General features: G+C 37.7%; 42 protein-coding genes (1 of these 42 running past the window's edge). 6 read left to right on the top strand and 36 right to left on the bottom strand.

Features of this window, described 5'->3' with window-relative positions:
- Positions 1-6,205, bottom strand: partial view of a hypothetical protein gene (locus A5844_RS06705; protein WP_086284428.1) — the 5' portion only. 383 nt of this gene lie to the left of the window's left edge; 6,205 of the gene's 6,588 nt are visible here — the first part of the coding sequence; its start codon is at positions 6,203-6,205; its stop codon lies off the left edge, out of view.
- A gap of 634 nt (positions 6,206-6,839) precedes the next feature.
- On the opposite strand from A5844_RS06705, the gene A5844_RS06700 reads away from it, so the two are divergent.
- On the top strand, positions 6,840-6,968 hold the full coding sequence (locus A5844_RS06700; RefSeq protein ID WP_086284427.1) for a methanol dehydrogenase: 129 nt from the start codon (positions 6,840-6,842) through the stop codon (positions 6,966-6,968).
- A gap of 56 nt (positions 6,969-7,024) precedes the next feature.
- A complete protein-coding gene (locus A5844_RS06695; protein ID WP_086284426.1) occupies positions 7,025-8,719 on the top strand; it encodes an oleate hydratase in 1,695 nt (564 codons plus the stop codon).
- A 307-nt stretch (positions 8,720-9,026) separates the two neighbouring features.
- Here A5844_RS06695 and A5844_RS06690 read toward each other — a convergent pair whose 3' ends face one another.
- Positions 9,027-9,734: a hypothetical protein gene (locus tag A5844_RS06690; RefSeq protein WP_086284425.1), complete on the bottom strand. Its 708-nt coding sequence runs from the start codon at positions 9,732-9,734 to the stop codon at positions 9,027-9,029.
- 376 nt (positions 9,735-10,110) lie between these two features.
- On the opposite strand from A5844_RS06690, the gene A5844_RS06685 reads away from it, so the two are divergent.
- Positions 10,111-11,244: an alcohol dehydrogenase catalytic domain-containing protein gene (locus tag A5844_RS06685; RefSeq protein ID WP_086284424.1), complete on the top strand. Its 1,134-nt coding sequence runs from the start codon at positions 10,111-10,113 to the stop codon at positions 11,242-11,244.
- A 28-nt stretch (positions 11,245-11,272) separates the two neighbouring features.
- A complete protein-coding gene (locus tag A5844_RS06680) occupies positions 11,273-11,626 on the top strand; it encodes a YrhK family protein (RefSeq protein WP_086284423.1) in 354 nt (117 codons plus the stop codon).
- A gap of 218 nt (positions 11,627-11,844) precedes the next feature.
- Here A5844_RS06680 and A5844_RS06675 read toward each other — a convergent pair whose 3' ends face one another.
- The 17 genes from A5844_RS06675 to A5844_RS06595 all read right to left on the bottom strand — a co-directional run bounded on the left by A5844_RS06675 (position 11,845) and on the right by A5844_RS06595 (position 41,166).
- Positions 11,845-12,309 (bottom strand): GNAT family N-acetyltransferase, encoded by a 465-nt coding sequence (locus tag A5844_RS06675; RefSeq protein ID WP_086284422.1) that lies wholly within the window; start codon positions 12,307-12,309, stop codon positions 11,845-11,847.
- A 440-nt stretch (positions 12,310-12,749) separates the two neighbouring features.
- Positions 12,750-13,142, bottom strand: a complete 393-nt coding sequence (locus A5844_RS06670; RefSeq protein ID WP_086284421.1) for an MmcQ/YjbR family DNA-binding protein — start codon at positions 13,140-13,142, stop codon at positions 12,750-12,752.
- Between the two features lie 229 nt (positions 13,143-13,371).
- Positions 13,372-14,625: a PTS sugar transporter subunit IIC gene (locus tag A5844_RS06665; protein WP_086284420.1), complete on the bottom strand. Its 1,254-nt coding sequence runs from the start codon at positions 14,623-14,625 to the stop codon at positions 13,372-13,374.
- A 32-nt stretch (positions 14,626-14,657) separates the two neighbouring features.
- Positions 14,658-14,975: a PTS lactose/cellobiose transporter subunit IIA gene (locus A5844_RS06660; RefSeq protein WP_086284419.1), complete on the bottom strand. Its 318-nt coding sequence runs from the start codon at positions 14,973-14,975 to the stop codon at positions 14,658-14,660.
- An 18-nt stretch (positions 14,976-14,993) separates the two neighbouring features.
- Positions 14,994-15,314: a PTS sugar transporter subunit IIB gene (locus A5844_RS06655; RefSeq protein WP_086284418.1), complete on the bottom strand. Its 321-nt coding sequence runs from the start codon at positions 15,312-15,314 to the stop codon at positions 14,994-14,996.
- A 406-nt stretch (positions 15,315-15,720) separates the two neighbouring features.
- Positions 15,721-16,707: an aldo/keto reductase gene (locus tag A5844_RS06650; RefSeq protein ID WP_086284417.1), complete on the bottom strand. Its 987-nt coding sequence runs from the start codon at positions 16,705-16,707 to the stop codon at positions 15,721-15,723.
- A gap of 98 nt (positions 16,708-16,805) precedes the next feature.
- Positions 16,806-17,624, bottom strand: a complete 819-nt coding sequence (gene msrA, locus A5844_RS06645) for a peptide-methionine (S)-S-oxide reductase MsrA (protein WP_086284416.1) — start codon at positions 17,622-17,624, stop codon at positions 16,806-16,808.
- A gap of 209 nt (positions 17,625-17,833) precedes the next feature.
- Positions 17,834-18,571, bottom strand: a complete 738-nt coding sequence (gene truA / locus A5844_RS06640) for a tRNA pseudouridine(38-40) synthase TruA (protein WP_086284415.1) — start codon at positions 18,569-18,571, stop codon at positions 17,834-17,836.
- A 621-nt stretch (positions 18,572-19,192) separates the two neighbouring features.
- Entirely contained in the window at positions 19,193-20,323 is a 1,131-nt protein-coding gene (locus A5844_RS06635) for an IS110 family RNA-guided transposase (RefSeq protein ID WP_086284198.1), read from the bottom strand.
- A gap of 469 nt (positions 20,324-20,792) precedes the next feature.
- Positions 20,793-30,317: a QWxxN domain gene (locus A5844_RS06630; protein WP_086284414.1), complete on the bottom strand. Its 9,525-nt coding sequence runs from the start codon at positions 30,315-30,317 to the stop codon at positions 20,793-20,795.
- A 972-nt stretch (positions 30,318-31,289) separates the two neighbouring features.
- Positions 31,290-32,342 carry a PTS sugar transporter subunit IIC gene (locus A5844_RS06625; RefSeq protein WP_179190555.1) on the bottom strand — a complete coding sequence of 351 codons (1,053 nt, stop codon included), beginning with the start codon at positions 32,340-32,342 and terminating at the stop codon, positions 31,290-31,292.
- Between the two features lie 13 nt (positions 32,343-32,355).
- The gene (locus A5844_RS06620) at positions 32,356-33,294 is read right to left on the bottom strand and encodes a 2-dehydropantoate 2-reductase (protein WP_086284413.1); all 939 of its coding nucleotides are present in this window, start codon (positions 33,292-33,294) and stop codon (positions 32,356-32,358) included.
- A 590-nt stretch (positions 33,295-33,884) separates the two neighbouring features.
- Positions 33,885-35,102 (bottom strand): dicarboxylate/amino acid:cation symporter, encoded by a 1,218-nt coding sequence (locus tag A5844_RS06615; protein WP_086284682.1) that lies wholly within the window; start codon positions 35,100-35,102, stop codon positions 33,885-33,887.
- Positions 35,103-35,108: 6 nt separating this feature from the next.
- Positions 35,109-36,044 (bottom strand): carbamate kinase, encoded by a 936-nt coding sequence (arcC, locus tag A5844_RS06610; RefSeq protein WP_086284412.1) that lies wholly within the window; start codon positions 36,042-36,044, stop codon positions 35,109-35,111.
- A 30-nt stretch (positions 36,045-36,074) separates the two neighbouring features.
- The gene (locus A5844_RS06605) at positions 36,075-37,319 is read right to left on the bottom strand and encodes an MFS transporter (protein WP_086284411.1); all 1,245 of its coding nucleotides are present in this window, start codon (positions 37,317-37,319) and stop codon (positions 36,075-36,077) included.
- Positions 37,320-37,328: 9 nt separating this feature from the next.
- Positions 37,329-38,186, bottom strand: a complete 858-nt coding sequence (locus tag A5844_RS06600; protein ID WP_256924533.1) for an oxamate carbamoyltransferase subunit AllH family protein — start codon at positions 38,184-38,186, stop codon at positions 37,329-37,331.
- Positions 38,155-41,166 carry a bifunctional FdrA/YlbE family protein gene (locus A5844_RS06595; protein ID WP_086284409.1) on the bottom strand — a complete coding sequence of 1,004 codons (3,012 nt, stop codon included), beginning with the start codon at positions 41,164-41,166 and terminating at the stop codon, positions 38,155-38,157. Before A5844_RS06595 ends, A5844_RS06600 begins: the two co-directional genes overlap by 32 nt.
- Positions 41,167-41,286: 120 nt before the next feature.
- Here A5844_RS06595 and A5844_RS06590 point away from each other — a divergent pair, with 120 nt between their 5' ends.
- Positions 41,287-42,879 carry a PucR family transcriptional regulator gene (locus A5844_RS06590; protein WP_086284408.1) on the top strand — a complete coding sequence of 531 codons (1,593 nt, stop codon included), beginning with the start codon at positions 41,287-41,289 and terminating at the stop codon, positions 42,877-42,879.
- Positions 42,854-43,672: an alpha/beta hydrolase gene (locus tag A5844_RS06585; protein WP_086284407.1), complete on the top strand. Its 819-nt coding sequence runs from the start codon at positions 42,854-42,856 to the stop codon at positions 43,670-43,672. The genes A5844_RS06590 and A5844_RS06585 overlap by 26 nt, the downstream gene beginning before the upstream one ends.
- A 242-nt stretch (positions 43,673-43,914) precedes the next feature.
- Here the strand turns inward: A5844_RS06585 and crcB are convergent, their stop codons facing one another.
- The 17 genes from crcB to A5844_RS06500 all read right to left on the bottom strand — a co-directional run bounded on the left by crcB (position 43,915) and on the right by A5844_RS06500 (position 57,520).
- Positions 43,915-44,304, bottom strand: a complete 390-nt coding sequence (gene crcB / locus A5844_RS06580) for a fluoride efflux transporter CrcB (RefSeq protein ID WP_086284406.1) — start codon at positions 44,302-44,304, stop codon at positions 43,915-43,917.
- A 21-nt stretch (positions 44,305-44,325) separates the two neighbouring features.
- The gene (locus A5844_RS06575) at positions 44,326-44,682 is read right to left on the bottom strand and encodes a fluoride efflux transporter FluC (RefSeq protein ID WP_086284405.1); all 357 of its coding nucleotides are present in this window, start codon (positions 44,680-44,682) and stop codon (positions 44,326-44,328) included.
- Between the two features lie 20 nt (positions 44,683-44,702).
- On the bottom strand, positions 44,703-45,524 hold the full coding sequence (locus A5844_RS06570; RefSeq protein ID WP_086284404.1) for an urease accessory protein UreD: 822 nt from the start codon (positions 45,522-45,524) through the stop codon (positions 44,703-44,705).
- Positions 45,521-46,138, bottom strand: a complete 618-nt coding sequence (ureG, locus tag A5844_RS06565; RefSeq protein WP_086284403.1) for an urease accessory protein UreG — start codon at positions 46,136-46,138, stop codon at positions 45,521-45,523. The genes A5844_RS06570 and ureG overlap by 4 nt, the downstream gene beginning before the upstream one ends.
- 18 nt (positions 46,139-46,156) lie before the next feature.
- Positions 46,157-46,843, bottom strand: a complete 687-nt coding sequence (locus A5844_RS06560) for an urease accessory protein UreF (RefSeq protein ID WP_242690596.1) — start codon at positions 46,841-46,843, stop codon at positions 46,157-46,159.
- A gap of 1 nt (position 46,844) precedes the next feature.
- Complete coding sequence (locus A5844_RS06555; protein ID WP_086284401.1) at positions 46,845-47,303, bottom strand: urease accessory protein UreE; 459 nt, start codon at positions 47,301-47,303, stop codon at positions 46,845-46,847.
- Positions 47,304-47,444: 141 nt separating this feature from the next.
- Positions 47,445-49,166 carry an urease subunit alpha gene (gene ureC, locus A5844_RS06550; RefSeq protein ID WP_086284400.1) on the bottom strand — a complete coding sequence of 574 codons (1,722 nt, stop codon included), beginning with the start codon at positions 49,164-49,166 and terminating at the stop codon, positions 47,445-47,447.
- Positions 49,163-49,513, bottom strand: coding sequence for an urease subunit beta (gene ureB, locus A5844_RS06545; RefSeq protein WP_086284399.1), 351 nt, complete (start codon positions 49,511-49,513; stop codon positions 49,163-49,165). The genes ureC and ureB overlap by 4 nt, the downstream gene beginning before the upstream one ends.
- Positions 49,514-49,527: 14 nt before the next feature.
- Positions 49,528-49,830 (bottom strand): urease subunit gamma, encoded by a 303-nt coding sequence (locus A5844_RS06540; protein ID WP_086284398.1) that lies wholly within the window; start codon positions 49,828-49,830, stop codon positions 49,528-49,530.
- A gap of 21 nt (positions 49,831-49,851) precedes the next feature.
- Complete coding sequence (locus A5844_RS06535) at positions 49,852-50,370, bottom strand: AmiS/UreI family transporter (RefSeq protein ID WP_086284397.1); 519 nt, start codon at positions 50,368-50,370, stop codon at positions 49,852-49,854.
- Positions 50,371-50,404: 34 nt separating this feature from the next.
- Positions 50,405-51,619: an ammonium transporter gene (locus A5844_RS06530; protein ID WP_086284396.1), complete on the bottom strand. Its 1,215-nt coding sequence runs from the start codon at positions 51,617-51,619 to the stop codon at positions 50,405-50,407.
- A 245-nt stretch (positions 51,620-51,864) separates the two neighbouring features.
- Positions 51,865-52,599 carry an ABC transporter ATP-binding protein gene (locus A5844_RS06525; RefSeq protein WP_086284395.1) on the bottom strand — a complete coding sequence of 245 codons (735 nt, stop codon included), beginning with the start codon at positions 52,597-52,599 and terminating at the stop codon, positions 51,865-51,867.
- Positions 52,596-53,387, bottom strand: coding sequence for an ATP-binding cassette domain-containing protein (locus A5844_RS06520; RefSeq protein WP_086284394.1), 792 nt, complete (start codon positions 53,385-53,387; stop codon positions 52,596-52,598). Before A5844_RS06520 ends, A5844_RS06525 begins: the two co-directional genes overlap by 4 nt.
- Positions 53,368-54,216, bottom strand: coding sequence for an ABC transporter permease (locus tag A5844_RS06515; RefSeq protein ID WP_086284393.1), 849 nt, complete (start codon positions 54,214-54,216; stop codon positions 53,368-53,370). Before A5844_RS06515 ends, A5844_RS06520 begins: the two co-directional genes overlap by 20 nt.
- Before the next feature lies 1 nt (position 54,217).
- A complete protein-coding gene (locus tag A5844_RS06510) occupies positions 54,218-55,207 on the bottom strand; it encodes an ABC transporter permease (protein WP_086284392.1) in 990 nt (329 codons plus the stop codon).
- Positions 55,164-56,744 (bottom strand): nickel ABC transporter substrate-binding protein, encoded by a 1,581-nt coding sequence (gene nikA / locus A5844_RS06505; protein WP_086284391.1) that lies wholly within the window; start codon positions 56,742-56,744, stop codon positions 55,164-55,166. The genes A5844_RS06510 and nikA overlap by 44 nt, the downstream gene beginning before the upstream one ends.
- Positions 56,745-56,761: 17 nt before the next feature.
- Positions 56,762-57,520 carry a class I SAM-dependent methyltransferase gene (locus tag A5844_RS06500; RefSeq protein WP_086284390.1) on the bottom strand — a complete coding sequence of 253 codons (759 nt, stop codon included), beginning with the start codon at positions 57,518-57,520 and terminating at the stop codon, positions 56,762-56,764.
- Between the last annotated feature and the right edge of the window lie 151 nt (positions 57,521-57,671).

The following is a 57,671-nucleotide window of genomic DNA, read 5'->3' as shown; positions in this document are numbered from 1 at the left end:
CTGATACTTCCTTGTTTGATACTTCTGTACTTATGTTATCCGTACTTTTTTTTGTACTCAGCTCTTGTATGTTATCCAATTGAGGAGTTTTCTTTATGATTTTATAGTTACTTGTATGAACTAATGCTTGTAAAAGGAATATAAACCCATTGCCCGATTTTACATTATCAGTACTCCTTTTTATACGAATTAGTTCATTATATCCTCTTCCTTCGACAAAATCTCTAAGGATAGTCATAAGTATTTCCGCATCCCTTAACAGAAAATTAGTTCGCAATATCGGATCTACATTTAACGCCTTAATGACAGCTTCTTTTGATAAATTGGGCAAATCGAACTCTTTAGCCAGTTGTTCAACGAAGTTCTCCAAACTTTCAGATTCTAATATCTCTGAAAAATTGTTGTTGATTTGATCCATCAGTTCTTCGCCAGTTGTCAAAAAATCACTTTCAGGAAAAACCAATTCCATTAGATCTTCTGCTCGCGAGGTTATATGTGCCGTCTCATGTATGATTGTTTCTAACTCCTCTCCTTGAGGCATATCTGGATCTAAGTGGAAAGCATCGGCAAAAATGATTATTCGGCATTCTGGATCATTAATTATTACCCTTGCTTTTGGTACATCATGATCAAGTAACGAATGATAAAGTTGTGAGCCTTCTTCTTTAGCCAAATCACTCGAAACGATCAAAATATTTTCAAAACCCCAGTCCGAGGATTGGCTAAGAAATTTTTCTCCTTTTTCCGCTACTGATAATAATCTTTTGATTATTTTCCTTAAAATTTCTTCTTGATTAGCCAATCCTTCTAATCGAAACATTTTTGACAAATAATCCCCTTCTCTGGTTTCCGAAAGGATTGGTTTTTTCAACAACTTTTTATATATCTTTTTTCCTGCATCAAAATAGCCCATTGCCCAACGAACATCCCCTGCAATTTTTCTGACAAATGGTTTAAGAAAAGGCGGCACATTTCGTGAATGAAGTCCAACGAACACACGATATGGAATATTATATTCTTCATCAAGATCTTCCAAAATTGTTTTTCTAACATATTCATCATCAGCAACAATAGGAACTGGGTCAGAGATAAATTTAGATAGTGGCGGGAGGAGCACACTGGGGTCTTCCACTCTTTCATCAATTTTTTCAGACTTTACTGCTTTTCTGATCTCCGTCCATAGTTCTCCTTTGCCTGGTGATGGGGGAAGTTTATTATACGGTGGGAATACCTTATTACTACTCTGTGAGACTGTTCCTTGCGAGGTACTAGGTATTTCTCCTTCCTGAGTAGTTCTTCTCCTACCACTACTTTTTCCTCCCCTACTTCGAATCTCTCCTTTTTTCAAGTCTACTTCCACTTGTTGCCTTTCCAAATCTGTCTCAAAACGAAACTTGCTATTTTTTGCATCAAATCTCAAGATGGTCATTGATTCATTGTAATCCTTTTTCACTAAATGATATCGATCCCCATTTTTATCTAGTGCGACTAACGGAATGTAGTGATCGTTGATCTTGATATAGGATCTTCCTGTCTTATCCCACATCAGTCCTTTTCCGTCCGGCGCAGAAAGTCCAGTTGGATTCTTTCGTGTTTCAAATTGATCCAACGTGCTAGCGATTTCTTTCTCCACTTCTTTTGCCACGGATCGGGCAGTTGGAGCTTCAAAATACCATTCCATCCCATTAAAATTCACCGGTAAAATCTTTCCCGAATGATGGGCATAAACATCCAAGCGGATCCCATGCTCCTTGATGGCTGTCATGGTCACCTCAATCAATTTCCCTTTCATTCGAATAAAACGCTTCGTTTCTTCTCCTTCTTTTGCTACAGTTGTGATCTCGCCTGTGCCATAGGCCTGAGGATTCGGATTAACTCCCACGACAAATGCCTGGTTTTCATCCAGCTTCACCTCCAATAAATTGATCAATTTTAGTTGTTCATTCGTAAAGGTGGCGGATCTATAGGCTTCTAAGCGATTGCCTTTTTTCATAAATAAACCGCCAAATACCTCCGCAGTTTCCAGATTCGTCACTCGCATATACAAATGATCATTCACTTTCTTCACCGGTACTTCCAAGCCATTCCACTCGAGCATCTCGATTGATTTTTTTAGCGCTCCTTGCGCCTTCTCCATCGTTTCGACTCTTTCTAGCAAGTCTTTGATTTTTTTCCCTACGCGTAATTCATTTTTGAAACTCACTAATTTCCGAACAATCAACCGCCCTCCGCCTATGAGGGTTTCAAAACCTGGATCAAGAGCTCGTGCAAAAGTTAGCACAAGTCTTCTGGTCTCAGCCATCGTTGGGAGGAAACTACTACTACTTCTGATCACATTACGAATCCCCCCTCGGGCAAAGGCTCTAGCTACACCTAATGCAAACTTCATATTCAAGGAAGTGATTTGCCCTAATACCGGAATCATGAGTAAGGCATCAATCGTACACGAAACAACCGCTTGTCCAGTGTCTCGGTCAATGATCCCTGTCACACAATCATAAAATGGGATAAAATGCTTGATGACATCCCAAGCTTTTTCGATATCCGCTTTATCGTTTCCCGAATCGTAGAGTTGGTCATACAGTTGGTCACTATGTTTACGACTCAATGTCTCAATCAACGGTTCCATTTCCACCCCATGAGATAATTTTTTGCTTCGATTCACACGAGCAGAGAACTGAAAGTATTTATTCCCTATACGAATCTCATTTCCTACTTGTTGATAGCCTTTTCCCCAAAGATCTTTTCGATTAAATAGTCCATATTTGAGGTAGGATAAGGGATCTTGGTCGACGCGATAAAGGATATAGCCCCCTTCTTCATCAAGCCTCTTCAACGCATACCAGCGCTCTTCCTTTCCTTGAACAGCCACAAATAGATCGGTTTTATCTAGACTAAGCGTTGTATCTTCCCACGGTACTCGTCCATTAATATTAATAAGAAGCATGCCACCTGTTCCCGGAGCCCCGCCTGTATAGTGAGTTTCATTTTTCAACTCGGCAAATCCCTCGTAAAGGATAGTTGTTTTTGAGAAAATAAAATCGAATTCCTTTTGATCGACCGCATTCAGTGCAAATTCTATCAGTTTTTTATCAAAGGGAAAATGCGTCTCTGAGACGTTTTTTGTCAATTTGATATACTCGTCTTCTAGCTTAGGTGGGGACCAATCGATATCCCGACAAGGTTCCTCTAAGCCTAAAAGATAATTTTGTTTCATGATATAAAAAGGTGCACGAGAACCTTTACTGCGACACTTCTCAGCGACATTTGTGGCTAACGCCTCTTTTCGACGCCATTGAAGCAAGGCTTCTTGATAGGCTTTATATAAACGATTGAGCAGCTCTTGATGTTCAACCAGTTGAAAATAACCTTCTTTTTGATATCCTATAAATGTGCTAATTGCCACTTCTTTGTAGGTACCCGTAACCAATGCCTCCCGTAATAAATTGGGCTCTAGTTGAGCGACCGCAAGTAAAGAAGGTATCAGGAGATGACGGAATTCTTCATAGGTGGTGATCCCTTTTTCAAGGATGGTTTCCCAGAAATGTTGCCCCATCAACCGGCTATCTTCTGGACCGAACGACTCAAGATAGCCTCCCTCTTTTAAAATTTTCGCCCCAGTTAGCTGCATCAAGGAAGCATAATCAGAAATCAACAAACTATCCGCTAAGCCACTACTATCTAAAAAGTAGTTGGGTAACTCTTGTTGGAGCAAAAAGTTCCATAATTTATTAAAGCGTCTCTTCTGTTTTTGAGAAAGAGTAGGAACATCTAGCTGAATCAATCCTTGTTTCTCCAAGTTTCTGACGGTAAATAGATCTCTCAAACGACCCATGGTGAATTGATCGATATCAGGAGCTGACACCAATGTTTTGACTATGTAAGCTTCAATCGAACTCCCTAACATCGTTTCAAAGACCCATTTCATGACCGTTAATTCGGCATCTTTGTTCGAGATTTCTTCCCCGTTTTTTTCGTTATCGATTTTCAATGCTTTTAGGATCACTTTCGCCAATGGTCGAATCCTTGTATGATTGAAGACCAATTTGTTATTTTCCTCTTTTGTGACCCGTGTTCCTATAGCAATCAATAATTCTTCTTTAGTTGGCTGATCCGAGAGTAATTTCTTCTGCTGAAAAAAGGCTTCCACTTGTTTTCGCACCTCTGGGTCACGCCATTGAATCCCATCCGTTTCGACGACGTTGTTTTTTTGCTTATCTGTACTTGTTGGTTGAGGGCTACTTGTTGATTGAGTGGTATTCATCCCTGTTGTTTGTTCTGGTGCTTCTGCCCCAAAAGCAATAGTAGGTTGATTGTCTCTGATTGTTTCATAGACCCATGTTCCGACAGTTAGACTTGCCTGTTTCTCTGAAATCACTGCCTCTTCGTTCATCCCCAAGATCAGTTTTGCGATTTGTTTGACCTTCACCATATCTAACGTTGGTGAGGTCGCACCTTCAAGAAGCACCCACTCACCGACTGTTTCCATTAGTTCCCTGGCATTAGATTCTTGACAGACAATTCCATTTTCCAAAAAAAAATCAACTAGCTTTTTGCGAATGTTCTTTTTTTGTTCACTCGTCCATTCAGGTAGATCGGAATCTTCCGTTGTTTCCTGGGCTACTATCTTAGTTGGATTATCCGCATTTTCCCGCAAAAATGCTTGGATTTTTTCATTGATCTCTTGAGTGGTATCGATTTCTCCGGCCTGAGTCACATTTGATCCAAAAACTTCAATAAGAGTTGACGTCGTATTGACTTGACTGATTCCTGTAGTGGTTTCGCTTATCTGAGTCTCATTGAATGTTCCTTTATTTTCCTCCAATTCTAGAGAAGGTATGCTAGTAAGTGGCAACGGCCTGGCCTGGGCGCCTAAAAACTGGAGGCCAATGGATTGTTGGAGAAAACCATCCACTACTCCATAAAAATCTGTGGCTAGCTGCCAAATCTGAGACAAAAAACTCTCTTTTTCAGGGTTCAATACAGACTCATTTCCCATCATCGCTTCAGATGTCATTTCTCGTACGGGTTCCAATACCATTTCTGGTGTTCCTTCTGGTTGCTTTTTTTTCGTTTGAATTGCTGGATTAGCAGATAGCGATTTCACCAGATAATTTAAGTTCTTTTCTAATAGTGGGTTAGAGGGAACTTGTTTTCCATAATCTATCGAAAAAGTTTGTAGTAACAAATCCACAAAATACGACATCAACGAACCGTTTGCATCTTCTTGTTCTTGAGCATAAGGCGTATGTTCGTGTTGGAAAAAAAACTGGTGAAACCGTTCCGTTAATCCATTCCAAAATGTTTCTGTCACTTGATTATGTATATGATCTGGGGTATCTATTGTAGCGTTATGTTTATTTTCAAAAGCTGCTTGAAAGGCTTTACTTAGTTTTTGAGCTGCCTCTTCCGCAGAAAAAGGGCGGAACCCATGTTCAGTTATATTGGTCATGTGGTGAGAAGCAAAAGTAGGATTCTCACTTTCTTGTTTCATTCCTTGATTGTTTTGTGCCTCAGCTTTACCGATTGCTTCTTGACAAACCGTGATAAAACTCGTTTGTTCTACACTTTCTCCTGTGACGATCCATGTCTTCACCTGATCGGTCCTTCTCGTGGTGGTACAATTTACCAGTTGGTAGAGGTCATGAACTTTCTGATGAAAAAAAACACTTAATTCATGCGCCCTCTTCGCTATGTCGATGTCTTGTGGGGCGGGCGCTGATGTCTGATTGCCAAAAAGAGAACTCGTACTGGCAAACAGGGGAGCGATCGCTGTTGTCGGTTGAGACATGGTCTGGTTCGTATTCAAGGACTGGATTCGCCCACGATTGATGGTGGAGGTTGAAACAAAGGAATGAATCCTTGTCTGATTCCCTTCTCTTCTCACGTCAATCCGTGTAGTCGCTTCAAAGGCTGGAGCATTTTTTTTGATGACCGTCTGTTGTTCGGGAGGATCAACTAAGCGAACATTTCGAAAGATATGCGATAAAAAAAGTAGTCCCTCTAATGTCAGTAAATTATCGGGGGCTGGTGTTTGTCCCATATTATTGGCAATATCGTTTAACCTTGCTTGGTCAAATCCTAACTTATTCTTGTCATTACGTTCGTTATTTGCTTTCCCAATTTTTTCTCTAAAGATAGCTTGTGGTATTCCTCCTTTGTTCGGCATCTGTGTTTTCAGTGGTATCCTTCCTTTTTGTGGCATCTTTTTCACTCCTTCATTGAAATTATTTAGATGATTTTTGCATGTCTCCAGCAAACAAAAAAATCCTCCTAAACTCTCTTCTCTTTATATAATAATATAAAATCCCAAAGACACATTTAAAAAAAAACTTAAAATTCCTGAGTAATCAAAAGTTTCAAGTGATATTTTGTAGTTTATGCATGTTTATTATGAATGTACTATAGGATAGAGATTACATCATATTTCAATGGAACTGCAGTCTGACATCTATTGCATTCTTCACTAGCTTGTTTCTCGTTTTATCAACCCCAGAACATAATTTTCCCCTGTACATTCCTTCCCATTTTGCTTGAAATAAATATTTTATGGGTTATTCAAATTCAACTTTTTCTAGTTCGAAGTCAAAAAACTTGTCTTATACCCAATCTTCCGTCCATCAATTTATATATATCTTTAGCCAAAGTTCACATATTCATATGTCCACATTTCCGCAGTTTTCTTAACAGTTTCTTACGTTCCATGATCAAAAACAGACAGTTCAATTGTTCTGTCAAAAATACGAGACAGGAGTCCCCCCTATCATTTGGCATACGTTCTAAAACGATCTATCCTTTTAAGTAGAACCAGAACATAAAATCGAAGGAGGATCTTTTTTATGAATAAAAAATGGATAAGAATAGGTATTGGCTTAGGAATCATCGCATTGGGTGCAGTTTATCTTGGAAAAAAAACAGGATTGTTGGAAGATGATCGGCATTTATATGACGAATTTGAATCTATCTAAATTAGTGTGAAAGAGAGTTTGATCAATTGATTTGCTAGACATTGGAGGAAAGTACAATGAAAAAAAAGAAAGCCATTATGATCGGCGCAGGTATTGCGAATATGGCAGCTGCTGTTTATTTGATACAAGAAGGAAAATGGCGTGGTGACCAAATCACTTTTTATTCCATCGATGATCACGGCTCAAATGATGGGGCTCCGACAGAATCTGTTGTCGATGAATACTGGAACAAAAATCATCCTTTAGAAAATCAAAAAGGTTATATTGCACGTGGAGGACGTATGTTGAACTATCGTACTTACGTTGATTTAATGGACTTATTGAGTCGAATCCCTTCTGTGACTGAACCTGGAATGACTGCCGAAGAAGACACACGTGATTTTGATGCAAAACATCCTACTTTTGATAAAGCTCGTTTATTAGAAGGCGGGAAGGGCATCATTGATGGGGGGAAATTAGGCTTCAATGCCAAAGATCGTTTATTGTTAACAAAATTGATCGCGATGCCTGATTCCGAAGAAGAAAAATTAGACAATATCACCATTGCAGAATATTTCAAAGATGATCCTCATTTCTTTGAAACCAATTTTTGGTTTATGTGGGAAACGACCTTTGCTTTTCGAACACGTAGTTCCGCTCAGGAGCTACGTCGCTATATGCATCAAATGATCTATGAATTCACACAAATCGAACATTTAGTTGGTGTCAATCGTACTCGTTATAATCAATATGAGAGTATCATGTTGCCATTGATCAATTATTTGAAAGAACAAGGATGTAACATCATCTTGAATCGCCGAGTCATCGATTGGGAATTTAAAGAAACCCCTATGCAGGATGAAATCACTGTAACTGGACTTATCATGGTCAATACAAAAACGAATGAAGAAGAACATGTGACTGTGGACAACGATACTGCGGTACTCTTTACCAATGGTTCGATCACTGATTCTGCTACATTGGGAGACTACGAAACACCAGCAGAAGAAAACATGGACTATGGTGCCGCTTCAAGTTTATGGAAAAAAGCCAGTGAACGTTTCTATAATTTAGGAAACCCTGACAAATTCTTTGCTGATCGAGATGCTAGTGAATGGGTCAGCTTTACGTTGACGACAAAAAATCATTTATTGTTAAATGAAATCACACGAATCACGACACAAGTTCCAGGGAATGCCTTGAACTCCTTTATTTCTACCACACCGATTACACCATTAGGTCAAAAAGATGTGAACATGTCCATCGTTGTCCACCATCAACCGCATTTTACGACTCAAAAACCAAATGAAGCAGTTATTTGGGGTTACTTCTTGTATCCTAGACGTCGTGGAGAATTTGTGGACAAAGAATATATCAAAATGACCGGAAAAGAGATGCTTGAAGAACTACTTGGACAACTGGCAAAAGTCGATCCTGGTCCGATAAATATACTAGAAAAAGAAGCAGAAATCTATGACAGTGTCATCAACAATATTCCTGTGTACATGCCTTACGCCTCTGCTTTGTTTAATAATCGCGCCAAAAGTGATCGTCCGAAAGTCATTCCACAACATTCAACTAACCTTGCCTTTACAGGTGAATTTGTGGAACAACCTTATCAAATGATTTTCACCGAACAAAGTGCCGTTCGTTCTGGAGAAATCGCTGCGTTCCATTTTGCAGGAATCCCAATGTCTCGCTTGGTCAAAACACCACGATACGACAAAGATATTCCCACCCTTATGCGAGCAGCAAAAAAAATGTTTGAATAAGGTTATAAAAGAAGTGCTTTGCACTGAGTAATAAGAAAGGAAACTCAGAAATGGCTTTTCACATTTTTGAATTTCCCGACTTATCTCTAAAATGCAGGTTCTTGAATGACATTTACCAGTCTTTTAACATTAAGTTTTTGACCCCAACCAACGAAAAATAAGTCCGTAAAACATGAAAAACTGTTTTACGGGCTTATTATTTTATTTTTTCAATCAGCTATCTGAACTTTATCATTGAACTTTCGAAAGCTAGAATCTATATACATTACTTCTGTTGATGGACTTCTCATTCTTACTTTTGAAATCATCACTTTTTAACTTTTGAATGAATGATTGTGCCAATTAATATAAGACCTCCGATACTAACTTCCAGTGCAGCCACTGCTAATAACGTAAGAGCGAATGCTTGAGTATATGAAGTCATCAATTGATGAAAAGCAACCATTTGTCCACTTATTTGTACTGGTGATATCAAAAACAACCCTCCGCCTAAAAGTAGTAATTGGCCTCCACTAGCTAAAACAATGCCTGCCAAGACTTGTATGAGTCGTTTGAATGAATGGCGAAGTAAATAAATCAAGCTAATCATAAATAGACTAAAAATACCGATTACTATGTAAGCAGAGGAAAGAAGTATTTCCTTCACTGAAAGAATTTTTTCCACAAATTTTTCTAGATAATTAGGTTGAACACTTCGCTGAAATATTCCAGTGATCATATATATAGCTAATTCTTCATTTGCTTGTGTGTTCTCATCTTCTGGTTTTACTTTATATGTATCGATTATTCGGTTTAGTTTTGCTTCCACTTCCGACTCTCCACTCAGTGTTACCTCTTCGTTTCTATAGAGTCCTTGAATAAATTCATTCATATTCTCTTTCACTAATGTTTCTGGAACAACTTCTGCCAACACTTCTGGTGTAACTCCTGCTTCTTGGTGGTAAGCTTGGATCCGCTGATTGATTTCATTAGTCACGTTTTTTGTGTAATTTGTTTGTTTGATTTGGGTAACCATAAATTGTTCATTTGCTAAAGTACATAGAAATACTCCAGCAATAGACAAGCAGAACATGATAATAGAGCAAGCAATACTGAGCAATACTTTAGTGAATCCTACCTTCTTTTTAACGATGACTCCTCTCCTTCCAATATTCCAAATTAAAAATAAAGACGTTATTTAAAAAAAATAAAATTATTCTTCATACAAGATAATTATATCTTTATTAAAGGGAAATCACAACTTAACATATTAAAAAAAAGTTATTTTATCTTCTATGAAGAATTGTTCAAAAGCGTTTTATTATCAAAAACATCTGAACTCCTTTAGAATAAAAATAGAAAGAAAAATAACTATCGTTAGCTATAACTTGAAATTCGAAAGGAGATCCACTATGAAAGCAGTCACTTGGCAAGGAAAACAAAAAATGGAAACTCGAACAGTTGAAGATCCAAAAATTATAGCACCTACTGATGCGATTATTCGGATAACAGCTACAGCAATCTGCGGTTCAGATCTCCACCTTTATCATCATGGAGAATCCGTGTTAGAAAAAGGCTATGTGGTCGGACATGAACCTATGGGGATTGTAGAAGAAGTTGGCTCTGAAGTAAAAACACTGAAAAAAGGGCAACGTGTCGTAATCCCATTCAATATCAGTTGCGGTCATTGTCATTTTTGTATGAATCAAATGGAAAGCCAATGCGATAATTCTAATACAGAAGAATTGTATGGCGGACTATTTGGTTTCGGAAAAATGAATGGGAATCATTGGGGCGGTCAAGCAGAATTCTTAAGAGTTCCTTTTGCTGATTCTACTTCTTTTGTGGTGCCAGATAATGATCTCCCTGACGAAAAAGTTCTTTTTCTATCTGATATCTTGCCCACTGCTTACTGGAGTGTCGTACATGCTGGGGTGAAAAAAGACGATACCGTGGTCATTTTAGGATCAGGTCCTGTCGGTTTGTTTGCTCAAAAATTTGCTGTTATGGCTGGAGCAAAACGAGTAATTGCGGTAGATCCTGTCCAACATCGTTTAGATAAAGCTGCTCAATACAACCATGTGGAAACGTATTTCTTAGATGATACCTCTCAAGCAGGAAATGACTTGTATGATCTGACACGTGGTGGTGCCGATGTCATCATTGATTGTGTCGGTATGGATGGCCTGGAACCAACGAAAGAAAAGGCGAAGAATCTTGTGAGCTTACAAAGCGGAACAATTTCTCCGATCCAAATGGCAGCTAAAGCAGTGAAAAAATTTGGTACCGTACAAATTACAGGTGTCTATATGACGCCGGCTTCTTCTTATCCACTTCAAGAATTCTTTATGCGAAATATCGATGTAAAACACGGACAAGCGCCGGTGGTTCATCTTATGCCAAAAATCTATGAAATGATTGCTGCAGGAATGTTCGATCCAACCCAAATCATCACTCACTCGATGCCTTTAGAGGAAGCAGCTCGAGCTTATGAGATTTTCGATAAAAAAGAAGATAAAAATATCAAAGTTGTTTTAAAACCGTAAAATAAAACGAATAGTTAGGTGATTTTATATGCCAAAGATTAAACGAAACACGCATGAAATCGATATTGGAAAAGAAGAAGATATCGAAATACGTGGACGTCGGTTTCGTTTATACTTCCAAAATCGTTATACGCTAATTTCTTTAGCGGTCGATTTATTGACTGGGATTTTTTACGTATGTGGAAGTCTAGCTTTATTGACCAGAATTCCTGATCGTTACAGTACGTACTTCTACCTGGCGGGTGCAATCTTTCTAACCACTCGTCCTGTTCTAAAAATCGTACGAAACGTCTTCATTTATGATGAAAAGAAACAAAAAAAGAAACAAGAAGAGAATATCAGCTATAATCTCAGTCATTCCAATAGTTCTGAGAATGACTAAATCGTGTCCATCAAAAAAGCCGGAGAATATCGAAAATAGGAAAGACTATCTTCGAATGCTCTGGCTTTTTTCGTGTTTTGAGGACAGCTAAAACACTTTGTTTAAATAGTGTCCCATCAGCTGATGTTTAGCAATAAGTTAAGATCTCAAAAAATAGAAAACTATTTTCTAAGACTCTGTCTTACTTTTTAGGTTAAAATACTGTTATTTCACCTTTTTTATTCTTCTGTTGTTACCTGATAAAGGCGTGTAGGTATTCCATCTTCATCTTGGACCATTGTAAGAAAAGACCAACCATATCTTTCGTAAAAGGAGGTATGATCTGTTACCAGATAAAGTGTATCGAATCCCATTTTTTTCATGTCTTTACGAATTTCACTTAATAGTACCTTAGCGATTCCTTGATTACGATGCTCATTTTCCACAAATAAAGCACAAAGGTTTGGTGACAAATCAGGACGATCATGAAAGTCATTTTCAATGACACCAGCGCCACCAATAATTTTATCTGCTTTATTTAAAATGACATACCATTGTGGGATCCCTACTTCTGTAGTAAGGCTTGCTCTGATACTTTCCTCATATAAAGGAATAGATAAATGCCATTTTGAATCAAACCACTCAGCTGTTTCTTTAAGTAACGTTGGTCGGTCACGTAACTTTACCACTTGATAACTCCCCATTGTTTCACTTCCCTTTCATATTTGGTTCATTATAGCATGGTTATTGCTCGAATCGATTTTTGACATCTTCTCATCAGAAACTCTTTTTCCTTCTGCTATCTATTCAAATTAAATAGAAATACTTAGAAATGTCTACATACTAAAAAGACAGGCTCCCTCTAACCTAAATATTCAAATGGCAAGAATGATGATAACTTAGTCAGGGATTTTTAGGAAGGAATATACCTTGGGCACTATTGAGTATTCTTCTATACGCTAACATGCCATTAGCGACAATACGAAAAAATCCATTTCATTATTCCTTAGTTTACAAACATCCAAAAATCATCATAATTTTTTTACTACTTCATTCTAAAGTAATCAAAAAATAGTGTGAATTTACGGTAAAAGTTTGCTCATTTGATAGGAATCCTCCCATTTCCAAGGAAATGTATTGAAATTTATTTTCCCATTCTTGTTATTTCTTCTTGTTTCTTTTTAGAAAAATTCTGCAGTACTAATTCATAAGAAATTTGGACCATCTTTTTGATTTCAGTATCTGATAACTCTTCACTTGCTAATTTGATTGAATTCCAATGCTTTTTATTGGCATAATAGCCGGGGATGATGACATCTGTATATAAAGTACGTAATTCTTCATTTTTCTCTGGATAATGCTTTAACGTAATCAGCGCTTTTTCATCTGCTTCAGGACTCATCATTCCGAACTGTTTTCCTTGAAGATCAAAATAAATAGTTCCCCAATCTTCTCGAAAGTAGACCTTAGTCCCTGGTAATGACTGTCCATATGTTTTTAATACATTCATTCTTGTTTGGATCTCTTCTTTATTCATCTTATTCCTCCCAAATCAATTTATAAAAGGCTTACATCCACTATATCTCTCACTCTAAAAAAATACAATAATCATCCTATTTCACTTTGCATACAAAAAAGGTTGTGATAAAAGCCGCCAGTTCCTTATGGATTAAGAAGAATGTCGAGAAAAATATGCGGTATATTTTTCTCAATCTCTATCTTAATTCTTAGAACTGAACAACTTTTTCACAACCTTCTAGGAATGATTAAGCGTTCAATGCTTCTTTTTTCTTTTCTTGGATCGTTGCTACTTTAACAAATGGCAGATAGATCAAAACAGATATTAGTAAGTTTACTGCTGCTAACACTGCTCCTGCAATACTATTTGTTGCTAAGAATCCACCGATTACAGGCGGTGTTACCCATGGTGGCATAACTGTCGCTGCCGGCACAAGTCCAAGTGATGTCGCGAAATACGCCACACTGACTAAAACCATTGGTGTTAAAATAAACGGAATAAACATGATCGGATTCAGCACGATTGGTAATCCAAACATTGTTGGTTCATTAATGTTGAATACACCCGGTGCGATTGATAAGTTCGTTACGACCATATAAGGTTTGTTTTTACGTCCAACTAAATAAATAGCTAATAATAATCCGAGTGTCGCACCTGTTCCTCCTAAGTTGACGAAGCTATCAAAGAAAGGTTTATTGACAATATATGGTGCGCTTTGTCCATTTGCGATCGCTTCAACGTTTGCTTGGATCGCTGGCGCATTGATTGTTTGCATCAATGGATCGACCATGTTGGCACCATGTAATCCAAAGAACCATAAGAATGGTGTAATAAATGCAAGTAACAATGCAGATGGATAAGAATTTGCAAGACCCATAAATGGTTCTTGTACTACTGTGTAGAAAGCTCCTACGATATCAGCTACGCCAAATGCTGCAAAGATTGCTGCAACTAACGCAAACACTGAGATCGTGATCATTGCTGGTAATAATGAAGCGAATGCTTTAGCAACTGCTGGTGGCACACCATCAGGCATTTTGATAATCAATTTTTCATTTCCACTTAAACGAACAAAGATTTCTGTTGAAATAATACCGACAATAATTGCAATAAATAAACCATTTGAACTCATACCTAAAGCGCCACCTAATGCGAAGAATGAACCTAAAGAGATCACTCCAGCTGAAACACCATCTTTACGGTAGCCATTCGCTAAATGATACGCTAATAAGAAGGCAATCAAAACAGAAAGAATCGCAAACGTACCATTCCACGCTGCTGCTCCAAATCCTTTCCAAGCCTCACCGCCAAAAATCGAATTCATCAATTCTTGGAAACCTGGGATCGGCAAGTTATTGATCATTACCGCCAATGCACCTAAAATCATTAACGGCATGCTGACCATGAATGCATCCCGAATCGCCACTAAATGACGTTGAGCACCAATTTTTGATGCTACAGGAATAAAATGTTTTTCCATAAATGCTACAAAACTATCCATATTTCTCTCCTCTTTTCCCCTTTAACAACTTTTTAAACGTCGATTCGACGATATAAATCAATAATTTCTTTTGCTAGATCCGTAAATGCGATAGAAGTCATCAAATGATCTTGACTATGAACCGTCAAAAGTGTGACTTGCATATGCTCGCCTTGTGCTTCTTGTGTCAACATTTCTGTTTGTGAGTGATGTGCTTGGACAAGTGATTCTTCTGCATCTTTGATTTTTGCATCAGCTAATTCAAAATCACCTTTTTTCGCTGCTGCGATTGCTTCCATTGCATCGCTTTTTGCATTTCCACCAAACATGATTAACCCCATGATGGCTTCGAGATTTTTTTGGTCTTCCATCTTTCTTTTCCTACTTTCTTATTTATTGATTAATGATTCTGCTTGTTCTAATACTTTAGCGCCATTCATCATGCCGTAATCTTGCATATTGATCACATCTAATGGAATGCCTTTTGGTGCAAGTTTTTCAGCAAACTGACTTTTCATAAAACGAACTTGTGGGCCTAGTAGTAAAACGTCTACATTTTTTGATGCTAATTGATTATCTGCATCTGAGGCGGATACAGCAAAAATATCTGCTTCAATTCCTTTTTCTTCTGCGGCTTTTTGCATTTTTGTCACTAATAGACTTGTACTCATTCCAGCAGAGCATACAAGCATGATTGTTCTTTTTTCCATTATCAAACACTTCCCTTTCTGTTTCTTACACTTTTATATAATGCAAGTATCGTGCCAACTTTAAAAGCGCTTTAATTCCTTGACATTACATTGTTTTCTAAAGGCAACGGTTTCAACGCACACTAATTTCGTGTCCACACACTATTTTTAGTGTGCAAAAAATAGCATTTTTCATTCACCGATTTTTCTTAGTTTAGCTGACTAGAATAAAACAAAATAAAGAGGTGTGATTTATAAGCGCTACGAGGTCATCAAAAAAATGGAAACACCCAATAAGGGCCGTATTAATCGCAGGTTATCAAAAATAGATCATCTGTACAATAAATAAGGAAGACAACCATGGCACGTTTCTCCATGTTTATCTTCCTTATTTTTTATCTATTAACTAATATCGGTTTATCATCTACTAAAGAATAGTTTCAATCTGTTTTTCTTCTTCTGTTGAGAATTCTAGATGATCCATCATCTTGACACTTTCTTGTAGCTGACTAAGACGACTTGCACCGACTAAGACACTAGTCACAGATTTTTGTCGTAGATTCCAAGCTAATGCCATTTGCGCCAGCGTTTGATCTCTAGACTCAGCTATTTCTTGCAATTGACTGATTTTTTTCAGTGTTGGTGCGACTTGGTCTTCAGAAAGAAATGGGATTTCTTTTCGATGCGCTCGGGAATCTTCTGGAATTCCATGAAGATAGCGATTAGTCAACAGACCTTGGGCCAATGGGCTGTAAGTGATTGCTCCTAACCCTTCTTCTGCTAACACTGGTGCTAGATCATCTTCAAGTAGTTCTCTCGAAAACATGTTGTAGCGCATTTGATGAATCACAAATGGTGCATCCTTCTTTCGCAAGATTTCAGTCATTGCTTTTGTATCTGCTCCGTTGTAATTAGAAATACCAATATACAATGTTTTCCCTTGTCGAACAAGCTGCATCAATGCTTCTGCTGTTTCTTCTAGTGGTGTATCTGGATCTGGGCGATGGTGGTAAAAAATATCGACATAATCTAAGCCCATTCGTTGCAAACTTTGGTCACAACTAGCAATGATCGACTTTCTTGACCCCCATTCTCCATAAGGTCCTTCCCACATGTGGTAACCAGCTTTACTAGAAATAATCAATTCATCTCGATAAGATTGGAAATCTTCTTTGAATAATCGACCAAAATTTATTTCCGCAGCCCCTGCTGGTCCACCGTAGTTATTCGCTAAATCAAAATGGGTGATTCCTAAGTCAAATGCACCTCTTAAAATCTCACGTTGTTTACTGATCGGATCATAATCGCCAAAATTTTGCCACAATCCTAGTGATAACAATGGCAACTTCAAACCTGACTGTCCAGTTTTTCGATACTGCATCTTTTCATACCGTGTTGCATCTGCTCTATACATCGACTTCCTCCTTGATTCTTCCAATTTAAGAGAATTCGCTCCAAAAAGCATAGAAAGCGTTACCAACAGTATACTGCAGTTTTAAATTATTTGCTGATTTACTTTTTTATTTTCCGCCAATTTCCTTTTGCTTTTTGAAAAAACTGAAGTTGTTCCCGAGTTTGCTTGATTTTTCGATAACGCTTTGGTTGTTTGCGATAAAATTGCTGATGATAGTTTTCCGCAGGCCAAAAAGTTGTAGCAGGTAAAATAGCTACGACAATCGGTTTTGTATATCTCCCCGATTTACTCAACGCTTGCTTTGATCTTTCAGCAATCTGTCTTTGTTCTTCATTTTGCACAAAAATAATGGGGCGATACTGGTTCCCACGATCTTGGAATTGTCCAAATTCATCGGTCGGGTCTGTCAGTTGCCAATATAACTCTATTAACTCTTCATAGCTGATCACACGAGTATCGAAAATGATCTCGACTGCTTCGACATGTCCAGTATAGCCTCCACTCACTTGGTCATAATTTGGATGAATCACCTGTCCTCCTGTATATCCAGACAAAACAGAGAGTATTCCCTCTTTTTCCTCAAAAGGCTCAACCATACACCAAAAACAACCACCAGCAAATACTGCTCGTTCTTGAACTGTTGGATCAATTATTTCGTGTTTAGAATAATCATAGTATTCTTCTCCAATTGGATCCCCAACCATCCGCAAGTAAAAATCCATCACATCTGGTGTTAAATTGTTTCGGATGGCTAAAGGGCGTAAAGCAACCTCCAATTTTTCGAATACATCTGGGACGGATAAAGTAGTGGCCAAGCTTTCTTTTGCTTCAATCAATTGTTGTCGCTCCCAATCACGGGTATTAGGATTTAGGATCAAATTGTAAATCGCTGTGACTTCTTCTTCGTTTTTATTCATCACAATTCCCTCATTTCCTCTGAGTAAACCAACTTTAAATTGGCGAGACTCGTAGATGCTTGTGCATGCCCAGTATATTCCTTTCAAAAATCAATGAAAAAGTAAATAAAAACTGTGCGGATCAACAATAAGAGTAAAGATATTTTTATTGATTCATAGCCGTTTGATATTTTTTTATTTAGTTGGTAAGTTGTTTTTTATTCTTTCCATTAATAATACACTTCATCTAGAAAAAGTCCGTGTGAGGGAACTGTTTCACCTGCTTGTTGTCTGACTTTTGTTTCAAAAATTGTATCGATCACGGATAAATCTGATTTTCCTGAACCGATATCTAATAATGTCCCCATGAGGATCCGAACCATTTTATACAAGAAGCCATCTCCTACAAAGGTAAAGTGAAGCATCTTTCCTTCTTGTTGGATAGAAAGCTCTTCAATTGTACGAACCGTTGATTTTTTTGTTTTTTTCAAGGCAGAAAAACCAATAAAATCATGTTTTCCTATTAATTTTTGACAAGCTTTCTCCATTTTTTCAAGGTCAAGCGCTTGAGGATAATCAAAGCTGTGGTTTCGTTCAAATACAGAAGGAATCGGATCATTCCATACATAGTAGCTATATTTTTTCCCCTTTGCATTGTATCTTGCATGGAAGCGTTCAGGTACTTCTTCTACCTTTTTCACCACGATGTCTCTAGGTAAATAACGATTTAAAAAATCTAGCACCTCAGGAAGGGCCATAGTTGTATTTGTTTTAAAGTTTGCTACTTGTCCTCTTGCATGTGTTCCTGCATCCGTTCGTCCAGAACCAATGATTTCAATCGTTTCCCCCGTCATCTGCGACAAAATTGCTTCTATTTTTCCTTGAATCGTTTTTTCATCATTACCTAAACGTTGCCATCCAGAATATCTTTTCCCATCATATTCAATTGTTAATTTTATATTTCGCATATTTTCTCCTTTTATCGGATCTTCCAATCCATGTCTTTCTTTAGTGATAGTATAGCAGAAAATATGGGCTCCATCTTGTAAAGTGGTTATCATTCCCAGTTCAGATCTAGAAAAGCAGGAGAATCTGATGACAATTTCTAGATGCTTCCACTTATTTTTTAAGAACTACTGATCAACTACTATGAATAAGCTGATAAAAAAACTCGCAATTTTAACGAGATGACGCAATTATTTCTAAGACTGATTGAATATTTCTACTAGCTTCGCCATTTATAGATACTCTTATCAATCCGATCTGACAAAGCGTAAAAAAGATACAAAACAGATTTCATGTTTTGCATCTTACATGTCTTTTTCTACTTTTTAATGATTAAACTGTTTAACCATCATAGAAATAGGCTCTATACTTTTTGATGTTTGTAATTTCCACCGATATCTTATTAATGATCAGAAAGACAATATTTTTACTGGTGATTAATAATTATAAGATTTTTCTCCATCAACATCATTTTATACGAAAGCTTCACCGCACCTATGTACGAAACAACTAGAAAAAAAGCAAAAAAAACTACCCTCCTCCATAAAAATTAAGAATCTAAAAATTTCAAAGAGCAGTGGTTCTTATTCGTGATAGACTTCATTTCTCAAAAGCATATAGTAAATGATTCTAGTAATAAGATGAGCAACTGCCACTATCGCACGCTTACCGCCTCGATTTCTACAGATTCTTTGATAATAGTTTTTGAATCTCTGATGATTAGATTTACAAGCTGAATAGGCACATTGGCATAAGACCCTCTTTGCATAAGCATTTCCTTTGGAAATTCTCGTAGAGCGTCTTTTCCCAGCACTTTCATTGTTTCCAGGACACAGACCAACCCATGAGGCTAATCTTTCTGCAGAAGAAAACTGATTCATATGAATGCCAAACTCAGAGATAATTACAGCAGCTGAATCCGTACTAATTCCTGGGATCGTTAATAAATTGTCCATCTGTTTTTGGTAAGGAAGTAAATATTCGGCTATTTTGGTTTCTAGTTCACCAATCTTACTGTTATACATATCAATAACATCTAAAATTTGTGCCAATAAAAACTTGTGATGACTTCTGAAAAAGCCAGTAAGTCCTTCCACTAATTCCGGCACTTTAAATTTTAAAGAAGTATAAACAGCCGCTTCAACTTTTTCTGCAGTAATATCTTCCTCATTAATCAATAGGTTTAATAAATTTCTTCCAGATAATCCGAATATATCTGTCATGTAAGAAGTTATTTTAATTCCGGCAGTCTGTAAAATTTTGTGCGCGCGATTCTTTTCTCGATTTCTAGATTCGATCCACATTTTTCTTAACCGTGTGAGTTCACGCAAATCTTGTATAGGTTCCTCTGGAACAAAACTTTTGGGAATCAAACCTACTCGCAGCAACTTAGCAATCCAACTTGCATCTTTTTTATCCGTTTTTTGCCCAGGAATATTTTTAATTTTATACGGATTAGCTAGAACTAAGTCGAAATTTCCTTGAAGAATGTGCCAAACCGGTTTCCAATAAATACCTGTACTTTCCATAGCGACAATCTCACAATCAAAATCCGTTAGCCATTCATGTAGGGCTAATAATCCTTTGGTGGTCGTATCAAATTTTTGTAGATGTTTTTTTGGTCTGGTAGAAGTAAGCGGACCTTGTAAAACACAAGCAACAACATTACTTTGATGGACATCTAATCCAGCACAGCATTCGTAAATGATTTCCATAAAAAGGCACTCCTTTCCCATGATTTTAGGAAAGGAGTGCTTTATTTCATGTAAAATCAAATTTTTATACACATGCTCATTGGCAATATTTCAAGGTTCTCGAGAAATAAAGCAAGCCAGTTTGACAATCGGCATCACTTGCTTTTCCAAAATAATGGCGGCTTTTTTCCTTTCCCCTATAATTGTACTACAATCTTACCTTTCATTCTTCAGGGTGAATGAGTTTGCGAATTCATGTGTGTTTGACAAAGAGATTAATTTTTTTAACGTCAGACTCTTTTAATGATTTCAGAACTTAAGAATGATTTTTCCATCCCTCATAGGCTAGACTAAAGATGTAATTTATGCTTTCAATCAATTATTAGTAAATAGCCGTTACTCTATTTTTGTCACATTTACACTTATCTTTGCTCCAACACATTATTTGTCTTTATTCATGTTGGAGGAATGACATACATACATTACTTAGCTAATATTGTAAGATATTTTTGCTTATTGGTTGGTTTAGATCCATCCTTTTATTGATGCTAGTGCTTCTTTCTATACTAGTGGTAACAATATCTAGGAAGCTTTTCTTCTCTGTAAACTTTGAAAATTCTGTTTCTATTTGTTGATTGGAGGAGAAGTGACTTGTTGTATCGCTGTTTTCTAGACCCCTATCTTTAGGATTTAAGGAACTTCTATTTGAGCTATCCTCTATCAGTTCCATGATTTTTGAATCTACCTCTCTTTTCACAGTCGTTGGCTGCTCACTTTCATTTGTCGCTGCACCTGTTAGATCGAGATTGTCAGTAGTTTGTTCTTGCTCCTTTTCCAATTCAGGGTCTTTCTCAAAATTGTCATATGTGTATGTATTAGTAGCCACTGCTGAAAATGCAAACAGCGATCCATCCCCAATTGTCGAGTTTTTAAGGCTTCTAGCTTTACGAAGTACTCCATTGAAATCTCGCCCCTCCGCAAAATCTCGGATGATGAACGACACCATCTCTGCATCACTCAACTGTAAATTCACCCGAAACAAATCACTTCTAATTGTCTCTCTCCAAACAGTCGCTAATGATAACCCCGGTTTGTTTTGATGTATTATTATGGATTTCACAAAGATTTTGAAACCATTACTAGAATACATTGTGTGCCTTTGTTTCTTATATTCCTCTAACAAGACTTCTCCGGTTTTTGTACGACCTATTATATCTCTATCATATGGCACGAGATCTACTGCGGTCGAAACAAGATGAGAGGTTTCATGTATGAATGTTCGACTCTTTTCTGTGTTGATTTCATGCCCTTTAGCAAGTCTCGGATCTAAGTGGTAGGAATCCGCTAGAATGATTATTCTACATTCTGGATCAGCAGGGTATATAAATGCCATATTACCTATGTATTTTCGAGAGGTTGAGCGATATTCTCTAATCCCTGGTGGCTTAACTAAATCACTGGATGCAATCAAAATATTTTCATAGCCCCAGTCCGCTGTTTTTTGAAGAAACTCTATTCCTTTTTTTGATATAGAAATCAATCTATTTACAGCTTCCAATAGTATGGGTTCTTGATTTACTACCCTCTGCAGTCTACACATTTGGATCAAATATTGGCCTTGCGGGCTATCTGCAATTTTTCCTTTCTTTAACACCTCTTGTAACACCTCTAATGTCTTTTGAAAACGTTCTCGTGCAATTTTATAATCCTCTGCCAGCTCTATCACAAATGATTGGAGAAAGTCTGGAGTCTTACTTAAATCAAGACCCTTATATACTCGGAATTTAAGTGGTGGATCTTTAGGGAGGTCCTCAATTATCGTATCCAAAATCTTCCCTTTAATAAAACCTTCATTATTATAAACAATCATCCTCGGTTCTGGGAGAAACTTCGTTAGCGGATCCATACGCACAGTGTCATTTTCCACTTCTTTTGGGGGAAGTTTGTCAACTTCAATATCTATGGTATTTCTAAATTCATTCCATTCCGCTCCTCTTCCGGGTGGTTCTGGTATAGTACTAAATGGTGGAAGTTCTTCTTTTTTCTTTTTTAGTATGCTCGTTACCTTTGATGTCCATGTTTTTCTTTGTCCTGCTCTCCCTTCTTCTCTCAACGCCTTTTCTAAACTTGTCTCAAAACGAAACTGTTCAATTGCAGGATCGAATATCCATATGGTCATCGGCTGATGGATATCTTTTTTCACTAAATGATACCGATCCCCATTCTTATGCAATCGAATCAACGGAATATAGTAATCATGAATCTTGATGTAAGATCTTCCTAAACTATTCCACATCAGTCCTCTTTCATCTGGGGCAGAAAGAGCACTGGGATCCTTAATTGATTCAAACGCATCAATATTCTTCATCACTTCGTCTGCTGTCTTTTTTGAGACAAAAGGAAAAAGCGCTCCATCAAAATACCATTCTTTCCCGTTAAAATTCACGCGATAAAACCTATCTCCATCTATCACATCATAACGTACTCCATGCGCCTCAATGGGGGTTACTTTCACAGGAACTGTATAACCGTTCATTGTGATGAAATACTTGGTTTCTTTTCCTTTTTCTGCGACAGACATCACTTTCCCACTACCATAGGCATTGGGATTCAGATTGGGTTCAACTACAAAAATTTGATCTAGGTTAATTTCATTTGCTAACCGCTTGAGCAGCACATTTTGTTCCTCTGTAAATGAGGCAGGTTCAGTAAATCGCGCTAACTGATTCCCTCTCAACCAGAAAGGATTGCCATAGACATCTCCGGCTTTCAGATTCGTCACCAGTAGATAGGACTCATCCTCCATCCGTTTGGCGGAAACTTCCAAGCCTTTTCCTGGTAAATAAGTCCTGATGACATCTTTAGGTAGCTCAGGTGTCTCCTTTACCAAGCCAGCCATTCTTTCTAACAGTTGTTTGACATTTTTCTTCACCCAAATCTCATTTTTCAAACCCACTAACTCTTTGATTACAAATTGACTGCCGTCAGTGATAGATTCGATTCCTGGATCAAGGTATCGTCTAATATTTATTAACACCGACTTGATTTCTGAAAATTTCGGAGCAAATCGGGCTCCTTGACGAATCGCATTTCTTATTCCTCCTGTCGCCATCGCTTTAGCCATTCCAAAGGCAAATTTCGAACTAAGGCTAGTCACTTGCCCAAAAACGGGGATCAAGAGGACGATATCAATCGTGCAAGAAGGAACGGCGACTGCGACATCTTTATCGATGGAAGCTGTCACACAATCGTAAAAAGGGATGATGTGCTTGGCGACATCCCATATTTGTTCAAGGATAGCTTTATCATCTCCTGATTGATAAAGCTTATCATACAGTTTATCACTATGCTTCTGACTGAACGCATCAATCAATGGCTGCATGTTTTCTCCTTGAGATAGCTTCTTACTCTGATCGATAGTAGGAACAAACATAAAGAGACGCTTTTCTACTCGAATCGCATTCCCTTCTTTCTTGTACCCTTGACTCCAGATCTCTTTGTGATCCATTAATCCATATTTGAGGTAGTCCAGCGGATTTTTATCGACTCGATAGAAAACATAGCCTCCTTCCCCATCCAATTTTTTCAAAGCATACCACCTTTTTTCATCTCCTTGGACTGCAACAAAGAGATCGGTCTGCTCTAGCTTAGAGGTAGTTTTAAGAATGGTCGGCATAGGGGCTACAAATGGGTTTCCAGGAAGAAACTCGGTATTTTCAAACATAGCAGACGCCTCGTAAAGTTCTGTTTCAGGAGAGAACATAAACTCCTTTTCTTCGGGATCAAATGCTGCCAACGCAAACTCAATTAGTTTTTTATCTAATGGAACATACGCCTCTGACACAGCTTTGGTCAACCGCTTATACCAGTCTTCTAAATTAGGTGAGGTATAGTCGTTAATAGTCAGAGTCTGACCAAAAAGATAATCTTGTTCTAACACAAAAGGTTTGTAGACTAATTCTCCCTTTACATGTTTGTAATAAGTCTGAACTACCTCTTTTGCTAATGCTTGTTTTCGTCGCCAGTTCAGGACTTCTTTTTGATAAGCTGTAAAAAGGGCATAGAGTGTTTCTTGATGCTCTTTCAATTGTAAATATCCAGTTTGCTGATAATCAATAAAAGTGCTAAGAGCCACTTCATGATAGTCTCCTTTTTTCAACGCTTCCCTTAATAGATCTGGTTCTAACTGAGCAACCGCAAGCATTGCAGGAAGGAGCGTATAACGTAATTCTTCCACCCTTTTTATGCCATTTTTACTGATTTTATCCCAGATAAACGTACCGAGCATTTGAATTTCTGTTTGATTGAATTGTGTGTGAATGCCTAAATCTGCTAATAACCTGGCCCCTGTCAGCTGCATCAAGGAGTCATAATTAGAAATTAGCAACTCATCTGCCAGCGTACTTGTCTCAAGAAAATAATTTGGCAATACGTCTTTAAGTAATAGGAACCACAACTTTTTGACAAACGGTTTCTCATCTTCCTTATATTTAAGAATATGTAAAGTAAGAAGACCTCCCTCTCTCAACTCTTCAATCTCAAAGAGTTTTCTAAGGCGGCCGATCGTAAACGTAGAGGGATCGGGAGAATCAAGGATCTGCTTAATCATATATCCTTCCATAGAACTCCCCAGTATATTTTCAGTCACCCACTTCATGATAGTGATTCTCGCATCCTTGTCGGAAATTTTTTCTTTTCCTTCACCTCCATAAAGATTCAATTCTTTCAGGATCACTTTAGATAAGGATTGGAGTTTACCATAGCTGAGGATCATTTCCCCCCGTTCTTCTGTAAACCATTTCCCCATAGCAATGAGAATATTCTCTAGGGTTGACTCTTCTTTTAGTACCCCTTCCTGACGGAAAAACTGTGCCACCTGAATCCTCATGTTTTTATCACGCCAGTTAGGCGCTTCATACTTAGGTGTTTGTTTCCCACTAACGGATGGTTGCATAGTGGTTGTTTCTGTTGCTTGGGTTGCTTGGGTTGTTTGGATTTCCTCTTCTTTCGTTGGTTCAGTAGAAGTGAAAATGTGTGCTTTCTCTTCAGTAATATCAAGTAACCATTTTATAAAGGTTGCATGTGCTTTCTCCTCCGAAATCACTGCATCTTCTTTTTTTCCAAGGATGATATTCGCTAATATTTTTACTTTCGTGATATCAGTCGTCTCTTTCCCTTCCACTTCCTTAGACACCCATTGTGCCGTTTTTATCATCAGCTCATTGGGCTTGGACACATCCACCTTGAGATTCCTTGCCTCTAAAAAAGTAACGATTTTTTTACGAATGTTCTCTTGTTGTTCCACTGTCCATTCAGGTAGCTTTTCTTCCATGACTAGACTAGTAGATCTTGTTAGAGAAAGGGCCTTATTCTCACGAGTAAATGCCTCGACCCTTTCTTTTTCCTCTTCATTCGCTTCAATTGCACTGATTTCAATGGCTTCAAACGCACTCACCTCTTTATAGGAATACCCCATTTGTGCATTGTTGTTTTCCCATTGCAGTAAAAGATAGCGAGCCTCTTTCACTGTCATCTCTTTTTCTTCTAGCCCATATGCTTTTTGTAGGAGCTGAGCGACTTGTTTTTCTCTTTCTAGAATCGTCCCATAGGTAGTTCCTTCATGAATCCACCCTTGCATCCCTCGAATCAATTCGCTGGCGGATTGATCCTTAAGAGAAACTTTTTGTTCAAGCAGGAATTTTCGGACCACTTCATTCACTGCTAGTGTTTTCTCCCGTTGCTCAAAAGGCGCACGATGATAATAAATCATTTGGATGGGCTGATCCTTAGAAATCGTTGCCGTGCGATCATGGATAAAATCTGCGTAGATCTGATGGCTTTCTTTTTTTTGTTCGTTGAGGCGAATCACCGATGGATCCTCTGCTTTGGATAATAGATGATGGATCGTTGTATACGTAATTTCTTGGTAAGTATACCCTTCTAATAAAGTATTGGCCTTCCATTGATTAAAAATCGCCTGTACCTTTGTAGATGACAGGAACTCCCCAAGTCTGAGGTCTTCCACACCATGAGCTTTTAGTAGAAAATAGGCTAAAAATTGCTTTCTTTCAGATGTGTTAGAAGCACTATTGGTACTTTCTTTTTGGAGCCATTGTAATGTGGCTTTTTCCAGATCACTACTAGAGCTTTCTTTGATCGCAATTCCTTCCTTTGTAAAGAATTCTTGCATTTTTTTATTGACAGCACTCGTTTCATTTCGCTTTTGAAAAAGAACGAGATGGTAATAAAAGATCGGTAGAGGCTCTGCATAACGTGTCGCAGGAACCACATTTTTCGCCACGTTCCCCACGATTTTATGAACGAGTTCTAAATCTGAATCTACAACAGTATCTGGTACTCTTTTCATCTCACTATTTTCTGTGAGGGTCTCATTACGAAATTGGCTTTCATCTAAAGAAGATTGTTTGAGTTCAATAAAGGTATAGTCTTTGAACACATTGTTGTTTTCCCATTGCAGAACTGTGTTGACAGCCTCCGTCGCTGTAAGATTGCGACGAATGCTATACCCTTCTAGAATGATTGGAGCCAACTGTTCCTTCCTTGCTAAAATCTCTACGTCTGTTTGTTCATCATTCACCCATTCATGTGCAACAACAGCGGTTGGCTGATAAGGCAAATAGTCACTCCAATCTTCTCCTTGTTTAGCTAGAAACTGGTCGACTGCTTCATTGGCCTTCGCTGTTTCATTTCGTTTTTGATAAAGCTCAAAATCATACCAAAAAGGGACAAGGGGTTCGTAGATGGGCAGCGTCAAAGGCTGCTTATCAAAGTAATCCCCGTGTATTTTATTGACGGTTTTTGTTATTTCTGAAGGAAGTACACCGTAAGAATGTAGTCTAGTTTCAGAGGTCGTTTCCATTAGTTCACTGTTTGTGATATCTACACTACCACTAAAGTTGATCTCACCAAACGTGTAGTCTTTGAAAATATTATTGTTGCGCCATTGCAGGAAAATAGCGTTGGCTTGAAAATCAGATACCGTTTGACTAGCTAGCTCAGAGGAGGTGAGAATCAGTTCGGCGATTTCTTTGATTCGGTTTTTCTCTATTTCCTTTCCTTCTTTCCTTATCCATCCCTCGATAGCCGTAATCAATTGAAGGGGAGATAGCCCTTCACAGGGAACCTTTTGAGCACAAAGAAATTCTTTGACTTTATCATTGACATGATCTGTTTCATTTCGCTTTTCATATACCTCCAACGCTCCATCGTACCAGTGGGCAGGTAACTTCTCCGAAATTGGAACAGGAGAGGATTTCCCCTCTAAAAAGGCAGTGACAATACTATTTATTTTTTCCATGAAATCGGCATACATTTTCTCATAAATATTGGGATTTTGAGCGGTAGATGATTCTGTCTTTTTCACTAGGGGACTGATAGAAGCTATTTCAAGAGGTGATTCTGGCGTCATATTCGACTGGGATTCATTTAACGCCCCAGTCTTACTTGACTGTGGAATGTCTTCTCCTTCCCCTTTTTTTAATCGGATCATAGGTAGTGACGTGCTTGCTTGTTTTTCAGTCATCTCTGTGGGCGTGTTGACCTGAAGGGTATTCAGTAAAGCAGTCGTTTCAATAGGTATTTGATGGACCTCTTTAAATTTATAACTTCTAAAAATATTATTGTCTCGCCATTGCAGGATAATTTCTTCGGCCTCTAAGTTTGTCAGTTTTCTAGATTGGAGTCCAGAAGCCTTCCGAATAATCTCAGCGATTTTTTTTCTTCTAGTTCGCGCAGTCTGTGCCTCTTTTGACTCAACCCAAGATCGTATTTTTAGAAACAAAGCTTGCCCTGTCATATCTTGACACCACTGATTTTTTTTACAAAGAAAAGCTTTCAACTCTTTATTCACATTTTCGAGTTGCTCACGATTTTCAAAAACCTCTAATTCATACCAGAAAGTGGGTAAATTGGGAGGAACTGTTTGACGCAATACTTTATCATACGTAGAACCTTGGGTATATAACTCAACGACTTTTTCCAGTTTTAATCTTGTTTCTTTAGGAATAAATTCAGCAAATTGCAATTGTGGAGTATCTATATTTGGTAGCGATTCAGTAGTTAGTTTCGTTGTGGTAGTTGATGTCATTGCACTCGTTTGAGGTTTCATGGTGATTTCTTCAGTCGTCATAGGTTCATCTAAAATTGTTTGTTTTGATTCTTTTGGGATTGATTGTTGCAGTTCTTCAAATGTGTAATCTTGAAAGATATTATTATTTCTCCATTGTAAAACGATTCTTGTTGCCTTGGTATATTTCAGCTCTATATTCTGAAGTTCTAAGGCATTCCGAATGATTGTAGCAATACGCTTTCTTCTGTCCATTTTAGTTTCCAGACCATCTTTTACTTCCCACTTCTTTACGGCATCAAGTAATTTAACACCTGATAATCCGTCACATGGAACTCCTTGCTTACACAAATAATCTTTGACTTTTTGATTGACCCCTTTTATTTTATGACGCAATTGAAATGTTTCAAGATCAAACCAAAAAGAAGGTAAAGGAACGGTATTCGATTCACTAGAAGGCCGATGTTCCAGATACGCATTCATAATTCGTTTTATTTTTGCGACCGTTTCTGTCGGGATTTCTATATGAGATTCTACAATCATTTCTTCATAATCAGTCGAAGGGATAACCGCTGCTTCGACCCCTAAATATGGGAATACAGCGAAATTGAAATGTTCGATAAACCTATCTACCCTCCCAAAAAAATCTTCTGCCAGATGCCAAAATGGAGACAAATAACTTTCCCCTTCAGGAAGCAAGACTGTTTTGGCCTTCGACACCGATTCTGGAATCATTTCTGGTGATAGCTCCTGTTGATTGTTTTTTTGCTTTTTCTTCTTCGATTTTTTTTGCGAAGACTTGGTTGGAAGCAAGTTTTTTGTGTGGCGGTTAATCACCTGAACATTTAGGTTCTTTTCTGATTGTGCGCTAGTGGTGATTTGTTCCCCGTAGTTTACTGAAAAGCTACTCAGTAACCAATCAGCAAAATACGACAGCAACGAGCCGTTTGTTTCTTTTTGTTCTTGAATAGGAGCCGCGTGTTCATGTTGGGAAAAGAACTGGTAAAACAGCTTAGTCAAGTCATTCCAAAATGTTTCTATCACTTGATTACGTACATGTTTTGTGGGATTTATTGTGGCGTTATATTTGTTTTCAAAAGAAGCTTGAAAGGTTCTACTTAGTTTGTGAGCTGTCTCTTCCGCAGAAAAATGTGAGGAAGCTTGAACGGTTCTATCAGTCATCGGATCAGTAGAAAAAGGGAGAATTTCACTTTCTTGTTTCATTTCTTGATTATTTTGTGTCTTTTCTTGCCCCACCGCATCCTGACAAATGGTTTTAAGACTCGTTTGTTCCACACTTTCTCCTGCGACGATATAGGTATTCACCTGATCCGTTCTTCTCGTGGTGGTACAATTCATTAGTTGGTAAAGGGCATGGACTTTCTGGTGAACAGAAATACTTAATTCATGCGCGATTTTCGCTACGTCGATGATCTCCTGTGTGGACGTTGTCTGATTACGAAACGTTTGGTTGGTAAAAAATGGACTGGCACTGATAAACGGAGATGCGATTGATGTTGACTGATGAGGCATGGTAGGGGGTGTATTTAAGGACTGGATTCGCTCATGATTGATGGTGGAGGTGGAAACAAAGGAATGGATTCTCGTCTGATTCCCGTCTCTTCTCATATCAATTCGTGTGTTCGCTTCAAATGCTGGGGCGTTTTTTTTGATGATCGGCTGTTGTTCAGGAGGATCGACTAATCGTGCGTTTTGGCAGATACTGTATAAATAAAGGAAGCCATCTAATGTCAATAAACTATCGGGGGCTAGTGTTTGTCCCGTATTATTGGCAATATAATTTAACTTCGCTTGGTCATTTCCTGATTTATTCTTGTCATTTCGTTTGTTGTTTTCTTTTCCAATCGCTTCTCTAGAGTTAGCTTGTGATAACCTTATCTTCTTTGTCATCTTAACTTTCTGTGGCATCTTGTTCACTCCTTCATTAAAATTAATTATAGAACTAATTCGTTGTATAAGTGTTCATTTGAATAACAACTAAGGAACTATACTTTTACGTCACCCATCAATTTTCTATGGCTGGCTTCAACAACTCTACATTATTTTCTCTAAAGTGACAGTTCTTTCAGACAAAAAAGCAACAGTACATCAACGTAGAAAAACAAAAAATAAATAAAAACCACAATAAAAGCAGCATTAATAGATCAAACAAAACTACCCCCACATCGCTACGGCTTCCTCCTTTCTGTGAAATTTTTGAAGCTCCTCTTTCTAGAAATCGTTTTCACAAAGATTATAAAATAAAAAAAAGAACATGACCGTACAGAATTTGTGACTATACCAAATATAAAATTAAGAAAGTTATATAAAAAGAAAGGTGATTCCCAGATAATAGATAAAGGCTTGATTATAGATCATTTAGTCTTGTTATCGAAAACTTAAAAAAATCATATCCCAGATGTTATAACTATGCTCAGTTTTTTCTTCCTCAATATCATTTGATAAACAACTGAATAGAATCATAAGTATGGGGCAGTGATCAGAAAAATCTGATTACTGCCCCATACTCTTTAGCTTTTAATAATTTTTTAGTTATACTATATCTAATATACTACCTATACATCAGTCACATAATTTCTGAAGTAGCGAACTGGCGATATTCGTTTTTCATTTTTATATCAAAATATTCTTAAAATACTAGGATTACAGTTTCATTCAAACGCTATATAGTTACTGGTGTCCATTAGACTAGTCTATAGTCTCTAAGCATTTTCCAACGATATCATGTTATCCTCAGCGAGAATACTACTTTTTGATTTTACATATTTTATTTTTTCCTTATTCTCGAAAAACTACTAAGAGAACACTGATTATTCAGGTTACAAAATGATAATCTATATTTGATACCTTTAAGCGTATGCTATCGATAGATCGTTGTTTCTAACCTAAGAATTTGAATACGTCTTCTCGAGCATATAATTTCAAGACTTTTTCACATAGGAATTGCGTGAACAAAGCTGCTACTATTGGTACAAGGAACCAACAAATCAAAACCATGATGATGTTTAGACCAGCATCTAAGGAAGCTAACGGACCGACTAAACCAACCACACCGAAGCCGGCAGAAGCTGGAGTTCCTGAGATAGAAAATAGTGCTACAGGAATGGCTGTGATGATTGCACTAATGAAACAAGGAACTAAGATAATCGGCTTGCGGAACAAGTTAGGCATCATCATCTTCATTGCACCTAATGCAATAGCGATTGTTACACCAGACTTATTCACACGCCAAGAGTTCACGATCAAAACAAAAGTTGTCGCAGCAACACCCATAGCCGCAGCACCAGCAGATACGCCATCTAATTGGATAGCTAGGCCGATTGCCACTGTGGAAATGGGAGAAATAATCAAAAAGGCAAAGGAACAGCCGATCAAGATCGACATCAAAATAGGTTGTAACGTTGTAAAATTATTGATTCCTGCCCCAATAGCAGAGGTGATGGCGGTCACATATGGAAACAGATAAAATCCAATCAAACCTGCACCAACGCCGACAACAATTGGTGTTAAAACGATAGCAACAGAACCAAAACGCTCCTCAATCAATAGAATCAATCCGACAGCAATCGCTGCTGTGATCATCGTATTGATGATATCACCTGTGCCTGCCCCCACATAGACGCCTGCTTCTCCAAGATCTGGCATAAAACGTACCACACCTGAACCGACAAATGCGGCACCCGCTACGACCATCATTTGCATTGGATTGAAGCCAAACTGTAACCCTATCAATCCTCCGATGATCAATGGTGTTGCTAATTGAAAAATCACAGCAAGTTGTGCAATCGTTACTGCAACAGGGTATTCACTAAAATATTTTAAAATCGCTCCTAATACCGCATTAGGAATCAAACCAACGATGATCCCAGTGGCTGTCCCAGCTAATACTTTATTTAAGAAAACTTTTGGGGTTAATTTATTCGTCATCTCCATTTATTCGTTCTCCTTAAGTTGCCTGTAGAATTTGTTCTTTGGCATGTACAAGTGCTGTTAAAAAGTCACAATAAGGTGTAGCGATTCCGTATTTCTTGCCTTTACGGGAAATCGCACCATTAATATAATCGATTTCTGTCAATCGATTGTTTTTAATCAAATCTTGATGCATGGAAGGAAAATGCATTCCGATCGTTTCAGGATCAAAACAAGTTTCACAATGCGTAACTGCTTCTTCCACATCTAAATCAATATTTTCTGCTTTCGCTACTTGTCCAAATTCATTGACGATAGCCACGACCATATCATGAGCAGTCGAGGTTTCCCCAAGCCCAGCCATATTCACATCTAATATCGTACACAATCCATTCATCGTCCCATTCACACAAGCTTTACGGTAAATAGAATAATGAATATTACTTGAGTAGTTCGCATTCAACCCAGATTCAGACAGTTTCTCTGCTAATGCTTTAGCCGATTCTTCTTTTCCTTCACCTAGATTCTGTAGCTCGATTGAACCACTACCGAATAATTTCACACGTCCTGGCCCTTCTAATCCTGCTGTCCACATCGTATTTCCAATATAAATATTTTCCATTGGCACAAATTTTTCAATAATATCTTCATGACCGATACCATTCAATAAACACAATACTTCTGTATCTTCTTTGATCATTGGGCGAAGATCTTCTAGCATTTTTTCGAGTTGCATCGCTTTTGTAAATAAGATAATCAAATCTACTTTTTCTGTTTCATTGATTTCTGATTGAAGAACTACAGGGATCTTTGCTACTATGTCTTCTCCATTAAAATTGGCTTGCAACCCATGTTCTTTGATCGCTTGCACATGATCTTTCCAGCCATCGATTAAAATCACTTCATTTCCACCTCGTTGTAACATAAGACCGAAACGACTACCCATTGCGCCTGCACCAGCAATTGCTATTTTCATTTTATTCTCTCCTTTTTTGTTGTCCAACCGTCAAAACTTGCCACTATTCATCAGATAAGATAATTCAACATTTCACAATATCTACGAAATACATTTATTCTCTTTTTGAACTTAGTAAAATGGAAGGTTGGTTTTCGTTATTTTTTGTTATTTACGATCCTATAGAGTGTATAAAATGCTTCATCACTTCCATTCGATCAAAATACTACAAAATAATAAAAATAAATGATACTAAACTTCATTATACACTAAATGCTTTTACTTTTTTACCCTAATGAGTGATATAAGTAGATTTCCACGATTGTTAATGAGTAGAAGTCCTATTCAAGCCTCACTATTGTGATTAGTTGAACAATTATTCGTGTTCTAATACTTCGCCACAAAAAATGGAGGAACAAAAGATAACCATCACTAGTCACCTCTACTCAAAATCAAATCTATTCGATTAAAAGATAATTTTTTATACAAATAAACAACAGAATCTGAAAAGAAAGGTTCTTCTTTTCGATTCTGTTGCTTATTTTTTAGAATGGAAAATTGATCACTCCATCTAGTACATAGCGCTTACGAGAATTCCTCATCTCGTTGGTTTATTTAGATCGGTTGAAAATCCCATAATCGATTTCGTTTACGGATTTAGCAACAAGGATTGCTGAATACACATCTGAGTTCACATTTAAAATCGTTCGTAACATCCCTACGATCCATTCCACTCCACCAAAGATTGCAATACTTTCGATCGGCAAGCCCATTTGGGGAATAATGACCGCCAAGGAAATCAATCCAGCCCCTGGAACGACTGCATTAGCCAAAGAAATAAAAGAAGCCATAATTGCTAAATAAACCATGTTCGTCCAATTAAACTCAACTTGATACATTTGTACAATCGTCATCACTGTAATCGTCATATGCATAGCTGAACCATTGCTGTTCAAAGATATTCCTAACGGTAAGACTAAATGACTGATCCGTTTGCTCAATCCTAGTTTATATTGTGCTTCTTCTAGTTCAACAGGTAAGGTGATCGCTGAAGAAGTTGTTGCTAAGGCCATCAATGACATATTCTTCATATTCATGAGTAACTTTAGTGGATTCATTTGACAATAGATACTGACTATCAAAATCCATAGCATCAGAAATAACATTGTGCCAAACCCGTAAACAAGCAGATACTTTACCATTGGGATCATTACTTGCGCTCCTAGTTGGCTAATGCTCACACTTATTAAAGCAAAAATCCCTAGCGGAGCTAGATACATGACATAATTGATTACTTTGATAATTACTTCATTAAAATCAATGATCAATTGAAACAATTGCGATTCTGGACACTTTTGCAAATAATGATTTAACGCAAGTCCAAAAAATAAAGCAAAAACAATAATTTGAATAATCGATCCTTGCATAAGAGACTCAAAAATATTTTTTGGCACAAAATGGATCAACGTCTCTTGAATCGAAAGTTCTTGTGCTTGAAGTGTCGTATCTTGATTGCCGATTTGTTCAATCCCTTGTCCAGGAACAAAGATCACCGCCATTAGGACACCCCATAAAGCGGCAAGAAATGATGAAAGACCAAAAATAATTAGCGTTCGTGTCCCAATACTCGTCAACTCTTTTAAATCAATACTTCCAAGAGCTTGGATGATTTGGCCCAAAATCAATAATGGAATCGACATTTGCATCAAGCGTAAAAATACTTCTCCAATAGGCTTAAGGACTAGAATACTACTTGGGAAAAAAACTCCTACTAGAATACCTAAAATCATCGCAACACTAATTTGGGTGATCATCGAAAATTTTTTCATCATTGATTACCTCGTTTGTCTGATTACTGTCCCCACATTTTCTGTAAGATGCCCTAACTGTTCAATGGAGGTGATCACTGCGCTACGTGATGCCTCTCCTTTGACAAATTGAACAGCTGCTTCGACTTTCGGCAACATACTTCCTGGTGCAAATTGTCCCTCATCTATATATTTTTTTGCTTCTGAGAGATTGATTTGTGTCAATGCTTGTTGAGTTAGCTTTCCATAGTTGATATAGATATTGTCGACTCCTGTCAAAATAATCAAACGATCTGCCTTCACTGCTTCGGCTAATACTGCAGCAGAAAAATCTTTATCATTCACAGCCTCAATTCCTTCATCGCCTTCTTTAGCAATGACCGGAATCCCTCCACCACCTGCACAGATTGTCACGATATTGGCTGCTACCAACGCTTGAATGGCTTCTTTTTCAACGATTTCTTTTGGTTGTGGAGAAGGAACCACTTTACGATAGCCTCGTCCAGCATCTTCAATATACGTACCGCCATCCATTTGGGCTTCATTTTCTGCTTCTTCTTTAGTATAAAACGGTCCAATTGGTTTAGAAGGTTTCTGAAAAGCAGGGTCCTCTTGATCCACTCGTATTTGGGTAATAATTGAAACTACCGACTGATTGAGGCTTCGTTTCGTAAACTCATTTGTTAATGCTTGCTGCAACCAATACCCGATACTTCCTTGAGTCATTGCCACACATGTGTCTAATTTCATCGCAGGATTTTTCGGAGATTGACTTACTTTTTGTTGTAATAATAGATTTCCGACTTGTGGTCCGTTTCCGTGGCAGAGAACCACTTGCTCCCCTTTTTCTACAAAATCTGCGATCGATTTTGCAGCTTGTCTAACAATCGCTTTTTGTCCTTCGTCAGTTGGATCTGTTTCTAAAATGGCATTTCCACCTAACGCAATCACGTTTACACTCATTATTTATCCTACTTTCTCTATTTACTGCATTTATCTTTCATTCAATGTTTGTTCTTCTTTGGCTAAAATAGCAAAAACAATCAAACCAAGTGCTAGCAACACACAAGACAAATAAAATCCAACTTGCATAGACCCAGCTGTATCTGCTAAATAACCAGTGACATACGGTGCTAAAATAGAGCCAGACATCCCAATAAAATTATAAGCACTCAACGTTGTCCCAAGTGCGGATTTAGGCGCATGTTTCGTCACAAAAGTAACCATGATCGGATCTAATGCTAACTTGCCAGTCAAACCATAAAGGATCAATACGGTGATCAACAAGGTCCGATCCGTGACGAATGCAATGGCAAATACAGATAGAATTGCTAATGGCACTAAGAAAAAGACTAATCTCTTTGTTGCGCCTGTTTTGTCGTTGATTCGAGCAAAAAGTAAGGCACCAGGTATCGAAGCCCATGGTACTAAGGAAGAAATAAAGCCGACACTTGCACCAGTGAAACCTCGTTCTACAATCAAAAATTGTGGCAACCAAGTAATAATCACAAAATTGGCATAAATACTTGTAAAACATAAAACGAAAGCAGCCACTAAATTGCGATTGGTAAAAATTTGTTTCAATGAGATTTTTTCTTTAGGCCCTTCTTCTACTTCTGGCTCTTCCCCAGGGCGAAGTACTTTTTCCTTTAGTACAAAATAGAATAAAATTCCTACGATCAGTGTAGGTACTGCCATAACATAAAAGGGCATACTCCAAGATTCCTCATTTTCTAAAACTAACTTACTAGAAATCAAGTAACCACCCGATGTTCCAAAAGCCATCCCGCTATTGATAATTGCATTTCCAATCGTGCGCTTGTTACGTGGGATTGCTTCTGTCGACAATGCATACTGTGGCCCATAATAAGCTCCTTGGCCAATCCCAGCGATAGCACGAATCACTAAGAAAAGGACAAAAGTTGTAGCTAATCCGCTGAAATAAGTCGACACAGCTAAGAGAATGAACCCGATCGTGATCACTAATTTCCTACCGATTTTATCTCCAACGATCCCAAATGGAATCTGTGCGATAGCATAAGTTAAGAAAAATATACTATTGGCTAAACCTAATTGTGTATTACTTAAACCAAATTGTTCGCCGATCACACCCATAATCGGATTAAAAATTGTCCGTGTGGCATACATCAAGATCCATCCGACAAAAAAGATAGCAACGACCTTGATCCAGTAATGATCGCTGACTCTTACTGCTTGATTTTGTTTACTATTCTCCATAACTCTCCCTCATTTTTCTGCTATTTCTAAGGCTTGTAACGCCAACCACATCCCAAAGCTTAGGTCTTTTCCTGATGAGTGCCCAATTTTCATGATTCTATCCACTTGTTGCTCCAACTGTTCATACTGATCGTGTGCGATATCTGAAAGCAAGTCGTAAACCAATGAGTTTCCATATCCTTTTGCGGCACTTTTTAAATAAGCAAGACTGATATCTGTTGTAGATAACGTCGTTTTCCCAAGGGTAGCAAGTAATTCTGCTCCCCTTGGATCTGCGACTGCCGATAATAACAGTTGATAAGCCATTAAAATGTCATCTCCACTAGGCGTCAAACCTTTTCCTCTACCAATAAAATAATTGACAACCTCTTGCCATTCTTCCTGTGTCCATTTCTTGTTTTGTTGACACATTTTTGAAAATAAAAGTTGTGCTTGTTCATTTAAAGGAAGACCAATTTGCGTGTGTAGATTCTTTTTATCTAATAACTCTCTTAATACAATCAACTGCTTTTTTTTAATCCCCAACGAGTACACGTTCAAAGGATAGATTACTTTTGGCGTGAACGCGATTTTCTTTATACCTATAACGCTATAGATCATCAAGGCCTCTTCGCTCAACTTCACTCGATTATCTAGTTGAATCAATGGACTTATTTCATGGAACAATTGATCCGGTAAATCAATCCCAAAACTGGATACATACTCATGGAAGTGAGCGATATTGATTAATTGATCCTTCACTTTGATATTGAATGAGTGATCAAACACACTGTGAATCACACCATTTCCTCCAAATTGCTGAAGAGGAACCAAATATTCACTGATCGCCACACTTTTAGTCAACGACGATACCCAATTCTCTTGCATAATCTTCCAAAGCATGTTCAAAGCAGGCTAAAGGTGCTCTGACCGTTCCTGCCCCAATTTGTCCTACTCCTGGATTTTTGTGGGCGATGCCGGTATTGATAACTGGTGTGATTCCTGTTTCTACTACTTTACGAATATCAATGCCTAAACAAGTCCCTTGGAAATCCCAAGTTGGAATGGAGAATGTTGGATTATGCCCTTCACATATTTTCGCCATTTCATTCGAGGTTGCTAAAGCATCTTCAAATCCGCCTGCTCCCACAAATCGTGTAACTCCCGGCGCAGCCACCATTGCCATTGCACCAACTCCAACTGTTTCCGTGATTGCGCTGTCTCCGATATCTGGATTTCCGTCTTCTTCATCAAAACCAGTGAAGTATAACCCTTTTGGTGTATTGACGGGGGCACAATGCCATTTATCCCCTGACTCAGCAATACGGATCCCGAAATCCACACCATTACGGGTCATCGTGGTTACGATTGTTCCTTTCGCATCTTTACGGGCAGCATCTACAATCGCTTTTCCTGTGGCCATCATGATATTCAAGAAAAATTGATCTGTATCTGCTAAAAATTTGATGACTTCGTATTTTTGTTCTTCTGCAATCGTTGTTTGGATAATTAAAGGGGCAAGTTCCTTTAAAAAGTTCAACGAGGCCGCAATGTTTCTTTGATGGAACTCATCTCCCATCGTAATAGAGCGGGCAATCAACACATTTAAGTTCAGGCCATCTTCTGTCAATGCTAAAGCTTGACTAAGCGTTGGACCAAGCACCTCTTTGATCCAGTCAAGGCGATCGACCACTTCTTGAGAATACGCACCAAAACGTAAAACTTTCCCAATTCCTTCATTCAAAATACAATAGGCTTCATTTCCTGCTAGTCGATTTTCCACCACAGCTACTGGCATATTTCCAGAGGTGATCCCACCCATAGGGCCGACTGCTTTCACATGGTGACAAGGCATAAAGCGTACCTCTTCTGCCTCGAACAATTTTAACGCCTGTTCTTCATTTTCTGCCCAACGTTCAAATAAGGCAGCTCCTAAACAAGCCCCTTTCATCGGTCCAGTCATTTCAGACCAATGAATTGGCGGTCCCGCGTGAAGCAACGTTTTATGGTTTGGATCATTCAATTCAGGAATCACTGATTTTGCAGGAACGACATCCACTAAGAAAGGTTGCGCGTTCTTCATTTTGTCTGTCACTTGATGGTTTTCTTCTTGGATTTTTTCTTCATATTCCTCTAGTGCATCTAAAATCCGAATCATTTTCTTATTGCCACTCGCTCGTGGGCGCCAATCAAATTGGACAGCTTCCCCTTTATATTCAAGAATCGATTCTGTGAAGCTAGGCAGTCCAATATTGATGATTCTTGGTTTCGTTGTCACTAATTCCATCACTTGATCACTTGGTAGCGGTACCTCTACAGTCGTTCCTTCATAAGGGATCACTTCTTTATCTGCTTCTGAACATTCGATTCCTTTTAGCATTAAAGCGAGTTGGACAGCTTTGGCATTGCTCTTTTCTACAAAAACACCTGCTGATTGCAAACGTTCAATCGAGCGTTGATAATTTTGAGGATCTTTCGTTGTCCCACACACCGTTGCTACAAAATAAAGATCACGTCCTGCAGCTTTTGCTTCGGTTTGTGCTTCTTGAATGGCTGGTAATAACGCCCCCACCATATCTTCGTGGGCACCATAACCTAAAACTACATCAAATAAAATGACACCTGTGTTTTCATCTTTAGCATATTCGTGAATTTTACTGATCCGTACTTCTGGATCGATCATTGGATGGGGTTTTCCTTGTGTGTATCGATCATCGCCTAGATCAATCACTTCATAACCATGTGATTTCAACACATACCCTTCTGATTTTACAAGCCCACCTAGATCCAACGCTTCTGAGATCAACATTCCCGCTTCTGCTGCTAATGTTCCACCAGAATATAATCCTTTGACTACTTTATCTTCGGATAGTTGAGCGACATTAGGCGCAACAACTGGTTCAAAATAATTCTTTTTCACTGTTTCTTCGTTTGCTAGATCCACGGCGATTTGCGCTGTTTCTTCTAATGTATGTGCTAAATAGACTTTTCCCTCATGATTCGTTGGTTTTTCTCCTAAGAAAATGGCAACAACTGGTTTAGAAATACTTTGCAATAATTGCACTACTTCATCACGGACTTCTTTTGCAGGTGGTTTAGAAATCACACAAATCACGTCTGTCGGCTCATGATTTTCAAGAGCTACAATCGCATCTTTGACAGTAATGGCGCCGACTTGATCACTTAAGTCACGCCCTCCTGTACCGATGGCATGGACGACACCACCGCCTAAACGATCAATAATCGTGGTCACTTCTTGGATTCCTGTCCCTGATGCCCCAACCACACCGATATTTCCAGGGGAGACGACATTCGTAAAGGCAATTGGCGTACTAGATAAAATACCTGTTCCACAATCCGGCCCCATCATCAATAAACCTTTTTGATGAGCCAACTGTTTTAAACGAATCTCGTCTTCAATCGCAATATTGTCTGTAAAGGAGAACACATGTAAATTATTTTTCAAGGCACGTTCCATTTCTGATGCCCCGTATTCACCAGGGATACTAAACAATGCCACATTTGCATTGGGCAATTGTTCAAGGGCTTCTTTCCAAGTGGTTGCTGATTTTTGCTGTTGCTCTGTATTTTTGGCTGATAGATCCGCTAAAAAGTCATCAATTAAGGGCATCACTTTTTCCATAACTGTTTCACTTTCACTATCTACTACGATCATCATATCGTTCGCAGATGCGGCCTTCGCTTCTTCAGTCAACAAAGACGTATTATTCAAAATATCTTTATTCGCATCTGTTCCCATCATGATTTGACTCATTTTGACTTCATCCAGTGAATTGATCTTATTTGTTAAAAGCATCAAATTGATCGAGTCTTGATAATTATTTTTTAGCACTACTGTTTCTAACATAACCATCCTCCTTATCATACTTACACTGCCATTGTAGAATAATAAGAAAGTGTTTTCATCGGACGTTTTTCTAAAAAAATGCTATACTTTTTATCCATAACAGGGAAAAAGGAGAAGAACATGAAATTAAAGGAGTTATTGTCGCTAGGAGAGTTAAAAAAAGGTAAGATTTTAACGAGAGATATTGGCTTAAACAATGAAGTAGATACAGCAATGGTCCTAGAAGCCATCGATATTGAAACTTGGAGCAAAAAAAATCAACTGATTTTGACTTCTTTTTACGCCTTAAATGATTTATCGAAAGAAGAATTAGAAGGCTTTTTTATCAAGATGTATCGCATTGGGATTAGCGGATTAGTCTTGAAAACCGATCGTTTCATCAAAATTATACCTGATTGGTTTATTGAACTTTGTTTCAAATATGAGATTCCTTTGATCAAGATCAGTCAAGAAATCAGCTACGAAAAGATTCTGTTAACCATTTATGAACCACTTTTAAATGCACAATCCCATATCTTGCGTACGTACTATGAAGTTCGTCAACGTTTCAACCGTTTAGAAAAACAATACTCTTCATTGGAAACGATTATGCAGGAATTTAGTCAGATCATCAAATTGCCTGTTTCTTTAAAAATGATTGATAAAGAAATAGAAATCACCGAGGGAAACATTCCAAACGATGCCATCGTTTTCTCTCGAGAAGTCTTGAACCAAACGGATTTCATGAAAAATGATTATTCGTTATTAACCTTATATTCCCATAAAGACTCGAAGAAACAATTTGCATTAGAAGTTTCGATTTTCAATAATTACTCTTCCCACTGTTTACTTCTTGTATATCTAAACAATGCCACGATCAAAGAAACCGATCTAGTGATCATTGAAAATGCTATTGATGCCCTGCAGGAAAAGTTCAACACAGAAAGTCTATTGCGAAAAGAACGGTATAATCGTCTTAATAACTTGGCTGATGCAATCTTACAAAATACGCCTAAAAACCCAGAAGAATTGACAAGTTTACTGCAAGAAGTGCACATGCAGTCCAAAGATTCTTATCAGACGATCGTCTTTTTCACCAAAGATATGCAAACACAATTAATGAAAAATAGGATTCTTGCAATTTTGCGGACCTTAAAAAAAGAGGCAATCTTCTTCGATCAGCATCATTATTCTGCCATTTTATATAACTTTGATCAGAAAGATGGTCCTATAACGAAAGATCAAATTTATCGATTAGTAGAAGAAATTTTGCAAGAAAACGACCAAGTTACATTTGCGATCAGTAGCTTAAAACCTCGACAAGCTATCAAAGAATTGTTGTTTGAATGTCTAGATATTTTAAATTTCAACGAGCAATTCTACAGTGGGCCAGTTGTTACTTCAGAAGATATAGGAATCTTCAAACATTTTACGAAAGAGGAACAATTTGCTGCAGTAGAAGAAATCATCCCGAAAAAACTAGAACAACTTGCTCAAACAGATTATGAATTATTTGAAACCTTCTATTGTTTTCTACAACATAATCGAAATTATAAACAAACAGCAGAGGCAATGTTCTTACATGCTAAAACCATACGCTACCGTCTTCATAAAGTAGAAGAATTATTATCCATCGATTTTACGAATTCATTGCAAATGGTCAACCATGAGATAGGTTCTTATATTATCAAGATGAGGAGTCATGCACATGAAAGAAACAAAACAACTGGCTAATGGATTGTCCGTTACGATCTATCCTGCCGCACAAGAAACACCTAAATATATTTTTTATTTCCATGGTGGGGGACTGATTTATGGCTCCAAAAATGACTTACCTGAATCTTTAAAGGAACTTTTTGTGAGCAAAGGATACACCATTTTAGCCTTGGATTATTTATTAGCTCCTAACTCTTCGTTAGAAGAAATCATTGGAACCCTGATTGAGAGTTTTAATTTATTGAAAGATACACTTATTCAGAACCAGCCTTTTGGTTTTTGTGGGCGATCAGCCGGAAGCTACCTTATGTTTCAGTTAGCTAAATATCTAACACAAAAGCAACAGGCACCGAAATTTCTGATCAATTTTTATGGGTATACAGATTTTAATTATCTCCAGAAACAATCACCACTCATCACTCATCAAATCACGGAAACAGAAATCTCTACCATTGATCAACATACCAAGGTGGCAGATGATCCTTTATTTACACGCGTACTTCTTTATCACTATGGAAACCAACATGGGTGTTTGCCTGAATATTATGGGTTACTAGGTAAGGAGGAGGAAAAATTCACCATTCAGCCAGCAGATCTGATACACTTTCCCCCTTGCTTTAGTACAGCCAGTACGACAGATAAAGAGATCCCTTTTTCTTACAGTAAAAAAATCAGTAAACAAATACCAAACAGCACTTTCTATCCCGTTTATGATCTAGAACATGACTTTTTAAAACAAACAAAAGAACCACAAGTCCAAGAAGTATTAACAAAACTGGCAGATTGGTTGCATCAAACAACTAACTTTTAGTTTAAGAAAACATGCGTTTAAAAAGAGTATTTCAATGCAAAAAAAAATGCATTTCCTTTTAAGGAAGTGCATTTTTTTATAAAATTAATACGATAATATTTGGTTGACTATGCTTATGAAGCCGCCTTTGGTAAGTAAAAAAACTATTTAAAACTCTCTGCATGGCTTTTTTTGCCTTCTTTATTCTTTATTGGATGACCATTTCTACTATTTTATTTTTACAAGAAACACTCGGTAAACACTTATTTACCAACGAAAAACTTGATCAGTTTCATTCCGCAAAATAATGCGAGCATTCCCACTACTAAATTGATCACTGTATAATAGGCAGCCATGGTTACAAGGTCATTCATCAAGAATTTATCTACTTCTAAAGCAAATGACGAAAAGGTTGTAAGACCTCCACAAAAGCCAGTGGTCAAAAATAGTTTCATTGTTGCTGAAGCTTGCTTCTTTTTCGCAAAATATCCGATAGCTAATCCCATGATCAAGCAACCTAAAAAATCAGCAACAAAAGTGCCTATAGGAAAGCTACCTGCATCTGGCACCCATAACGTTTCAAAAAAGTAACGGAGTATTCCACCAAAAAAGCAACCTAAACCTACTATTAGATAGTTTTCAATTTTTTTCATCCTATCTGCCTTCCTTGTCTTTTAATACGCACATAACAGCCCTAAAAATACAGCTAAAATCGAGCAGAAAAAACTTCCCATCCAATAGTAAAAACCTTTTACGCTGTTCCCGTTTATAAAATCATTGATCACTTCAGAATTAAAGGTAGAAAAGGTCGTCAATCCTCCGCAAAATCCAGTTGCTAGAAATAGATAGAGGGACGTTGCTACTTGCGAAAAACGAGCAAAAAAGAGACCAATCAGAAAAGCTCCTAAAACATTGGCAATGAAGGTCCCGATGGGATAACTTCTGTTGCTTTTATTCCATTGCTTACTAAAAAAATTCCGCAAACAACCACCTAAAAAGCAGCCTGCTCCAACTAAGAGATACTGAATCATTGTTCATACGCCTTCTTTTACTATTGATTTTCTAATGGGGGAAGTTGATGATATTTTCCTCTAAAATAATTGAGGGCAGAATAAATCAATTGTTTGTTTTCATGTGCTGAATGACCTAGTACACGTAGAACAAAGCCTGGGATGGATAATAAAGACAGTCCGTAACGCAAATCGGATCCTTCTTTTTCCAACTCTGATCGAAGCTCTTGTATAAATGTTTCATCAATGGCTGGATCAATAATAATCAATGTATTGTAATTTGTATTGCCTTCGAAATAACCTAATTCTGTGATTGGTTGTTTTTCTGGTTGTAAGAACAAATAGTCATTGAAAATCAGTTCATTTTCCATAAAGATTTTTGTTTTCTGTCTTACCTCATTGAACGTAAATGTCTGTTCATCTTGCGACCATCCAGCTGTTATCCCATCTGAATAGACTAGAGTAGAGTTTTGATCCATCTTGATTTGCGTATCTTGATCATAGATTGCATATTGGTAAGGGATGACTTCATGAGTCAAGTATTCTAAAAAACCATTTGTGACATGCACTGTTGTATTTTGGGTCGTTCGTTTGCCATTTTCACATTTGTAAACATAAGTAGGGGTTTGATTTTTTACAATGACATGAGCGCCATCTGAAACTTCAATATTGGTTTCATAGGTTTCCCCTTCTACAAAGCCCCCACCAGTACTGATCAGATAGTAACATGGGGTTCCTTCTGTTAGTAATTCCACATTTGAAGAGACTCTTGAATTTCCTTCGTGGTAGACTTTTTTCGCAATCGTTCGTTCAGTAACATTCGAAAAAAGTAGATCCACCATTCCATCGACTTTTTCGCTCATTTTGCTAAATCCTCAAGTAAACAGTTTTTGCGTATCCAGTCTTCCACTTCTTTTAACCCTTCTTGTTTCTTCAAATCTGTGAATAAAAAGGACCCTTCTTTTCTAAATACCGATGTATCTTTTTTCATTATGTCAAGATCCGCACCTACAAAAGGAGCTAAATCAGTTTTATTGATGATGAACAAATCACTTTTGATCATCCCTTGACCTGCTTTTCTAGGGATTTTTTCTCCTTGAGCGACGTCAATGATATAAATAGAAAAATCAACTAAATCAGGACTAAAAGTTGCAGCTAGGTTATCGCCACCACTTTCCAAAAAGATGATATCTAAATTAGGAAAACGACGGTTCAATTCTTCGATGGCTGAAAAATTCATAGAAGCATCTTCTCGGATCGCTGTATGTGGACAGCCACCAGTTTCTACACCAATAATCCGATCTGCAGGTAATACTGAATTTTTTGTTAAAAATTGGGCATCTTCTTTGGTGTAAATGTCATTTGTAATTACCCCAATTTCAAATTCTTTGCTCAATTCACGGGTTAATCGTTCAATTAAAAGCGTTTTTCCTGATCCTACAGGACCGCCTACGCCAATCACTATTTCTTTACTCATCCTTGATTCCTTCCTTTTCTATGACATAAATAATCGAAACATTTGTGTTTCATGTCTAATTTGTGCTAATTCAATACCAGGCATCATTGCTCCTAAATAAGAACGGTCTAAATCGTTGATACTTTCTGATAAGTCCACTAATTCAGGAAATAATTGAGATAATATCAGCTGACCATCTTTTTGTCCTAACGGGATCGCGCGGACTGCATTTTGAATCATGGTTGAAAGAATGCTGTAGCCATAAAAACAAATCGATTCAGAAACACTTAAACCTAGCTCTTTTGTGAAAATCGCAAAAATAATCGCTGGGTGACCATGAGAAAGTCCTTCGTTGATCCGTTTTTCATAGTAATCTAGAAGTTCGATCGAATACAACGATTGGATCAACTGGATCATTTGTTTAGCCACCATCTTTGTGCCTTTTCTTGTTTCTAAAGCTTGCGTGGAATGGGTGATAATCTTGTCATATGTCCACAGTTCATCTACATTTTGGGGAAGATTTTCATAACATAATTTGATCAATAACCCTTCGCCATAGCGAAATTGGGTATCTAAATAGGCTTTTAGCCACTGTGCAAATGCTTTTGAATCATTGATTGTGTCTTCACGTAAATAGGTTTCCATACCATAAGAATGATTGAATGTTCCAATAGGAAAAGTAGAATCACATACTTGGATCACTTCAAGGTATTGTAATAACTTCATCTTATCCATGGGCGTGTGCAAGATTCACATGTCTCAATGGACTGTTTAATGCGATTTTTTCCGTACGGTATTCAATCTGTCTGTGATTCAAAACATCAAGAACAACTGGATCAATCGCTAATTTTATTGTACCGTCTTCTACTTCTATTGGTTTGTGGGTATTCCCTAATAAATGAGCAATTTTTCCCATTTCATCTATATCTTTTGGCTTAATTACTATCATTTTTTCAGGTATAACAGATAAAACAAGGATATTTTTATCGTCTATCAAAAAATAAGAACCATTTTTCAACTCATCACTTTCATCTGACAAGCGAATACCAAATTCATTCCCATGATCTGAAGTCACACGAATCACACGTTTCGATAAATCGTCACTAGCGAGCTCAGCCACTTCGATATGATAATCTTCCTTATTCGTCAAATCATCTATTTTTCCTGATATGTTCGTAAATATCATCTTGTGCCTCCTACCTCTCTTGTTTTTTTAATAACTATTTTTAAATTTAAGAATGAGAACAATCGATGAAAATCAACGAGTCATTTTCTTCGATTGTTCCCATCTTTGTTCCTTGATGAATCCTAGTTTTTCATGCACTTATTAGAATAGATAGTAGCGTTGTGCAAGAGGAACTGTATCTTCTGGGTCACAAGTAATCAATTCATCGTCAATTTTCACTTCAAAGGTATGTGGATCAACGGTAATCGTTTCTGGGCAATAATTATTTAACTTCATATCACGTTTTGTTAAATTCCGAGTATTATGCACAGGTAACACGACTTTTTCCAAACCAATTTCTTCTTTGATCCCATGGTCATAGGCGTATTGTGAAACAAATGTCATACTTGTTTCTTTTACTGCTTTGCCACAAGCTCCAAATAAATCTTTCATCATGCGAGGTTGAGGAGTTGGTAAGCTAGAACTTGCATCACCCATTACGCCATAAGCGATCATTCCCATTTTTAAGACCATTTTTGGTTTTGTACCAAATTTTTCAGGTGTCCAAATAACTAAGTCCGCGTATTTCCCTACTTCTACTGAACCAATGTAGTCAGAAACACCGTTAGTAATGGCTGGGTTAATCGTATATTTAGCTACATACCGTTTGATACGATTATTATCATTAAATTCAGTGTCGCCTTCTAAAGGTCCACGTTGTTCTTTCATCTTATGCGCAAGTTGCCAGCAACGCATTGCTACTTCCCCAACACGTCCCATAGCCATGGCATCAGAAGTCATGATACTTAATGCACCCATGTCATGTAACACATCTTCTGCAGCGATGGTTTGTTTACGCACACGTGATTCAGCGAAAGCTACGTCTTCAGGGATTTTAGGATCCAAGTTGTGACAAACCATAACCATATCAAATAATTCACTAATTTCATTTTTAGTAAATGGGTTGGTAGGATTTGTAGAAGAAGGCAAGATATTTTTATGACCTGCAACTACCATGATGTCAGGAGCATGTCCCCCACCAGCACCTTCTGTATGGAATGTGTGAACTGTTCTACCTGCAAAAGCATTCATTGTATCTCCAATGAATCCACCTTCATTCAATGAATCCGTATGGATCGCAAATTGGACGTCATAATCGTCCGCAGCTTTTAGCGAGTTATCAATTCCTGAACAAGTAGCTCCCCAGTCTTCATGTGTTTTGATCCCCATCGCACCTGCTTCGATTTGTTCTGCGATTGGTTCTTCTGTGGCACCTGTTCCTTTAGCCATTACCCCCATATTGATTGGTAATGTTTCAGCTGATTGCAACATGCGATGAATGTGCCATTTACCTGGTGAAGCAGTTGCAGAGTTTGTACCGTCTGCAGGACCAGTACCGCCACCAAATAATGTAGTAATCCCATTGTCTAATGCTGCATGGGCTAATCCTGGAGAAATATAATGAACATGGATATCTAATCCACCGGCTGTAACAATCAACCCTTCGGCAGAAATAGCTTCTGTACTTGCCCCAACAACAAAATCAACGTTATCCATATTGTCAGGATTTCCGCCTTTACCAATGGCAATGATTTTTCCATCTCTGATACCAATATCGGCTTTAATAATACCGGTATAGTCGATGATTGTGGCATCGGTAATAATCGTATCTGCCACTAAAGGATTATCACGACGGGTTTCAGTTGCGCTGACACCCATGCCATCACGTAACACTTTTCCGCCACCAAATCGACTTTCTTGTCCATGAACAGTGTAATCTTTTTCAATTGCTGCAAATAAATTGGTATCTCCCAAACGCACGCTGTCACCAACAATCGGACCGTACATTTGTGCATATTTTTTTCGATCCATTTTAAAACTCATTTGTTCGATCCCTCTTTTCTAGTTTCACGACGATCATCGTCTAAATAACCATTTACACGATTGTTAAAACCAAAAATGCGACGTTTTCCGCCAAAATCGATTAGCGGCACTTTTTTTGTTTCCCCTGGTTCAAAACGAATGGCTGTCCCAGCAGCGATATCCAATCGTTTCCCCCAAGCTTTGTCCCGATCAAATTTCAATCCACTTTCATTTGCTTCGTAAAAGTGAAAATGAGAACCTACTTGGACGGCACGATCTCCGATGTTTTTTACTTCGATCGTGATTGCTTCATATCCTTCGTTGTAAAGCACTGGTTCTTCTGACAATTTGTATTCTCCTGGTACCATCTTTTTCACTCCTTTTATTGAATTGGGTCATGAATTGTGACTAATTTTGTTCCATCAGGGAAAGTGGCTTCCACTTGGATCATTGGGATCATTTCTGGAACACCTTCCATGACATCTTCACGTGTCAATAGGTTGCGTCCTTCATTCATCAATTCCGAAACAGTTTTCCCATCTCTTGCCCCTTCTAGAACTAAATCTGTGATCAAGGCAACACTTTCTGGATGATTTAGTTTAAGCTTGCGATCACGTCGACGTTGTGCGATCATCGCTGCTAAACTGATCAACATTTTTTCACGTTCACGTTCTGTTAATTGCATGTTTCTTTCTCTCCTTTTTGATTATTGTGGCCATAGACTTAAAAGCATCAACATTCCAGGAATCCATGCTGTAACGATCCCTTCGAATATAGACAAATAACCAACTGATTTCCCTAGATTTTTACCTAAAGCATTTTCAATAAACCCAGTAAACCATAAGATTCCCCATAGCCACCAAATCAAACCATAGATGGCATTTCCGCCAATTCCATAAAAACATAGTAAACCTGCTGGAATGGCATTGATTGCAACGAACAAGCTATACCAACCATAGAGCCGTTGATCTAAATCAAACGTACTATTGATCGCTGTATACAAGTAAGTGAAGGCAAAAAGTAAGCCTGTTGCACTTGCGTAAAACCACTCACTGGATTGATTGGTTGCCACACCTATAAGGATCGAACCAAGATTTAAAAAGAGTCCCAGACCCCCGGTGAAATAATTCATCACAACTAGAGATTTGTCATTTAGCCCATATAGACGATAAAAACCATTACTTATCAAAACCATTCCAACATAAAGCAAAATGACACCGAGCATATGACATTCACCTCCTTTCAAGGATGTAAAAAACTTATTTCATATAAGCTTTTTCAGCTAATAGATATTCATCTAATCCTTCAGCAATTTCTTCATTGGTTGGCTCGATGTTCACGAAATGTTTGAATACTTTTAACATGACATACGTTAAAACAAATGAGTAAACAGCAACAAAGATCACGCCACCTAGTTGGATTCCTAGTTGTGTCAAACTTGCTGAAACATTATTCACGCTTGATGCAGCGAAGATCCCTACTAAAATCGTTCCAGTAAATCCACCGATTCCATGGACACCCCACACATCTAATGCATCATCCCAACCTTTACTTGCTCTGAATCGAACAGCGATATTACAGATGATTCCTGCAATCACACCAACAAAAATTGCTGATGTTGGTTTGATGTATCCTGCACAAGGAGTAACTGTTGCTAGTCCTGCAATCGAACCTGTCAAAATATCTAAGAAATCGATTTTTCCATTTTGGATATAAGAAAAAATCATCCAAGAAACCATCGCACTAGCTAGACCAACGATCGTATTGATAAAAGCAGTCGTTGCTAGAAGGTTGGCACCTAATGCACCACCAGAGTTAAAGCCAAACCAGCCAAACCATAACAACCCTGTACCAATTGCTGCGGCCATTAAGTTATTTGGTTGCATGCCTTTTTTCTTCAACGATCGGTTACCTAAAACAAAGGTACTTGCCAAAGCCCCGAATCCTGCGGTCGTATGAATCACTGCGCCACCTGCAAAATCAACGAACCCTAATTTTTCTAGAAAACCATTTCCCCATACCCAATGACATACTGGGAGATAGATCAAGATCGTCCAAAAAATTAGTAACAACAAGTAACCTTTAATATTCAAACGTTCTGCAAAAGCACCTGTCATCAATGGAACTGTGATCACACAAAACATCAATTGAAAAACAAAAAACAAAGCAAATGGAATAGTTGCGCCGTGGAGAATATTTGGATTCAAGTCCACGTTTGCTAAAGCAAAATAATCTTTGAAGTTCCCAATAATTCCGCCATAATCTCTGCCAAATGCCAATCCAAAACCGCCGAATATCCAGATCAACGTTACGACACCCATAGAAATAAATGATTGCATCATAATGATTAAAATGCTTCTTTTTCTAGCAAGTCCTCCATAGAAAAAAGCTAGCCCAGGAGTCATTAAGCACACCATAGCTGTGCAGAGCATCATGAACGCTGTATCCCCGCTATTTAAAATTATGTGTCCCATTTTCCTTCTCCTTTCTTTGTACACTCTTATCATAGCGAGAAAAAAAAGTTGTAAATTCGTATTTTTTTTATTTATTTTAAAAATAAATGTATTCAAAAAATGTATTGCCCTCTTAACTAATCCTATAAAACAAGACGCAGAATAAATACGCACAACAAATAAACCAAAGAGTTCTGCATCGGATAGACAGGGCTCTTTGATTTATTTAAGATTGATTATTTTTATGTTCTTTGGTAGAAGTTTTGTCACACATAAGGTAAAAATAATTGTTGGACATATTCTGCCGTTGAATACTGGACTTGATTCGTTAGGCAGTCTTCGACGATCTCTCCATCTTTTAAAAATACCAAACGTTCACACAATGAACAGGCCAATTTTATATCATGTGTGATCACTAAATAAGCAAAATCATTTTCCATTTTCAAATGCTTTAATAACTCGATTAATTGGAACGTCTTGATGAGATCTAAGGAATTGAATGCTTCATCAAAAATGATCAACTCTGCTTTTGCTGCCACTGCTCGTGCAATACACACTCGTTGGATCTCTCCCCCACTTAATGTGGTGCATTTCCTATTTAATAAAGCAGAAGACAATCCAACTTTTTCTAGCAAATCTCTAAATACTTGCTCATTATTTTCAAAAGGCATCACTTCTTTCAAGACCCCCTTCACTGTATAAAATGGATTGACCGAAGAACGATAATTTTGAAAGACAAGACTACAGTTTAATTGTCGAAAAGAGCGTTTCTTTTTCATTGGTTCACCGTCTATCAGTATCTCACCACCATCGATTGACTCAAGTCCAGAAATGATCCGTGACAAGGTGGTTTTCCCACTCCCACTTGGTCCTAATAATGCCACTGTTTCACCTTTCTTTATTGAAAGAGAAACTTGTTCGAGAATAATTGAAGGGGCGTGTTCAGTTCTTTTTTTAGCGTTGAATTTTTTAGTTACTTGCTTTAATTCTAGCTGTTTCATATCCGCCACAATTCCTTTACATGATTTGTCAGCACTTCATCTATTTCTTTGATCTCAGAATAAAATACCGCCTTTGGATCAGTTTCCGCTTGTTTTATTGAACCAAAATATGCACACTGTCCTCTTTTAAGAATCAATAAATCATCACACATCATTTGGATCACTGAATACTCATGACTCGTAAGCAATAAGATCGTATTGTTTTGTCTCGTATACTCGTCTAGCTTTTTTAAAATAAATTGTTTCGTATGGCTGTCTAATGAACTAGTCGGCTCATCTGCCAAAAGGATTTGCGGTTCCATTTCAAGAGCGATCCCAACGGCACATCGCTGTAAGATCCCACCAGATAACTCATGAGGATATTGTGTTAAAACTTTTTCATTTAATTGAAAATTTTCTAAAATATGCTGGGTTTTCTTTTCCCCCTCCTTTATCGACCAACCATTTTCGCAAAATGTTTCCAAAAATTGTTTTTGCATTTTTTCAATAGGATCAAATACATTCATCGCATCCTGAGGGACATAGCCTAGTGACAGATGCTTTTTTATGGCACTTTTTTCTGTTAGTTGTTGCTGTACTCTTTCTTGATCGGTATATGTAATGACGCCGGATACTTGCAAATTAGCATTCGTTATCCCTGCTAATGCATGTAACAAAGTCGTCTTGCCACTTCCACTTGGCCCAATGATACCGAGAGTTTGAGTGCTTTTTGCTACAAAGCTGATATTTTCCAATAATTTATTCTTTGTATTCTCATTGACTGTTAAATTATCCACGCAGATTTCCATGGCTATGCCTACTTTCTTCTGAAATTAAATGGGCTGCAAACTGATCTCCTAAGTAATTCAAGGAAGCTAAAACAATAAATAGAACAGCACCTACTGGGATGACTTGCCACGTATCCGCAAATGCAAAGTTCTTTGCTTCATTGATCATCGCCCCCCACTCAGCTGTTGGTGGTTGTACACCAATACCAAGAAAAGAAAGGGCAGAAATGCTCATGATGATACTGCTGAGATTCAATGTACCGTATACAATAAATAAAGGGACAATGCTTTTCAGTAAATGATTCTTCAAAATCCAACCATTCGACTTTCCAGTAATCATTGAAAATTGAATGTAATTTTCTTGTTGGTAAGAACGTATCTCATGATGGAACATGCGTACATACCACGGCCATTTTGCTAAAGTAACAGCTAATAGAATCGTTAGGATACTAGGTCCTAATAGACCAATGATCATCAATGCAATCATTTCACTTGGCAGAGCCATCAATGTATCACACAAAAAAGTAACTAGTTGATTGAACTTCCCCTGATGCACTGCACTGAGCCAACCTACTAAAAAACCTGAAAAAAGAATCACCATTGTGGCTAATAATGAAAGCAATAATGTGGTCCTTCCCCCATAGAGAAGCCTTGCATAGATATCTCTACCTAACTGATCAGTACCTAACCAATGTTTAGCGCTAGGATGTTGGAGTTTTGCTAAGATGTCTTGTTGGTTCGGATCATATTTTGTCATGACTGGTGCAAATAAAACGAACAGCAACACCACGATCAAGACAAGCGCACACATGATAAAAAGTTTGTCATTGCTGATTTTCTTCCGTTCCATTTTATTTCCCCACTCTTTCTAAACGAGGATCAATTTTTTTATTCATCCATTGGATCAATAAATTAAAAACCATGAAAAAAGTAGCTATGAGTACAATATATCCTTGCAGCATCGGGATATCTCTCGTACTAATGGCTCGAATACATAACATTCCCATACCTGGCCAAGAGAAGATACTTTCCACTACAGCACTTCCAGCCATCAATTTAGGCAAGTTCATACTCATTGCTGTCAAAGAAGCGCGGAGTGAATTTTTTAACAAATGATAAGAAATGGTTCTCTGAGAAAAATTCCTTACATAATAATAGGTCATAAAAGGTTGGTTCATCGTGTCGATCAATTCTTGCCTGACAATCCGTACATAAGAGGGCAAATTCACACATAGTAAAGTCAAAGCTGGAAGTACGACTGCTCTTGCTCCTTCCACTCCACTTGTAGGAAAAAACTGTAATTTGAGAGAAAACAATGTGATAAACAAAATCCCTAACCAGTAAGAAGGAACAGATCCAAATAGAAATAAACAAAAACGCATCATTTTTTCGCTTCTTTTCCCCTGTTCAAGTACCGAATAGACTCCCAGAAGAAAAGAGAAAAGCACGAGCAGAAAAAAAACGATACTTGTTAAATACAAGGTTTTCACTAACGCTTGGATAATTGCTTTCGAAACTTCTTCTTTAGTAATAAAACTAGTACCAAAATCACCATGGACGGCTTGTTTCAGCCATTGTGTATATCTGATGATAAATGGTTGATCTAACTTTAGTTCCTTTTCTACTTCACGTGTATTTTCAGTTGTAGGTACGACTTCATTCGATCTTAAGACAACTTCCGCTAAATGATTGGTTTGGGTTTCCAATAATAAGAAAGAGAGGAAAGAGAGGCATAGAAGTATTCCTATGCCTTTTCCTATTTTCTTTGCATACTCAATGAATGTGCTTATTTTTCGGTTATTTGGACATTTTCTCAAAAGGAATTTCGTACTGCGAATCATTGAACGTGACCCCTTTCACTGCTGAAGATGCAACAGCTTTTGTTCGTGAATAAGATAAAGGAAGATAGACACACTGATTATTGATATAAGTTAATATTTCTTGATAATCCTCTTTTCGTTTGTCTTCATCAGTCTCTACTAACGTTTCACTGATTTTTTCATCTAACCATTGTTTTTTCGCTAATCCTAATTGTGCTTGATAATCTCCATGCGCAGGTATTCGCCAAGAAGAAAGATAGGACTGCGGATCATATGGTGTTCCCCATGATAAAGAATATTGCAAATCAAAATCGCCATCTTTTTGTCGATCTAAGAATAATTGTTTTTCTTCCGGTAGGATCTTTACTGAAATACCAATATCTTTTAAGTCTTCTTGGATCGCCTGAGCAATCGTTCCTTCTTGCTCATTTTGAGAATTGTAAGAAAAGACGAGTTCCATCGTTTCCCCAGCTTTTTCTCTAGTCCCTTGATCCGTTAACTTCCAACCTGCCTCTTCTAACAACTGTTTGGCTTTAGGCGGATTATAATAATAATTCGTAAGATCCACGTCACAGTAAGGAACATTTTTTGAAAGTAAGGTATCTGCCTCTTTTTCTGTTCCATCTAATATTCCCTCAACGATTTCTTTTTTATTTACTGCATACTCAATCGCTTCACGCACACGAACATCATTAAGATATGGTCGTTTACTATTTAACAATACCGCTCTTGAAGCAATCGGGTTGCTTACATAAGTAGCAAATGAAGCATCTGTTTTCAAACGATTGAACGTATCCATAGACAATTGATCGCCATCTGAACCGTAGATCAAGTCAACATCTCCATTTTTCAAAGATAAGACGAGTGTTTGAGGATCTGATATGACTTTCCAATTGATTGTTTCAATCGCTGGTTTCTCCCCCCAATAGTTCTCGTTTCTTACAAATACTGCTTTTTGATCACGAGTGTGTTCTTTTAGTACCCATGGACCTGTACCAATATATTCTTTTACTCCATCCTTTGTTCCACCATCTATAAAGCAATTTGGTGAAATAAAACGAAATGGCCGAGTCAATCCTAATTCAGTCAACGTTGGATAATAAGGTTCTTTTAATGTTAATTGGAAAGTATCTGGATCAATCGCTTTTGTATCAGCAATTTCATCGACTAGTTCCAACCAAGCATGTCGTGACTTATTGGCCATGATCGCATCCATATTCATTTTTACTACTTGTGCATTAAACGCTTCTCCATCAGAAAACTTTACATTTTTTCTTAACTTAAATGTATAGACTCGTCCATCAGGTGAAATATCCCAACTCTGCGCTAAAGCTGGTTTAACTTGTCCATCTTCATTTTTGGTTAAACCTTCAAACACCATATTTTGTGCAGCCATTTCTCCCGAATAAATATGAGGATTGATGTCACGAATATCTTTTGTGCTGCCATAGTTCAACTCGGTTTCTTTTACTTCTTGTTGATTGCTTGTACACGCCGCCAATAGAAAACTACAACCCAGCAGAATCATTATGTAGCTGATATTTCTTCTGAATTTCATCTTATCATCCCTTTCATTTATTTCACTGCTTGTATGAAAAATAAAGGCGAGAAGTCAAAATTGATTTGTTCCACTTGATCAAGAACGAGTGGATTAATATCTTCTAAAATTGTGACTTGTTTAAATCCGATTTCTTTTAATGCTTTGTTATCCCAAGCTGGACGCATCCTTTTGCTTAATGGAATTTCTTTTGCAATACGTTCCATTGTCGCAATATCGGTTTTCTCGTAATAATCTTTGATTTGATATTTTTTAGTCATTTGACGATCTTCGTTATATTTTTTTCGTGCTTGGTCATCATATAAATATCGATACCAATTAGCATCGATATTGATCAGCATGCCATCGTCTTTTAACACACGATGCCATTCTTGATAGGCAGTAAACGGTTCCTCTAAATTCCAAGTCACATTTCTAGTAATGATCGCATCAAATGTTTCATCTTCGAACGCTAACTGCTGGGCATCCATTTTCAACCATTGGATCTTTTGCTTATAAGCTCCTGCATTCTTCTTGGCTTCCTCTAGCATTTTTTCCGTGAAATCGACAGCTGTCACCTCATAACCCGCTTCAGCTAATAAAATAGCCATAAATCCTGGACCCGTTCCAATATCCAATATTTTTTTTATTTTTTTATCTGTCATTGAAAATTTTGGAAGCAAAAATTCTTCCCAGCGTTCCTTTTTACTTGTCTTTAATTCTTCTGCATGCTGTTCTCCATAGGATAATGATCTTTTTGTCCAATAATCCACGATTTCTTTTTGTAGTGTATCCATGTCTTTCTCCTTTCTTTTTTTTAAAATCCAAAATTAACTAAAAAAAGAATATCAAAGAACCAAATATGAATAATTCTTTTTTTTTTAAATTAATCCTAAGATGTGTATAAGAGACAGGCATAAAAAGATATCTTTTGGTTTTTTAGTCCAA

Source organism: Candidatus Enterococcus wittei (genome assembly GCF_002140175.1).
GTDB classification, from domain to species: Bacteria; Bacillota; Bacilli; order Lactobacillales; family Enterococcaceae; genus Enterococcus_B; species Enterococcus_B wittei.
This window is presented reverse-complemented; position numbering and strand designations above follow the sequence as displayed.

Excerpts from the sequence above, each read along its gene's own strand:
- A5844_RS06700 (WP_086284427.1), top strand. The coding sequence starts at position 6,840 with ATGAATAAAAAATGGATAAGAATAGGTATTGGCTTAGGAATCATCGCA.
- A5844_RS06695 (WP_086284426.1), top strand. The coding sequence starts at position 7,025 with ATGAAAAAAAAGAAAGCCATTATGATCGGCGCAGGTATTGCGAATATG.
- A5844_RS06690 (WP_086284425.1), bottom strand. The coding sequence starts at position 9,734 with ATGGTTACCCAAATCAAACAAACAAATTACACAAAAAACGTGACTAAT.
- A5844_RS06685 (WP_086284424.1), top strand. The coding sequence starts at position 10,111 with ATGAAAGCAGTCACTTGGCAAGGAAAACAAAAAATGGAAACTCGAACA.
- A5844_RS06680 (WP_086284423.1), top strand. The coding sequence starts at position 11,273 with ATGCCAAAGATTAAACGAAACACGCATGAAATCGATATTGGAAAAGAA.
- A5844_RS06675 (WP_086284422.1), bottom strand. The coding sequence starts at position 12,309 with ATGGGGAGTTATCAAGTGGTAAAGTTACGTGACCGACCAACGTTACTT.
- A5844_RS06670 (WP_086284421.1), bottom strand. The coding sequence starts at position 13,142 with ATGAATAAAGAAGAGATCCAAACAAGAATGAATGTATTAAAAACATAT.
- A5844_RS06665 (WP_086284420.1), bottom strand. The coding sequence starts at position 14,625 with ATGGATAGTTTTGTAGCATTTATGGAAAAACATTTTATTCCTGTAGCA.
- A5844_RS06660 (WP_086284419.1), bottom strand. The coding sequence starts at position 14,975 with ATGGAAGACCAAAAAAATCTCGAAGCCATCATGGGGTTAATCATGTTT.
- A5844_RS06655 (WP_086284418.1), bottom strand. The coding sequence starts at position 15,314 with ATGGAAAAAAGAACAATCATGCTTGTATGCTCTGCTGGAATGAGTACA.
- A5844_RS06650 (WP_086284417.1), bottom strand. The coding sequence starts at position 16,707 with ATGTATAGAGCAGATGCAACACGGTATGAAAAGATGCAGTATCGAAAA.
- msrA (WP_086284416.1), bottom strand. The coding sequence starts at position 17,624 with ATGAATAAAAACGAAGAAGAAGTCACAGCGATTTACAATTTGATCCTA.
- truA (WP_086284415.1), bottom strand. The coding sequence starts at position 18,571 with ATGCGAAATATAAAATTAACAATTGAATATGATGGGAAAAGATATTCT.
- A5844_RS06635 (WP_086284198.1), bottom strand. The coding sequence starts at position 20,323 with ATGGAAATCATTTACGAATGCTGTGCTGGATTAGATGTCCATCAAAGT.
- A5844_RS06630 (WP_086284414.1), bottom strand. The coding sequence starts at position 30,317 with ATGCCACAGAAAGTTAAGATGACAAAGAAGATAAGGTTATCACAAGCT.
- A5844_RS06625 (WP_179190555.1), bottom strand. The coding sequence starts at position 32,342 with ATGGAGATGACGAATAAATTAACCCCAAAAGTTTTCTTAAATAAAGTA.
- A5844_RS06620 (WP_086284413.1), bottom strand. The coding sequence starts at position 33,294 with ATGAAAATAGCAATTGCTGGTGCAGGCGCAATGGGTAGTCGTTTCGGT.
- A5844_RS06615 (WP_086284682.1), bottom strand. The coding sequence starts at position 35,102 with ATGAAAAAATTTTCGATGATCACCCAAATTAGTGTTGCGATGATTTTA.
- arcC (WP_086284412.1), bottom strand. The coding sequence starts at position 36,044 with ATGAGTGTAAACGTGATTGCGTTAGGTGGAAATGCCATTTTAGAAACA.
- A5844_RS06605 (WP_086284411.1), bottom strand. The coding sequence starts at position 37,319 with ATGGAGAATAGTAAACAAAATCAAGCAGTAAGAGTCAGCGATCATTAC.
- A5844_RS06600 (WP_256924533.1), bottom strand. The coding sequence starts at position 38,186 with ATGCAAGAGAATTGGGTATCGTCGTTGACTAAAAGTGTGGCGATCAGT.
- A5844_RS06595 (WP_086284409.1), bottom strand. The coding sequence starts at position 41,166 with ATGTTAGAAACAGTAGTGCTAAAAAATAATTATCAAGACTCGATCAAT.
- A5844_RS06590 (WP_086284408.1), top strand. The coding sequence starts at position 41,287 with ATGAAATTAAAGGAGTTATTGTCGCTAGGAGAGTTAAAAAAAGGTAAG.
- A5844_RS06585 (WP_086284407.1), top strand. The coding sequence starts at position 42,854 with ATGAAAGAAACAAAACAACTGGCTAATGGATTGTCCGTTACGATCTAT.
- crcB (WP_086284406.1), bottom strand. The coding sequence starts at position 44,304 with ATGAAAAAAATTGAAAACTATCTAATAGTAGGTTTAGGTTGCTTTTTT.
- A5844_RS06575 (WP_086284405.1), bottom strand. The coding sequence starts at position 44,682 with ATGATTCAGTATCTCTTAGTTGGAGCAGGCTGCTTTTTAGGTGGTTGT.
- A5844_RS06570 (WP_086284404.1), bottom strand. The coding sequence starts at position 45,524 with ATGAGCGAAAAAGTCGATGGAATGGTGGATCTACTTTTTTCGAATGTT.
- ureG (WP_086284403.1), bottom strand. The coding sequence starts at position 46,138 with ATGAGTAAAGAAATAGTGATTGGCGTAGGCGGTCCTGTAGGATCAGGA.
- A5844_RS06560 (WP_242690596.1), bottom strand. The coding sequence starts at position 46,843 with ATGAAGTTATTACAATACCTTGAAGTGATCCAAGTATGTGATTCTACT.
- A5844_RS06555 (WP_086284401.1), bottom strand. The coding sequence starts at position 47,303 with ATGATATTTACGAACATATCAGGAAAAATAGATGATTTGACGAATAAG.
- ureC (WP_086284400.1), bottom strand. The coding sequence starts at position 49,166 with ATGAGTTTTAAAATGGATCGAAAAAAATATGCACAAATGTACGGTCCG.
- ureB (WP_086284399.1), bottom strand. The coding sequence starts at position 49,513 with ATGGTACCAGGAGAATACAAATTGTCAGAAGAACCAGTGCTTTACAAC.
- A5844_RS06540 (WP_086284398.1), bottom strand. The coding sequence starts at position 49,830 with ATGCAATTAACAGAACGTGAACGTGAAAAAATGTTGATCAGTTTAGCA.
- A5844_RS06535 (WP_086284397.1), bottom strand. The coding sequence starts at position 50,370 with ATGCTCGGTGTCATTTTGCTTTATGTTGGAATGGTTTTGATAAGTAAT.
- A5844_RS06530 (WP_086284396.1), bottom strand. The coding sequence starts at position 51,619 with ATGGGACACATAATTTTAAATAGCGGGGATACAGCGTTCATGATGCTC.
- A5844_RS06525 (WP_086284395.1), bottom strand. The coding sequence starts at position 52,599 with ATGAAACAGCTAGAATTAAAGCAAGTAACTAAAAAATTCAACGCTAAA.
- A5844_RS06520 (WP_086284394.1), bottom strand. The coding sequence starts at position 53,387 with ATGGAAATCTGCGTGGATAATTTAACAGTCAATGAGAATACAAAGAAT.
- A5844_RS06515 (WP_086284393.1), bottom strand. The coding sequence starts at position 54,216 with ATGGAACGGAAGAAAATCAGCAATGACAAACTTTTTATCATGTGTGCG.
- A5844_RS06510 (WP_086284392.1), bottom strand. The coding sequence starts at position 55,207 with ATGATTCGCAGTACGAAATTCCTTTTGAGAAAATGTCCAAATAACCGA.
- nikA (WP_086284391.1), bottom strand. The coding sequence starts at position 56,744 with ATGAAATTCAGAAGAAATATCAGCTACATAATGATTCTGCTGGGTTGT.
- A5844_RS06500 (WP_086284390.1), bottom strand. The coding sequence starts at position 57,520 with ATGGATACACTACAAAAAGAAATCGTGGATTATTGGACAAAAAGATCA.